Annotated in this window: 52 protein-coding genes and 1 pseudogene (2 of these 53 cut by a window edge); 23 read left to right on the top strand and 30 right to left on the bottom strand. The window is 72.5% G+C overall.

All coding sequences use genetic code 11. The features are described from left to right. From nuoL to AB0R04_RS16550, 7 genes are all read left to right on the top strand, one after another. Positions 1–1,538, top strand: partial view of an NADH-quinone oxidoreductase subunit L gene (gene nuoL / locus AB0R04_RS16580; protein WP_363371697.1) — the 3' portion only. 358 nt of this gene lie to the left of the window's left edge; the window shows 1,538 of its 1,896 coding nt (coding positions 359–1,896); the start codon falls outside the window, past its left edge; it ends in the stop codon at positions 1,536–1,538. A 34-nt stretch (positions 1,539–1,572) separates the two neighbouring features. After that, complete coding sequence (locus AB0R04_RS16575) at positions 1,573–3,207, top strand: NADH-quinone oxidoreductase subunit M (RefSeq protein WP_363371694.1); 1,635 nt, start codon at positions 1,573–1,575, stop codon at positions 3,205–3,207. Positions 3,208–3,218: 11 nt separating this feature from the next. Beyond that, positions 3,219–4,841 (top strand): NADH-quinone oxidoreductase subunit NuoN, encoded by a 1,623-nt coding sequence (gene nuoN, locus AB0R04_RS16570; RefSeq protein ID WP_063351192.1) that lies wholly within the window; start codon positions 3,219–3,221, stop codon positions 4,839–4,841. 303 nt (positions 4,842–5,144) lie between these two features. After that, positions 5,145–6,155 carry a polyprenyl synthetase family protein gene (locus AB0R04_RS16565; protein WP_063351191.1) on the top strand — a complete coding sequence of 337 codons (1,011 nt, stop codon included), beginning with the start codon at positions 5,145–5,147 and terminating at the stop codon, positions 6,153–6,155. 141 nt (positions 6,156–6,296) lie between these two features. Continuing rightward, complete coding sequence (locus AB0R04_RS16560) at positions 6,297–6,959, top strand: response regulator transcription factor (protein ID WP_063348138.1); 663 nt, start codon at positions 6,297–6,299, stop codon at positions 6,957–6,959. Between the two features lie 256 nt (positions 6,960–7,215). Next, positions 7,216–9,213, top strand: coding sequence for a 2-oxoacid:acceptor oxidoreductase subunit alpha (locus tag AB0R04_RS16555; protein ID WP_363371692.1), 1,998 nt, complete (start codon positions 7,216–7,218; stop codon positions 9,211–9,213). Continuing rightward, on the top strand, positions 9,210–10,265 hold the full coding sequence (locus AB0R04_RS16550; RefSeq protein WP_363371689.1) for a 2-oxoacid:ferredoxin oxidoreductase subunit beta: 1,056 nt from the start codon (positions 9,210–9,212) through the stop codon (positions 10,263–10,265). The genes AB0R04_RS16555 and AB0R04_RS16550 overlap by 4 nt, the downstream gene beginning before the upstream one ends. A gap of 119 nt (positions 10,266–10,384) precedes the next feature. On the opposite strand, the gene AB0R04_RS16545 is transcribed toward AB0R04_RS16550, so the two are convergent. From AB0R04_RS16545 to AB0R04_RS16535, 3 genes are all read right to left on the bottom strand, one after another. Then, complete coding sequence (locus AB0R04_RS16545) at positions 10,385–10,765, bottom strand: VOC family protein (protein ID WP_363371687.1); 381 nt, start codon at positions 10,763–10,765, stop codon at positions 10,385–10,387. A 189-nt stretch (positions 10,766–10,954) separates the two neighbouring features. Further along, positions 10,955–12,607, bottom strand: a complete 1,653-nt coding sequence (locus AB0R04_RS16540) for an LCP family protein (RefSeq protein WP_363371685.1) — start codon at positions 12,605–12,607, stop codon at positions 10,955–10,957. Continuing rightward, positions 12,600–12,953, bottom strand: a complete 354-nt coding sequence (locus AB0R04_RS16535; RefSeq protein WP_363371682.1) for a DUF6542 domain-containing protein — start codon at positions 12,951–12,953, stop codon at positions 12,600–12,602. The genes AB0R04_RS16540 and AB0R04_RS16535 overlap by 8 nt, the downstream gene beginning before the upstream one ends. Before the next feature lie 523 nt (positions 12,954–13,476). On the opposite strand from AB0R04_RS16535, the gene AB0R04_RS16530 reads away from it, so the two are divergent. Then, positions 13,477–14,118, top strand: coding sequence for a TetR/AcrR family transcriptional regulator (locus tag AB0R04_RS16530; RefSeq protein ID WP_363371680.1), 642 nt, complete (start codon positions 13,477–13,479; stop codon positions 14,116–14,118). A 339-nt stretch (positions 14,119–14,457) separates the two neighbouring features. On the opposite strand, the gene AB0R04_RS16525 is transcribed toward AB0R04_RS16530, so the two are convergent. The 4 genes from AB0R04_RS16525 to AB0R04_RS16510 form a co-directional block, all read right to left on the bottom strand. After that, complete coding sequence (locus tag AB0R04_RS16525) at positions 14,458–15,015, bottom strand: RICIN domain-containing protein (protein ID WP_363371677.1); 558 nt, start codon at positions 15,013–15,015, stop codon at positions 14,458–14,460. 50 nt (positions 15,016–15,065) lie between these two features. Continuing rightward, a complete protein-coding gene (locus tag AB0R04_RS16520; RefSeq protein WP_363371674.1) occupies positions 15,066–15,923 on the bottom strand; it encodes a peptidoglycan-binding protein in 858 nt (285 codons plus the stop codon). Between the two features lie 54 nt (positions 15,924–15,977). Then, on the bottom strand, positions 15,978–16,877 hold the full coding sequence (locus AB0R04_RS16515; protein WP_363371671.1) for a CAP domain-containing protein: 900 nt from the start codon (positions 16,875–16,877) through the stop codon (positions 15,978–15,980). Positions 16,878–17,009: 132 nt separating this feature from the next. Beyond that, positions 17,010–20,042, bottom strand: coding sequence for a BTAD domain-containing putative transcriptional regulator (locus AB0R04_RS16510; RefSeq protein ID WP_363371668.1), 3,033 nt, complete (start codon positions 20,040–20,042; stop codon positions 17,010–17,012). Between the two features lie 132 nt (positions 20,043–20,174). Here AB0R04_RS16510 and AB0R04_RS16505 point away from each other — a divergent pair, with 132 nt between their 5' ends. After that, positions 20,175–21,665, top strand: a complete 1,491-nt coding sequence (locus tag AB0R04_RS16505; protein WP_363371666.1) for a BTAD domain-containing putative transcriptional regulator — start codon at positions 20,175–20,177, stop codon at positions 21,663–21,665. Between the two features lie 23 nt (positions 21,666–21,688). On the opposite strand, the gene AB0R04_RS16500 is transcribed toward AB0R04_RS16505, so the two are convergent. From AB0R04_RS16500 to AB0R04_RS16450, 11 genes and pseudogenes are all read right to left on the bottom strand, one after another. Further along, complete coding sequence (locus AB0R04_RS16500; protein ID WP_063348126.1) at positions 21,689–22,159, bottom strand: hypothetical protein; 471 nt, start codon at positions 22,157–22,159, stop codon at positions 21,689–21,691. Positions 22,160–22,409: 250 nt separating this feature from the next. Continuing rightward, positions 22,410–22,922: pseudogene (locus AB0R04_RS16495) on the bottom strand (DUF4157 domain-containing protein); the annotation flags it as partial. Positions 22,923–23,082: 160 nt separating this feature from the next. Beyond that, on the bottom strand, positions 23,083–24,261 hold the full coding sequence (locus AB0R04_RS16490) for a methyltransferase domain-containing protein (protein WP_363371663.1): 1,179 nt from the start codon (positions 24,259–24,261) through the stop codon (positions 23,083–23,085). Beyond that, positions 24,258–24,407, bottom strand: a complete 150-nt coding sequence (locus AB0R04_RS16485) for a hypothetical protein (protein ID WP_363371661.1) — start codon at positions 24,405–24,407, stop codon at positions 24,258–24,260. The genes AB0R04_RS16490 and AB0R04_RS16485 overlap by 4 nt, the downstream gene beginning before the upstream one ends. A gap of 118 nt (positions 24,408–24,525) precedes the next feature. Beyond that, the gene (locus AB0R04_RS16480; protein WP_363371658.1) at positions 24,526–25,374 is read right to left on the bottom strand and encodes a helix-turn-helix transcriptional regulator; all 849 of its coding nucleotides are present in this window, start codon (positions 25,372–25,374) and stop codon (positions 24,526–24,528) included. A gap of 6 nt (positions 25,375–25,380) precedes the next feature. Then, positions 25,381–25,896, bottom strand: coding sequence for a DUF6879 family protein (locus AB0R04_RS16475; protein WP_363371657.1), 516 nt, complete (start codon positions 25,894–25,896; stop codon positions 25,381–25,383). Between the two features lie 5 nt (positions 25,897–25,901). Then, positions 25,902–26,144 (bottom strand): hypothetical protein, encoded by a 243-nt coding sequence (locus AB0R04_RS16470; protein ID WP_363371654.1) that lies wholly within the window; start codon positions 26,142–26,144, stop codon positions 25,902–25,904. Positions 26,145–26,339: 195 nt separating this feature from the next. Continuing rightward, complete coding sequence (locus AB0R04_RS16465; RefSeq protein WP_363371652.1) at positions 26,340–26,858, bottom strand: DUF6879 family protein; 519 nt, start codon at positions 26,856–26,858, stop codon at positions 26,340–26,342. A 275-nt stretch (positions 26,859–27,133) separates the two neighbouring features. Continuing rightward, on the bottom strand, positions 27,134–27,706 hold the full coding sequence (locus AB0R04_RS16460) for a DUF1707 domain-containing protein (RefSeq protein WP_363371649.1): 573 nt from the start codon (positions 27,704–27,706) through the stop codon (positions 27,134–27,136). A 96-nt stretch (positions 27,707–27,802) separates the two neighbouring features. Next, the gene (locus AB0R04_RS16455; protein ID WP_363371647.1) at positions 27,803–28,003 is read right to left on the bottom strand and encodes a DUF397 domain-containing protein; all 201 of its coding nucleotides are present in this window, start codon (positions 28,001–28,003) and stop codon (positions 27,803–27,805) included. A gap of 10 nt (positions 28,004–28,013) precedes the next feature. Further along, a complete protein-coding gene (locus tag AB0R04_RS16450) occupies positions 28,014–28,904 on the bottom strand; it encodes a helix-turn-helix transcriptional regulator (RefSeq protein ID WP_363371645.1) in 891 nt (296 codons plus the stop codon). A gap of 176 nt (positions 28,905–29,080) precedes the next feature. On the opposite strand from AB0R04_RS16450, the gene AB0R04_RS16445 reads away from it, so the two are divergent. The 5 genes from AB0R04_RS16445 to AB0R04_RS16425 all read left to right on the top strand — a co-directional run bounded on the left by AB0R04_RS16445 (position 29,081) and on the right by AB0R04_RS16425 (position 30,961). Continuing rightward, positions 29,081–29,452, top strand: coding sequence for an ATP-binding protein (locus tag AB0R04_RS16445; protein ID WP_363371642.1), 372 nt, complete (start codon positions 29,081–29,083; stop codon positions 29,450–29,452). Next, positions 29,452–29,715, top strand: a complete 264-nt coding sequence (locus tag AB0R04_RS16440) for a hypothetical protein (RefSeq protein WP_063348115.1) — start codon at positions 29,452–29,454, stop codon at positions 29,713–29,715. The genes AB0R04_RS16445 and AB0R04_RS16440 overlap by 1 nt, the downstream gene beginning before the upstream one ends. Positions 29,716–29,820: 105 nt before the next feature. Beyond that, a complete protein-coding gene (locus AB0R04_RS16435; protein ID WP_363371639.1) occupies positions 29,821–30,174 on the top strand; it encodes a hypothetical protein in 354 nt (117 codons plus the stop codon). A 78-nt stretch (positions 30,175–30,252) separates the two neighbouring features. Beyond that, complete coding sequence (locus AB0R04_RS16430; protein ID WP_363371637.1) at positions 30,253–30,453, top strand: hypothetical protein; 201 nt, start codon at positions 30,253–30,255, stop codon at positions 30,451–30,453. 103 nt (positions 30,454–30,556) lie between these two features. Continuing rightward, positions 30,557–30,961, top strand: a complete 405-nt coding sequence (locus AB0R04_RS16425) for a DUF3052 domain-containing protein (protein WP_363371635.1) — start codon at positions 30,557–30,559, stop codon at positions 30,959–30,961. A 70-nt stretch (positions 30,962–31,031) separates the two neighbouring features. Here AB0R04_RS16425 and AB0R04_RS16420 read toward each other — a convergent pair whose 3' ends face one another. Further along, positions 31,032–31,742, bottom strand: a complete 711-nt coding sequence (locus tag AB0R04_RS16420; RefSeq protein ID WP_363371633.1) for a DsbA family oxidoreductase — start codon at positions 31,740–31,742, stop codon at positions 31,032–31,034. Positions 31,743–32,066: 324 nt separating this feature from the next. On the opposite strand from AB0R04_RS16420, the gene AB0R04_RS16415 reads away from it, so the two are divergent. Beyond that, a complete protein-coding gene (locus AB0R04_RS16415; protein ID WP_363371630.1) occupies positions 32,067–32,339 on the top strand; it encodes a hypothetical protein in 273 nt (90 codons plus the stop codon). An 81-nt stretch (positions 32,340–32,420) separates the two neighbouring features. Here the strand turns inward: AB0R04_RS16415 and AB0R04_RS16410 are convergent, their stop codons facing one another. Further along, positions 32,421–33,149, bottom strand: coding sequence for a chitinase (locus AB0R04_RS16410; protein ID WP_363371628.1), 729 nt, complete (start codon positions 33,147–33,149; stop codon positions 32,421–32,423). A gap of 327 nt (positions 33,150–33,476) precedes the next feature. On the opposite strand from AB0R04_RS16410, the gene AB0R04_RS16405 reads away from it, so the two are divergent. Continuing rightward, positions 33,477–35,390 carry a hypothetical protein gene (locus tag AB0R04_RS16405; protein ID WP_363371626.1) on the top strand — a complete coding sequence of 638 codons (1,914 nt, stop codon included), beginning with the start codon at positions 33,477–33,479 and terminating at the stop codon, positions 35,388–35,390. A gap of 49 nt (positions 35,391–35,439) precedes the next feature. On the opposite strand, the gene AB0R04_RS16400 is transcribed toward AB0R04_RS16405, so the two are convergent. Together AB0R04_RS16400 and AB0R04_RS16395 are read right to left on the bottom strand one after the other, a co-directional pair. Further along, positions 35,440–35,697 carry a DUF6011 domain-containing protein gene (locus AB0R04_RS16400; RefSeq protein ID WP_363371624.1) on the bottom strand — a complete coding sequence of 86 codons (258 nt, stop codon included), beginning with the start codon at positions 35,695–35,697 and terminating at the stop codon, positions 35,440–35,442. A 125-nt stretch (positions 35,698–35,822) separates the two neighbouring features. Continuing rightward, the gene (locus tag AB0R04_RS16395) at positions 35,823–37,388 is read right to left on the bottom strand and encodes an MFS transporter (RefSeq protein WP_363371774.1); all 1,566 of its coding nucleotides are present in this window, start codon (positions 37,386–37,388) and stop codon (positions 35,823–35,825) included. 262 nt (positions 37,389–37,650) lie between these two features. Here AB0R04_RS16395 and AB0R04_RS16390 point away from each other — a divergent pair, with 262 nt between their 5' ends. Then, positions 37,651–38,646: an Lrp/AsnC family transcriptional regulator gene (locus AB0R04_RS16390; RefSeq protein ID WP_363371622.1), complete on the top strand. Its 996-nt coding sequence runs from the start codon at positions 37,651–37,653 to the stop codon at positions 38,644–38,646. 82 nt (positions 38,647–38,728) lie between these two features. Further along, positions 38,729–39,496 (top strand): TetR/AcrR family transcriptional regulator, encoded by a 768-nt coding sequence (locus AB0R04_RS16385; protein ID WP_363371620.1) that lies wholly within the window; start codon positions 38,729–38,731, stop codon positions 39,494–39,496. On the opposite strand, the gene AB0R04_RS16380 is transcribed toward AB0R04_RS16385, so the two are convergent. Beyond that, positions 39,483–39,824 (bottom strand): helix-turn-helix domain-containing protein, encoded by a 342-nt coding sequence (locus AB0R04_RS16380; RefSeq protein ID WP_363371772.1) that lies wholly within the window; start codon positions 39,822–39,824, stop codon positions 39,483–39,485. The genes AB0R04_RS16385 and AB0R04_RS16380 overlap by 14 nt on opposite strands. A 205-nt stretch (positions 39,825–40,029) precedes the next feature. Here AB0R04_RS16380 and AB0R04_RS16375 point away from each other — a divergent pair, with 205 nt between their 5' ends. Beyond that, positions 40,030–40,878, top strand: a complete 849-nt coding sequence (locus AB0R04_RS16375; protein ID WP_363371618.1) for an SDR family oxidoreductase — start codon at positions 40,030–40,032, stop codon at positions 40,876–40,878. 137 nt (positions 40,879–41,015) lie between these two features. Further along, positions 41,016–41,984 carry an EamA family transporter RarD gene (rarD, locus tag AB0R04_RS16370; protein ID WP_363371617.1) on the top strand — a complete coding sequence of 323 codons (969 nt, stop codon included), beginning with the start codon at positions 41,016–41,018 and terminating at the stop codon, positions 41,982–41,984. A gap of 50 nt (positions 41,985–42,034) precedes the next feature. Here the strand turns inward: rarD and AB0R04_RS16365 are convergent, their stop codons facing one another. From AB0R04_RS16365 to AB0R04_RS16355, 3 genes are read right to left on the bottom strand one after another with little or no spacing between them, the layout of a single operon-like run. Beyond that, positions 42,035–42,940, bottom strand: coding sequence for an ABC transporter permease (locus tag AB0R04_RS16365; protein ID WP_363371615.1), 906 nt, complete (start codon positions 42,938–42,940; stop codon positions 42,035–42,037). After that, entirely contained in the window at positions 42,927–44,042 is a 1,116-nt protein-coding gene (locus AB0R04_RS16360) for an ABC transporter ATP-binding protein (protein WP_363371612.1), read from the bottom strand. The genes AB0R04_RS16365 and AB0R04_RS16360 overlap by 14 nt, the downstream gene beginning before the upstream one ends. Before the next feature lie 3 nt (positions 44,043–44,045). Next, positions 44,046–45,335, bottom strand: coding sequence for a DUF2092 domain-containing protein (locus tag AB0R04_RS16355; RefSeq protein WP_363371610.1), 1,290 nt, complete (start codon positions 45,333–45,335; stop codon positions 44,046–44,048). A gap of 182 nt (positions 45,336–45,517) precedes the next feature. Here AB0R04_RS16355 and AB0R04_RS16350 point away from each other — a divergent pair, with 182 nt between their 5' ends. Then, positions 45,518–48,124 carry a bifunctional FO biosynthesis protein CofGH gene (locus AB0R04_RS16350; RefSeq protein WP_363371608.1) on the top strand — a complete coding sequence of 869 codons (2,607 nt, stop codon included), beginning with the start codon at positions 45,518–45,520 and terminating at the stop codon, positions 48,122–48,124. Positions 48,125–48,306: 182 nt separating this feature from the next. Next, positions 48,307–49,422 carry an ADP-ribosylglycohydrolase family protein gene (locus AB0R04_RS16345; protein ID WP_363371605.1) on the top strand — a complete coding sequence of 372 codons (1,116 nt, stop codon included), beginning with the start codon at positions 48,307–48,309 and terminating at the stop codon, positions 49,420–49,422. Between the two features lie 201 nt (positions 49,423–49,623). Here AB0R04_RS16345 and AB0R04_RS16340 read toward each other — a convergent pair whose 3' ends face one another. From AB0R04_RS16340 to AB0R04_RS16330, 3 genes are all read right to left on the bottom strand, one after another. Then, positions 49,624–49,833 (bottom strand): DUF397 domain-containing protein, encoded by a 210-nt coding sequence (locus tag AB0R04_RS16340; RefSeq protein ID WP_363371603.1) that lies wholly within the window; start codon positions 49,831–49,833, stop codon positions 49,624–49,626. After that, the gene (locus tag AB0R04_RS16335) at positions 49,833–50,693 is read right to left on the bottom strand and encodes a helix-turn-helix transcriptional regulator (protein ID WP_063348096.1); all 861 of its coding nucleotides are present in this window, start codon (positions 50,691–50,693) and stop codon (positions 49,833–49,835) included. The genes AB0R04_RS16340 and AB0R04_RS16335 overlap by 1 nt, the downstream gene beginning before the upstream one ends. A 665-nt stretch (positions 50,694–51,358) precedes the next feature. Next, positions 51,359–52,102 carry a GPP34 family phosphoprotein gene (locus tag AB0R04_RS16330; RefSeq protein ID WP_063348095.1) on the bottom strand — a complete coding sequence of 248 codons (744 nt, stop codon included), beginning with the start codon at positions 52,100–52,102 and terminating at the stop codon, positions 51,359–51,361. A gap of 298 nt (positions 52,103–52,400) precedes the next feature. Here AB0R04_RS16330 and AB0R04_RS16325 point away from each other — a divergent pair, with 298 nt between their 5' ends. Beyond that, positions 52,401–54,626 carry a hypothetical protein gene (locus AB0R04_RS16325; RefSeq protein ID WP_363371599.1) on the top strand — a complete coding sequence of 742 codons (2,226 nt, stop codon included), beginning with the start codon at positions 52,401–52,403 and terminating at the stop codon, positions 54,624–54,626. Positions 54,627–54,793: 167 nt separating this feature from the next. Here AB0R04_RS16325 and AB0R04_RS16320 read toward each other — a convergent pair whose 3' ends face one another. After that, positions 54,794–55,484 carry the end of a glycosyltransferase family 39 protein gene (locus AB0R04_RS16320; protein ID WP_363371597.1) on the bottom strand. The gene runs 842 nt beyond the window's last position, so 691 of the gene's 1,533 nt are visible here — the last part of the coding sequence; its start codon lies off the right edge, out of view — the gene reads right to left on this strand; its stop codon occupies positions 54,794–54,796.

The following is a 55,484-nucleotide window of genomic DNA, read 5'->3' as shown; positions in this document are numbered from 1 at the left end:
CGTACCTGAACCTGTTCCTGGCCGCCATGCTGCTGCTGGTGGTCGCCGACAACTACCTGCTGCTGTACTTCGGTTGGGAGGGCGTGGGCCTCGCCTCGTACCTGCTGATCGGTTTCTGGCAGCACAAGCCGAGCGCGGCGACGGCGGCGAAGAAGGCGTTCATCGTCAACCGGGTCGGTGACCTGGGCCTGTCGATCGCGATCATGCTGATGTTCACCGAGTTCGGCTCCTTCGCCTTTGAGCCGGTCTTCGGCGGGGCGGCGCAGGCGAGCGAGGGCAAGCTGACGGCGATCGGCCTGATGCTGCTGCTGGCGGCCTGCGGCAAGTCGGCGCAGGTGCCGCTGCAGTCCTGGCTGGGCGACGCGATGGAGGGCCCGACCCCGGTGTCGGCGCTGATCCACGCGGCCACCATGGTGACCGCCGGCGTCTACCTGATCACCCGCTCGTCGGCGATCTTCGACCTGGCGCCGGACGCGCAGACCGCCGTGGTGGTGGTCGGCGCGGTCACGCTGCTGTTCGGTGCGATCGTCGGTTGCGCGAAGGACGACATCAAGAAGGCGCTGGCCGGGTCGACGATGTCGCAGATCGGCTACATGGTGCTGGCGGCCGGGCTCGGCCCGATCGGCTACGCCTTCGCGATCATGCACCTGGTGACGCACGGCTTCTTCAAGGCCGGGCTGTTCCTCGGCGCCGGGTCGGTCATGCACGGCATGAACGACGAGGTGAACATGCGTCACTACGGCGGCCTGCGCAAGTACATGCCGGTCACCTTCGTCACCTTCGGCCTCGGCTACCTGGCGATCATCGGCTTCCCCGGCCTGTCCGGCTTCTTCTCCAAGGACAAGATCATCGAGGCGGCCTTCGCCAAGGGCGGCACCGAGGGCTGGATCCTCGGCCTGTGCGCGCTGACCGGCGCCGCCGTCACCGCGTTCTACATGACCCGGGTGATGCTGCTGACCTTCTTCGGCGAGAAGCGCTGGCAGCCGGACGCCGAGGGCAACGCCCCGCACCCGCACGAGTCCCCGAAGACCATGACCATCCCGATGATCCTGCTGGCCTTCGGCTCGGTCTTCGCGGGCGGGCTGTTCGCCTTCAACGACTCGTTCCTGACCTGGCTGGAGCCCGTCACCGGACACTCCGAGGGCAACTCGCCGCTCGCCCCGCTGGTGGTCACCGTGCTCACCACGGCCTGCATGCTGGCCGGCGTCCTCGTCTCGTACCTGATGTACGGGCGCTCCGCCGTCCCCGTGGTGGCGCCGGTCGGCTCCCCGCTCACCCGGGCCGCCCGCCGCGACCTGCTCCAGGACGACTTCAACCACGCCGTCCTGGTCCGCCCGGGCTCGGCGCTCACCGCGACGCTGGTCTACTTCGACAGCCGCGGCCTGGACGGCTTCGTCAACGGCCTGGCTGCCACCATCGGCGGCGTGTCCAGTCGGCTGCGGCGGGTCCAGAACGGCTTCGTCCGCTCGTACGCGCTCTCCATGTTCGGCGGCACGCTGGTGCTGGTCGCCACGACTCTCCTGATGAGGTCCGTCTGATGACTCGCGCAGATTCCATGTGGGGGGTGCGGCCATGAGCGCGTTGTTGACCGCCTCCTGCGCCGTCCCGGCGGCCGGCGCGGTGCTGACCGCCGCGCTGCCCGCCGGGTCGACCGAGCGCCGCCGCTCGACCACCAAGGCCGTCGCCCTGGGCGTCTCGGTCGTCACCCTGGTGCTGGCCGCCGTGGTGGCGACCCGCTTCGACCCGCACGGCGACCGCTACCAGCTGACCGAGTCGTACAGCTGGATCCGCTCCTTCGGCATCACCTTCTCGCTCGGCGTGGACGGCATCGGCGCCGTCCTCGCCCTGCTCACCGCCGTCCTGGTGCCGGTGGTGATGCTGGCCTCCTGGCACGACGCCGACCCGGGGCCGGCCGGCCCCGACGGCACCTTCGCCCCCGACACCTTTGAGGGCAGGCGCCGCACCCAGGCCTTCTTCGCCCTGATCCTGGCGGTGGAGGCGATGGTGGTCGTCTCCTTCTACGCCACCGACGTCTTCCTCTTCTACGTGTTCTTCGAAGCCATGCTGATCCCGATGTACTTCCTGATCGGCGGCTTCGGGGACCGGGCCGGCGGCCCCGACGCGGCGCGCCAGCGCTCGTACGCGGCCGTGAAGTTCCTGCTCTACAACCTGCTCGGCGGCCTGGTGATGCTGGCCGCCGTGATCGGCCTGTACGTGATCGCGCAGGACCAGGGCTTCGGCACCTTCGACCTCCAGACCCTCACCTCGGCGATCGCCGACGGCAAGCTGCAGCTGTCCGGCACCGCCGAGAAGGCGCTGTTCCTGGGCTTCTTCTTCGCCTTCGCGGTGAAGGCCCCGCTGTGGCCGCTGCACACCTGGCTGCCGAACGCGATGGGCGAGGCCACCGCCGGCACCGCCGTGCTGATCACCGCCGTGGTGGACAAGGTCGGCACCTTCGCGATGCTGCGTTTCTGCCTCGGGCTGTTCCCGCACGCCTCGAAGACCTTCGCCCCGGTGATCCTGGTCCTGTCGGTGATCGGGATCATCTACGGCGCGCTGCTGGCGGTCGGCCAGAAGGACATCAAGCGGCTGGTCGCCTACGCGTCGATCTCGCACTTCGGCTTCATCATCATGGGCATCTTCGCGCTGACCAGCCAGGGCCAGAGCGGCGCCACCCTCTACATGGTCAACCACGGCATCTCCACCGCCGCGTGGATGCTGGTGGCGGGCTTCCTGATCTCCCGCCGCGGCTCGCGGCTGATCGCCGACTACGGTGGGGTGCAGAAGGTCGCGCCGGTGCTCGCCGGGACGTTCCTGGTCGGCGGTCTGGCGACCCTGTCGCTGCCCGGGCTGGCCCCGTTCGTCAGTGAGTTCCTGGTGCTGGTGGGCACGTTCACCCGCTACCCGGCGATCGGCATCGTGGCGACCTTCGGCATCGTGCTGGCCGCGCTGTACGCCCTGCTGCTGTACCAGCGCACCATGACCGGCCCGGTGAAGGCCGGCGTCGGCGGGATGCCCGACCTCAAGGTCCGCGAACTGGCCGTGGTCGCCCCGCTGGTGGCGCTGACCATCCTGCTCGGCGTCTACCCCAAGCCGCTCACCGACCTGGTCAACCCCTCGGTGAACGCGACGCTCTCGCAGGTCCACGAGACCGACCCGGCGCCGGCCCACCCGGTCGCCGCCACCTCAGGAGGTGAGCAGAAGTGAGCACCACCGGCATGCTCGCCGCCGCCGGCGGCAACACCGCCAGCATCCCGGCGCCGCACCTGGAGTACGGCCAGCTCTCCCCGATGCTGGTGGTGTTCGGCGCCGCCGTGGCCGGCATCCTGGTGGAGGCCTTCGTGCCCCGCCGGTACCGGCACTGGACGCAGGTGTCGCTCGCCCTGGCCGGGCTGATCGGCTCCTTCGTCGCCGTGGTGGTGCTGGCCTCCCAGGGCTTCGGCTCCACCCGGGTCGACCTGCTGGCCATGGAGTCGGTCGCGCTGGACGGCCCGGCGCTGTTCCTGCAAGGCGTGATCCTGCTGGTCGCCGTCGTCGCGGTGCTCACCTACGCCGAACGGAAGCTGGAGCCCAAGGCGGGCGGCCTGCCCGCCGACGCCTTCGCGGCCCAGGCCGCCGCCACCCCCGGCGGCGAGCAGGAGCGGGCCGCGGTCCGGGCCGGCTTCGCCACCAGCGAGGTCTTCCCGCTCACCATGTTCGCGGTCGGCGGGATGCTGCTGTTCCCCGCGGCCAACGACCTGCTGACGATGTTCGTGGCGCTGGAGGTCTTCTCCCTCCCGCTGTACCTGCTCTGCGCGCTGGCCCGGCGCCGCCGGCTGCTCTCCCAGGAGGCGGCCGTCAAGTACTTCCTGCTGGGCGCCTTCGCCTCGGCGTTCTTCCTGTTCGGCACCGCGCTGCTGTACGGCTACGCGGGCAGCGTGAAGCTCGGCGACATCTCGGACGTGATCTCCGGCAAGGCGATGACCACCCCGGCGCAGCTGAGCAGCACCCAGAGTGACGCGCTGCTGCTGATCGGCCTGGCGATGCTCGCGGTCGGCCTGCTGTTCAAGGTCGGCGCGGTGCCGTTCCACTCCTGGACCCCGGACGTGTACCAGGGCGCGCCGACCCCGGTGACCGGTTTCATGGCGGCGGCGACGAAGGTCGCGGCCTTCGGGGCGTTCCTGCGGCTGTTCTACGTGGCCTTCCCGGGCCTGCGGCTGGACTGGCGGCCGGTGCTGTGGGGGGTGGCGATCCTCACCATGGTGGTGGGCGCGGTGCTGGCGGTCACCCAGCAGGACGTCAAGCGGCTGTTGGCGTACTCCTCGATCGCGCACGCCGGGTTCATCCTCACGGGCGTGATCGCCACCAACAAGCAGGGCCTGTCCTCGGTGCTGTTCTACCTGCTGTCGTACTCCTTCGTGACGCTCGGCGCGTTCGCCGTGGTCACCCTGGTGCGCGACTCCAAGGGCGAGGCGACCCACCTGTCCAGCTGGGCCGGGCTGGGCCGGCGCTCGCCGCTGGTGGCGGCGGTGTTCGCGCTGTTCCTGCTGGCCTTCGCCGGGATCCCGCTGACCTCCGGGTTCACCGGGAAGTTCGCGGTGTTCCAGGCGGCGGCGGCTGGCGGGGCGACGCCGCTGGTGATCGTGGGTGTGCTGAGCTCGGCGGTGGCCGCGTTCTTCTACATCCGGGTCATCGTGCTGATGTTCTTCTCCGACCCGAAGCCGGGCGGCCCGACGGTGGCGATCCCGAGCGCCTTCACGGCGACCGCGATCGGGGTGGGGGTGCTGGTCACGCTGGGTCTCGGCCTGCTGCCGCAGTACTTCCTGGACCTGGCGTCGAAGGCCGCGCTGTTCGTCCGCTGACCGCCGCCGGGGCGGCGCCGCCGCCCCGGGCCCGTCCGGGCCGCGCCCTCGGCGCGCGGTCCGGACGCGTGTTTGCCGCCGGCCCGCCGGCACAGGGGCTCCGGCCCGTGTTTTCCAGCTGAATTCGCCCCCACCGCAGTACTGCCCCCACAGCCGCCCTGACCAGGGCATCCGGCCCGATCATGACAGGATCCGCACGCCCGTGCAGTGATCCACTCGTGACCGGATACCCTGCCTGTATGGCCAGCGGCGGCACTCAGGGACCAGGCCGCTAGATCGACCAGGGACAGAGGAGTGGTCTTCGTGACCGTCGTGGGACCCTTCGGGCTCAGCGTGCAGGACCGCGACCTGACCCGGGACGTTCAGGCCGGACTGGACGCGGTGGAGACGGCTCTCGCCGAGGCCGTCAAGAGCGACGTCCCGTTCATCACCATCACCGCCAGTCACCTCATCGAGGCCGGCGGCAAGCGCTTCCGCCCGCTGCTGCTGCTGCTGGCGGCGCAGTTCGGCGACCCGGGGGCGCCCGGGGTGGTGCCGGCCGCCGTCGTCGTCGAGCTCACCCACCTGGCGACCCTGTACCACGACGACGTCATGGACGAGGCCCCGGTGCGCCGCGGCGCCCCCAGCGCCAACTCCCGCTGGGACAACTCGGTGGCCATCCTCACCGGCGACTTCCTGTTCTCCCGCGCCTCCCAGGTGCTCGCCGACCTCGGCCCCGAGGCGGTGCGGATGCAGGCCGACGCCTTCGAGCGGCTGGTCACCGGCCAGATCCTGGAGACCCGCGGCCCCGGCCCGGACGGCGACCCGCTGCTGCACTACCTCGACGTGCTGGCCGGCAAGACCGGTTCGCTGATCGCGGTCTCCTGCCGGATAGGAGCACTGATGGCCGGCGCCGAGTCGTGGATGGTGGACACCCTCAGCGAGTTCGGCGAGCGGATCGGCATCGCCTTCCAGCTGGCCGACGACGTGCTGGACATCGCCAGCGACGGCCAGGAGTCCGGCAAGACCCCCGGCACCGACCTGCGCGAGGGCGTGCCGACCCTGCCGACCCTGCTGCTGGAGCAGATGCCGGCCGACCCCGCCGACCCGGCCGACACCCGGCTGCGCGAACTGCTCACCCTGGACCTCGCCGACGACGAGTTGCACGCCGAGGCGCTGCGGCTGCTGCGCCGCCACCCCGCGCTGGAGCGCGCCCGCCGGGAGACGCTGCGCCAGGCCGAGGACGCCCGGGCGCTGCTCGCCCCGCTGCCGGACTGCGCGGCGAAGGCGGCCCTGGAGGGGCTCTGCGACGCGGTGGCGATCCGGACCATGTGACCGGACCGCGTGACCGGACCGTGTGACCGGGGCGCGGCGGGCGGCCGCCCCCGGCCGGCGGATCCGCGGACGGCGGGTCGGGTGTTTGCCCGGATGGGGGAGACTGGCCTCTGTCAGCTCAGCCCTGCCGGGAAGGTCACCATGCGCCGTGTCGTCATAGCCGAGGACTCCGTACTGCTGCGGGAGGGCCTGACCCGGCTGCTCACCGACCGGGGCCTGGAGGTCGTGGCGGGTGTCGGGGACGGTGCCGCGCTGGTGAAGACCATCCACGACCTGGCCGCGGCCGGGCAGCTGCCGGACGTCGTGGTCTCCGACGTGCGGATGCCGCCGAGCCACACCGACGAGGGCCTGCGCGCCTGCGTCGAGCTGCGCGGCCGCTACCCGGAGCTGAACGTGCTGGTGCTGTCGCAGTTCGTGGAGGAGCGGTACGCCTCCGAGCTGCTGGCGGGTTCGACCCGGGGCGTCGGCTACCTGCTGAAGGACCGGGTCGCGGAGGTGCGCGAGTTCGCGGACGCGGTGGTCCGGGTCGCCGACGGCGGCACCGCGCTGGACCCGGAGGTGGTGCAGCAACTCCTCAGCCGCAGCCGCAAGGGCGATGTGCTGGCCAACCTCACCCCGCGCGAGCGGGAGGTGCTCGGGCTGATGGCGGAGGGCCGCACCAACAGCGCGGTGGCCAAGCAGCTGGTGGTCTCGGACGGTGCGGTGGAGAAGCACGTCAGCAACATCTTCCTGAAGCTGGGCCTGGCGCAGAGCCCGGAGGACCATCGCCGGGTGCTGGCGGTGCTCACCTACCTCAACTCGTAGCCGTCCCGGCGGCCGGGCAGCTCGGGGGCGGGGAGCGGGGGCAGGGGCCGGGGGAGCGGCCGTCGGACGCGGAATGATCTCCGGCGGTCGGACGTTGTACCCCGTGTGCGGTTCGGGCGCGGGCCGGTGTTTTCCCGCCGCACGTGGGAGTTCCGTCCGGGATCAAGTGCCCGCGCATAGGATGCGGGAGGTGCACCAAGCGGACGGGGCACGGGGCCGCGCCCGCGGTGGTGTGCCCTCGAGGAGGTCCGCGGCAGTGACCAGTCAGGTCGATCAGTCAGAGGCAGTGGACGGCTCGGACGGCGACGGTGGTCGTTCCGGGAGTGGTGACGGACGCCCTGGTGCGGCCGTGCCCGCCGATCCAACGGCCCCGGGAGGTTCGCCGCCGAGGCACAGCAAGCCGATCCGCCGACTCGACCGGGTGATCATCCGTTTCGCCGGCGACTCGGGTGACGGCATGCAGCTCACCGGTGACCGGTTCACCTCGGAGACGGCGTCGTTCGGCAACGACCTCTCCACGCTGCCGAACTTCCCGGCCGAGATCCGGGCGCCCGCCGGGACGCTGCCGGGCGTGTCGAGCTTCCAACTGCACTTCGCGGACCACGACATCCTCACCCCGGGCGACGCGCCGAACGTGCTGGTGGCGATGAACCCGGCGGCGCTGAAGGCGAACCTGGAGGACCTGCCGCGCGGCGCGCAGATCATCGTCAACACGGACGAGTTCACCAAGCGCGCGCTGGCGAAGGTCGGTTACGCGGCGGATCCGCTGGCCGACGGCTCGCTGGAGGGCTACCACCTGCACAAGGTGCCGCTGACGACGCTGACCCTGGAGGCGTTGAAGGACAGCGGGCTGGCGCGCAAGGACGCCGAGCGGGCCAAGAACATGTTCGCGCTGGGGATGCTGTCCTGGATGTACCACCGCCCCACCCGCGGGACGGAGACCTTCCTGCGCAGCAAGTTCGCGAAGAAGCCGCAGATCGCCGAGGCGAACATCAGCGCGTTCAAGGCGGGTTGGAACTTCGGCGAGACCACGGAGACCTTCGCGGTCTCCTACGAGGTGCCGCCGGCCAAGCTCCCGGCCGGGCGCTACCGCAACATCTCGGGGAACCTGGCGCTCTCCTACGGCCTGATCGCCGCCGCGCAGCGCTCCGGGCTGCCGCTGTACCTGGGCTCGTACCCGATCACGCCGGCCTCGGACATCCTGCACGAGCTGAGCCGGCACAAGAACTTCGGGGTCCGCACCTTCCAGGCCGAGGACGAGATCGCCGGGATCGGCGCCGCGCTCGGCGCGTCCTTCGGCGGCGCGCTCGGCGTGACGACGACCTCGGGCCCCGGGGTGGCGCTGAAGAGCGAGACGATCGGCCTGGCGGTGTCGCTGGAACTGCCGCTGCTGGTCGTGGACATCCAGCGCGGCGGCCCCTCCACCGGCCTGCCGACCAAGACGGAGCAGGCGGACCTGCTGCAGGCGATGTTCGGGCGCAACGGCGAGGCGCCGGTGCCGATCGTCGCCCCGGCGACGCCGGCCGAGTGCTTCGACGCGGCGCTGGAGGCGGCGCGGATCGCGGTGACGTACCGGACGCCGGTGTTCCTGCTCTCGGACGGCTACCTGGCGAACGGCTCGGAGCCGTGGCGGATCCCGGAGGTGGACGAACTCCCGCTGATCAGCCCGGACTTCGCGACCGGTCCGAACCGCGAGGACGGCTCGTTCTGGCCCTACCTGCGGGATCCGAAGACCCTGGCCAGGCCGTGGGCGCTGCCCGGCACACCGGGGCTGGAGCACCGGATCGGCGGGATCGAGAAGCAGGACGGGACGGGGAACATCTCCTACGACCCGGCGAACCACGACTTCATGGTCCGCACCCGGCAGGCGAAGATCGACGGGATCGCCGTCCCCGACGTGGAGGTCGACGACCCGAGCGGCGAGGCGCGGGTGCTGGTGCTCGGCTGGGGTTCGACGTACGGGCCGATCACCGCGGCCGTGCGGCGGGTGCGGGCGGACGGCGGGGAGGTCGCCCAGGCGCACCTGCGCCACCTGAACCCCTTCCCGGCCAACCTGGGCGCGGTGCTCAGGAGTTACGAGAAGGTCGTCGTGCCGGAGATGAACCTCGGCCAGCTCGCGCTGCTGCTGCGGGCGAAGTACCTGGTGGACGCGGAGTCCTACAACCAGGTGCGTGGACTGCCGTTCAAGGCGGCACAGTTGGCGGACGTGCTGTCGGCGGCGATCGGCACCCTGGACGAGGAGGACCACCGATGAGCGAGAACGGCTTCCCCTCCCTGCGCCTGGTGCCCAAGGCCGAAGGGTCGCAGAGCGCACGGGACTTCAAGACCGACCAGGAGGTGCGCTGGTGCCCCGGCTGCGGGGACTACGCCGTCCTGGCGGCGGTGCAGGGCTTCATGCCGGAGCTCGGCATCAAGCGCGAGAACACCGTGTTCGTCTCCGGGATCGGCTGTTCCTCGCGCTTCCCGTACTACATGAACACCTACGGGGTGCACTCGATCCACGGGCGCGCGCCGGCGATCGCGACCGGGCTGGCGTCCGCGCGGCAGGACCTGAGCGTGTGGGTGGTGACCGGGGACGGCGACGCGCTGTCCATCGGCGGCAACCACCTGATCCACGCGCTGCGGCGCAACGTCAATCTGAAGATCCTGCTGTTCAACAACCGGATCTACGGCCTGACCAAGGGCCAGTACTCGCCGACCAGCGAGCTGGGCAAGATCACCAAGTCGACGCCGATGGGCTCGCTGGACGCGCCGTTCAACCCGCTCTCGCTGGCGATCGGCGCCGAGGCGTCCTTCGTCGCCCGGACGATCGACTCGGACCGCCAGCACCTGCAGTCGGTGCTGCGGGCGGCGGCCGCGCACGAGGGCACCGCGCTGGTGGAGATCTACCAGAACTGCAACATCTTCAACGACGGCGCGTTCGAGGCCTTGAAGCAGCCCGGCACCCGGGACGAGGCGCTGATCCGGCTGGAGCACGGGCAGCCGATCCGCTTCGGCGCGGACCTGGCCGGCGGCGTGTTCCGCGGCCCGGACGGCGAGCTGTTCACCGCCCCGGTGACGGCGGACAACGAGGCGCGGGTGCTGGTCCACGACGCGCACGCGGCCAACCCGACGGCGGCCTTCGCGCTGTCCCGGATCGCCGACGCCGACACCCTGCACCACACCCCGATCGGTGTCCTGCGCGATGTGCGGCGGCCTGTCTACGACGAGCTGATGGCGGGGCAGTTGGCGGCCGCGCAGGCCGATCGCGGGCCGGGCGACCTGGCCGCGCTGCTGGCGGGCGGCGACACCTGGACGGTGGACTGACCGGTCCGGTCCGGTCCGGCCTGGTCCGGTCTGGTCCGGTCACCGCGGCGCCCCCTCGTCCATCGGCCGAGGGGGCGCCGTCGTTCGTTCGGGCACGCGGTCACTGCTCGGGCGCGTGGTTACTGCTTGGCCCACTCGACCAGTTCGATCACGACCCCGTTCGGGTCGGTGACCTGGAACAGCTTCTCGCCCCACGGCTCCTCGCGCAGCGGCAGGGTGATCTCGACCCCTTCGCCGCGCAGTCGCCGCTCCTCGCCGACGAGGTCCTCGACGACGAACGCCAGGATGACGCCGGACGCGGTCCGGTCGCGTTGACCTTCGGGCAGCACCTCCAGGCCGCGCCGCAGGCAGACGACGTTGACCCCGCCGCCGGGGTGCTGGAGCGAGACGAAGCCGTCGGCCGACATCTCCTCGCTGTAGCCGAAGTGCCGCTGGAGGAAGGCGGCGGAGGTGGTGACGTTCTCGACGGTCAGGGCGAGGGTGGTGGTGGTGATCTGCATGGCGGAGCCCTCTCGTCGGCGCGAGCACGCGATTATCCCGTACGCAGTACACTATACATAGTACGGAGAATTGCGCGAGAGGTGTGCGTTCTGGGTCCGGACACGGGGGAAGGCGCGGGGAAAAGCCGTAGGGAGGCTCCCGGGTGGGAGCCTCCCTACGGCTCGGTGCGGTGCGTCAGGTGCGGGGTGTCAGAAGACGCAGGGGATGCCGCCGTCGCTCTGGGCGTCGACCGACGGGCCCTGCACGGGCAGGTTGGCCGCCGGGTCGGACGGGGAGCCGGTCGCGCCGCCGCCCGGCGCTGCGGCGCCGGTCTTGTCGTCGGTCGCGCCGGTGAAGCCGGTGCCGAGGGTGACGACCACCCGGTCGGCGGGGGCCGACGCGGACTCCGTGGCGGTGACGCCGTAGCGGGCGGCGATCTGGTCGGCCGCCTCCTTGGCGCCCTTGCCGTAGGCCACGGTGGTGGTCTTGGGCTTCGCGGCGGCGCTGCCGGTCCTGCCCGCCTTGAAGCCCATCGCGACCAGCGCCTTGGACTCGGCGGTGGAGGAGACCCCGGCGGCCGTGGAGGCGTTGAAGACGTCCACGGTGGTGGGGGCGGCGGCCTTGGTGGTGGGCGGCGCGGTCGTGGCCGGCGCGGAGGAGGCCGCCGGGGTGGGCGCGTCGCCCGCCGCGTCGGGGGCGGCCGGGGCGGAGTCGGCGTAGCCGAAGATCTGCTTGACGACCTTCTGGAGCTTCGCGGGGGTGACGAGGTTGACGTCCTGGCCGTTGCGGGTGCCGAAGCCGTCGAAGGTCAGGGTGTTGAACTCGACGTTGCCGCCGGTGAGGTTGGGGGCCTGCTGGGCGAAGTCGAGGACGTTCCACTCGTTGTCGATGACCAGGTCCTTCTGCACCACGCCGAACAGCTGCTGCAGCTTGCCGAGGTCGCTGATGACGCCGTCCTGCTTGAGCTTGTGCACGACGGAGGAGATGAAGGCCTGCTGGCGGTGGGTGCGGGCGAAGTCGCCGCTGTTGCCGTCCGGGCCGTCCAGGTTGTGGCGCTGGCGGACGAAGGAGAGCGCCTGGGAGGCGTTGAGCTTGTTGATGCCCTTGTGGAAGTCGGCGCCGGAGCCCTGGCCTTCCATGGCCGGGTCCTTGGTGTCGTGGGTGAGGCAGACCTCGATCGGTTCGACGGCCTTGGCGATGTCGTAGAAGCCCATCAGGTTGACCTCGGCTATGTGGTCGACGGGCTGGTCGAGGAACTTCTGTACGGTCTGGATGGTGGCCGCGCGGCCGGCGTCGCGGCCGGCCTTCTCCAGGTCCGCGCCCTTGAGCCCCTTCGCCTGGAGGGCCGGGGTGGCCTTCTCCTTGGCCTCGCCGTAGGCCTCCTTGATCTTGCGCATGCCAGCCTGCTTGCCGTCCCCGGTGTAGGTCATGACGTAGTCGTCACGGGGGATGGAGACGGCCTGTGCTTTGCCGCCGCCGGCGGGGATGTGCAGCAGGATCAGGGAGTTGGTGTTGTAGCCGCCGATGTCGGAGCTGTGGCCGGCGTGCAGTTCGTCCTGGACGAACTCCGGCGGCAGGTCCGTCCCGTCCATGTTCTTGCGGCTGTCGAGGCCGATCAGCAGGATGTTGACCGAGTTGTCGAGGTGCTTGGGCGCGTTCTTCTTGGTCTCGGCGATGGCGTTGGAGGTGGTCATCCCGTCGGTGAGGGACGTCACCTCGTACCAGACCACCCCGCTGGCGGCGAACACCGCCAGGGCGACCGAGCAGGCCAGCGTCCGGCCCGCGATCAGCAGGGGGGAGGTGCGGCGGGTCGGGGGTGCGGCGGTGCGGCCGCCGTCCCGGGTCTGCGGGTTCTCAGCCATGGTCCCTCCTCCGGTCCCGGACCAGCCGGACCACGATCACCAGGGCGGCCGTTGCGACGGCCGCGGCCATCACGGGAAAGTCGTGGACCACCCACTTCGCGGAGCCGGTGGCCAGGTTCTTGCCCCGGTAGGCGTCGCCGTTGGCCAGCAGTTCCGCGCCGGCCGTCACCCCCAGGACCAGCAGCGGGGAGGCGGCGAGGACCCACCACCAGCCGTTGCGGCTGCTGAGTGCGGCCGCCAGGCCGGTGCCGAGCACGGCGCCCACCAGGAAGGCCGTCCCCATGCCGGGGCCGGAGAGCTCGTCGATCCCGGCGCCTGCCGCCGGCAGCCCCACGGCCAGGGCCACGGGCAGGGCCGCTCCGCCGGGGAAGGGGCGGGGGCGGGCGGGGGCCTTGTTCGCCCGCCGGCGGGTTCCCTGGTCGGAGGTGCGCTCCGGTGTCCGCTGGCCGGTCGTCCGCTGGTCGGTCGGCCCCCGGTCTGCCGTCCGCTGGTCGGTCGGCCGCGCCTGCGTCTCCTGGCCTGGCGTTCGCCCGCGTGCCTCTTGGTTGGACGTCCGTCCTCGCCGCCCCGCCACGCACTCACCCCCGGTGTTCCCGTGCTCTGCGCCCCTGTGGCGCCTGCGCCCGGTCCTCGTGTGATGAGCCGTTGTGCGCTGCCACTTCTGGACGCTGCTGTTCGGCCGGCCGGTTCCCGCGCTCGGCTTCCGTTTTCCGGTCGGGGGCAGGCGTGCTGTTGAATTCCCTCTACACGGGTGTAGAGGTTGTAGGCAGCATAGAGCACCCTTGTTCGATGGCAACCCGGCTCAGGCGGGCTCGGGAGACACTACACCGGGCAGTTTTCGAGAGCCCCGGTAGATGAGGAGTGACGCCGTGGCGGCGACGGGCGGAGCGGGACGGCCGGAGAAGCGCAAGGCGATCACGCGGGCCGCGACGGCGGTGTTCGGGCGCGAGGGCTATGTCCGGGCCAGCATGGACGCGATCGCGGCGGAGGCCGGGGTGTCCAAGCGCACGGTCTACAACCACTTCGCCGACAAGGAGACCCTCTTCCTCTCCGTCGCACTCCAGAACTCGGCCGAACTGACCGAGTCCATCCGCGAGTTGATGGACAGGCACCTCGACCGGGTGGTGGACCTGCGCCAGGACCTCACCGACTTCGCGGTCGAACGGGCCCGGGCCGTCCTCTCGGCCGGGGACCGCGGCGCGCTCGGCCGGGCCATCCGCGCCGAGGTCGCCAACATCCCGGCCGACGTCCTGGAAGCGTGGCTGGAGGCCGGCCCGATCGCCTCGCAGCGCGACCTCGCGCAGCGGTTCGAGGCGATCGCGGACCGAGGCCTGCTGGCCGTCGACGACGCCCCGCAGACCGCCGAGCAGTTCACGCTGCTGACCTTCCACGGCGTCGCCGAGCGCTCGTTCTGGGGCGCCCTGCCGGTGGCGGACGAGGAGCTCGCCCGGATCGCGGCGCTCGGTGTCGACGCCTTCCTGCGGATCCACCGGGTGCCCGCGGTGCGGTGACGGCGCGGGTGCCGGTGGCGCGGTGACGGCGTGGGTGCCGGTGGCGCGGTGACGGCGGGCGCCGGAGCGTGAGACGCCTGCGGCACGGTGACGGTGGACGCCTGACCGTGACACGCCGCCGGGGAGGGGTTCGGCGGCGCGTCACGGGGCCCACTCGTGGGCGAGCAGGTCGAGGACCGGCTCGCCCACGAACCCCTCCGCCGGCCCAGGGGTGGCTCGGGAGGAGGGTGGTGGGCGCGGACCGGTCCGCTCGCCGAGGCCGGCGAACGGACCGGGGACGGGGCGGGTCCGACGGTTCGCGCCCCCGGCGGGAACCGTCGGACCCCTCTCGGCGAGCCGTCAGCCGATCTTCCAGCGCTGGGCCGGGTCGTTGCCGTTGCAGGACGTCACCGAGGTGAGCTGGGCGACGCCGTTGGACTTGAGGCACTGGCCGGTGGCGGCGTTGCGGATCAGGTACCAGCCGCGGTCCTCGTCGGTGCGGATCCACTTCTGGTTGGCCGGCAGCCAGTCGCCGGCCGGGCGGTTGAGGCCGTCCCAGCCGCCGGGGGTGTCCCAGAGCTGGACGGCGCCCGAGCCGGTGTCGAGGTCGACGACCTTGCCGGCCGAGCCGTGCGAGATGGCGGTGGTGCCGTCGCAGTAGCCCCAGAACGACCAGGTCTGCGCGGCGCTCTGGTTGCCCTGGTAGACGCCGATCCGCTGGCCGTTGACCTCCGTGTTGGCCGGCAGGTCGAGGGCGCCGGTGGCGCCGTTGTAGACGGAGGTGACGGTCTGCAGGTTCGGCGGCAGCTCGCAGCCGGCGGCGTGCGCGGCCGGGGCGGTGACCACGGCCGCCCCCGCGACGGCCGCGACGGCACCGAGCCCGGCGAGGAACCTGCGGGTACGGGTGACGGGTTTCATCGGGTTCTCCTTCTGGGTGTGGTGGATCCGGGTGTGCTGGAGGTGCGGTGTCAGCCGCGCGGGACCTGGAGGGCGTCCCACTGCTTGGGGCCGGGGATTCCGTCGGCGTCGCTGCCGGAGTCGCCCAGCTTGTGCTGCCAGTTGCGGAAGGATTCGAGGTCCGCCCCGGACCACTCGGGGCCGGGGCCCTCGGCGTAGGCGGAGCAGCCCTCGGCGACCAGGCGCTCTCCCATCCGGGTGATGACGTCGCTCTTCTGGCCGTCCTGGAAGAGGTCGGCGCCGGGGAAGGGCTCGTAGCCGCCCTCGCCCCCGCCTCCGTCCCCGCCGCTGTCGGCCTGGGGCCGGGCGCCGCCGTTCGGCTGGTCGTCGGCGGAGGCCTCCTGCCCGAAGTAGACCGCCCCCTGGCGGTCCCGCCACTGCGGGTCGGCGAGGATGACGCCGTCGGCGAAGTCCGGGACGCCGTACCCGTACACCCAGCTCGACTTGCGGTCACGGGTCTTGAGGTAGACGCCGTCGCCCTCGGAGCTGCCGCCGTCGTTGGTGTTGCCCTCGACGGTGGTGATGGTGGAGCTGGTGTAGGCGACGCAGATGCCGGTGTGGCTGCCGCCGCCGGGGCCGTAGAACACCTGGCCGCCGATCACCGGGTAGTCGGTGAAGCGGTCGCGGTCCCTGAACCAGGCGACGCCCTCGGCGCAGGAGGCCGTCACCGGGAACAGCCCGGCGTTGCCGGACTGCTGGGCGCACCAGGCGACGAAGGTCGCGCACCAGGCCTCGCCCTGGGACCACTCCAGGCCGGGGACGGCCGGGGAGTACTTCTGGATGTTGTTCCAGTGCGAGCCGCTGCGGCCCTCCTGGTATCCGACCTCGTCTCGGGCGATGCGGATCAGGTCCGCCGCGTTCGAGGACATGAGGGTGGCTCCTTGCTTGCTGTGGCTGCTGTGGCTGCTGGGGGGACGGGGAGGTCAGGCCTGGGCGAAGGTCTGGACGTAGCGGCCCCAGTTGCCGCGCTGGCGGGGGGTGTAGCCGATGCCGATGGAGGTGAAGTCGCGGCCCAGGATGTTGTCGCGGTGGTGCGGGCTGTTCATCCACATCTGCATGGCCTCCGCCACGCTGTTGCCCGGGGTGACGTTCTCGGCGGCGGACCGGAACTGGAAGCCGGCGGCGTGGATGCGGTCCCACGGGTTGCTGCCGTCGGTGCCGTCGTGCTGGGTGAGGTCGTGGGACGCCATGTCGTTGGCGTGCCGCTGGGCGGCGGCGCTCAGACGGTCGTCGAGCCGCAGCGGCTGGAGGCCGGCCCGGCCGCGCTCGGTGTTGACGGAGGCCAGCATCTCGGTGCGGAAGTCGCCGCCGGGCTGCGGCTGCGGCTGGGGCTGCGGCTGCTGCTGGCCGCCGGCGCCGCCGTTCTGGCCGCCGGCCGGGATGAGCTGCCAGCGCTGCGCCGGGTTGTTGTCGTCCTGCTTGGTGAGGGTGAGCGGGGCGCCGGGGGCGGCCGCGGTGAGGAACAGCTGGCCCTCGTCGCAGCGGGCGGTCCGGATCCGGAACCAGTCGTTGTCGATGACGTCCAGCACCCAGCGCTGGTTGGGCTGCCCGTGCTCGTTGAACAGCCAGGTCTGGCCGGTGGAGTAGTTGTAGTCGATGACGACGGCCTGGCCGGGGGCGTGCTTGCCGGTGGTGAGCTGGGTCTCCAGGAGCCAGCTGCCGCCGTCCTTGGCCCAGAAGACCCAGCCCTGGGCGGTGGTGCCGTTGGGGCCCCAGGACTGGACCGGGGTGCCCGGGCTGCTCTGGCTGGAGCGCACGTCGGCGACCGTTCCGTTCGCGGACTTGAGGGTCCAGGTCTGGCCGTTCTGCGGGAGCGTGGGCATGAGTGGCGCCTATCTTCGATGGGAGTGGCCCCGGCTCCGCACTGGTGCGGTCCGCGACCTGACGAGAGAGAAGATCGCGGACCGCGGTAGACAAGTGATCAACAAGGGGTGGGCGGCCGTCGGGGACACGCTTTAGGGCTGCGGCAGGCCGTCCAGCAGGGCCCTGGTCTGCTCGGCGTCCTTGGCGAGCCCGAGCCGCTCGTACACCTCCAGCGCGTCCGCCAGGCAGGCGCGGGCCTGGCGGGGGCGGCCGAGGCCGGTGAGCGCGGTGCCCAGGGTGCGCAGCAGTGCGGCCTCCAGGGCGGCGCTGGTGCGGCGGGCGAGCGGCAGCGCCGCCTCGGCGGCGTCGGCGGCGAGCAGCCAGCGTTCGGCCTCGGCGTGGATCCGGGCGGCGAGGTCGCCCGCCGCCGCCGCGAACACCGTCACCTGGAGGGCGGCGAACTCGTCGCGGGCGCCGACCGCGTGGGCGAGGGCCGCCTCCGGGTCGCCGCACAGCCGCAGGACCCGGGCCAGGTAGTAGCGGCCGGTGGCGGCGGACACCGGGCCGGAGCCGCTCATCAGGCGGGCGCCGCGCTCGGCGGCGTCCCGGGCCTCGGCCAGTCGGCCGGTCTGGGCGCAGCTGAACGCGAACTCGCCGAGGGCGCTGCCCTCGGAGCGTTCGGCGCCGAGGCGGCGGAACAGGTCGGCGGCGCGGCCGGCGTGCCGGGCGGCGTCGGCGTAGCGGCCGTGGACGCGGGCGTTGCCGCCGAGGGTGAGCAGGGCCTTGGCGAGGACGCGGGCCTTCGGGCCGTCGCCGCTGCCCCGGTTGCCGCCGTCGTCGTCCTGGCAGAGCGCGACGGCCTGGTGGATGTCCTGTTCGGACTCGGCGTAGCGGTTGATGTGCCAGAGCATGCCGCCGCGCACGTAGCGGGCGAGGGCGAGCGGGCCGTGGTCGCCGCGGGCGGCGGCCTCGCGGGCGATGCGGTCGGAGAGGTCGGCGATGTCGCTGGTCTGGGTGCGTTCGGCGAGTACGGAGCCCATCCGGTCGGCGAGTTCGGCCGCCCGGTCGAGCGGCAGCGCCGGGTCGGCGCAGCTCAGGGCGATGGCGGCGGCGTGCACGCCGGCCTGTTCGCGCATCCAGCGGACGGCGGCTGGCCCGTCCGTGATCGTCTTCCCGGGGGAGCGGACGGGCGCGTCGAGCAGGCTGAGTTCGACCGGGTCGGCTTTGCGGGCGGCGCGGTCGGCGTTGCGGGCGGTGGCCAGGCAGTAGTCGACCAGCCGGTCGGCGGCGGCGGTGCGTTCGGTGGCGGGCTCCTCGGCGGCGAGCCGGCCGCGGGCGTAGTCGCGGACCAGGTCGTGGAAGCCGTAGCGGCCGAAGCGGGGGGAGTGCAGCAGGTTGAGGTCGACGAGCGCTTCGAGGAGTTCGTCGGTCTCGGTTTCGGTGCGGCCGAGCAGCGCGGCCGCGCAGGGCAGCGGGACGTCCGGGGCGTCGGGCAGGGACAACAGGCGGAAGGCGCGGGCGAGTTCGACGTCGAGGCGGTGGTAGGAGAGGGCGAAGGTGGCCTCCACCGTCCGTTCGCCGTCGCTGAGTTCGGCCAGTCGGTGTTCCCGGCGCAGCCCGTCGGCGAGCGCGGCCAGGGTGAGCGCGGGGTCGGCGGCGAGTCGGGAGGCGACGATGCGCACGGCGAGCGGCAGCAGTCCGCAGGCCCGCACGATCTCCTCGGCGGCCCCGGGTTCGGCGTCGACGCGGTCGGCGCCGATGATCCGGGTCAGCAGTTCCAGTGCCTCGGCGGGCGGCAGGGTGTCCAGGCGCATCTGGTGCGCCCCGGCGAGGCCGGCCAGTCGGACGCGGCTGGTGACCAGGACGGCGCAGCCGGACGAGCCGGGCAGCAGCGGTTCGACCTGGCCGAGGGTGGCGGCGTTGTCGAGGACGACGAGGACCCGCCGCCCGGCCAGCGCCGAGCGGTAGAGGGCGGAGCGTTCCCCGGTGTCGAGCGGGATCTCGGCGGCGGCCACGCCGAGGGCGCGCAGGAAGCCGGCGAGCACGGCGCCCGGGTCCAGCGGGGTACGGTCGGCGCCGCGCAGGTCGGCGAAGAGCCGCCCGTCGGGGAAGCGCCCGTGGGCCTGTCGGGCGACGTGCACGGCGAGCGTGGTCTTGCCGACCCCGCCCATGCCGTCCAGGGCGGAGACCACGACGGCTCGCCCGCCGGCCCCGGCGAGGCGGTCCACCAGGGTCTCGACCTCTTCCGTGCGGCCGGTGAAGTCGGCCAGGCCGTCGGGTAGTTGGTCGGGCGGCTGCCAGGTGGGGGCGGGTTCGGCGCGGGCGGAGGCGGAGGCGGCGGGGGCGGGCAGCAGGGCCGGGTCCTCGCGCAGGATCCGCAGGTGCAGTGCGGCGGGGCCGTCCTCGGCCGTCGGCGCGGCGGCGGCCGCCGGCGGCCGGCGGGTGTCCTCGTGCCGGGTGGGCCCGTCCCCGGCGGACGGCAGCCAGCGGCGGGCGTCCTCGTACACGGCGAGTGCCTCGGCCTTGCGGCCCGCCTGGTAGAGGGCGCGCATCAGGACGGCGGTCAGCCGGGGCCGTTCGGGGTGTTCCAGGGCGAGGGCGGCGGCCTCGGCCGTCAGGCCGGTGTGGTCGCCGATCTCCGCGTCCAGCTCCAGCCGCGTCTCCTTGGCGTGAAGTCGCTGTTCGGCGAGGCGGGAGCGGACGGCCTCGGCGTGCGGCCCGGGCAGTCCGGCGAGCGGTTCGCCGACCCACAGCCGCTGCGCGGCCAGCAGGACCTCCCGGACCTCCTGCGGCGGGGCCTGCTCGTCGCGCAGCCGTCCGGCGGTGGCCAGCAGTTCCTCCCAGCGGGCCGCGTCCACCTCCGCGTCGGGCACCCGCAGCGCGTAGCCGTCGCCGACGCGCACCAGCGGCATCCGCTGCGGATCCGGCCCGGTGTACGGCTTGAAGGCCGACCGCAGCCGGGAGACGGCCAGCTGGACGGCCTTGCGGGGGTCGGCCGGCGCGGCCCCGCCCCACACCCCCTCCACCAGCACCGGCGTCGCCACCGTCCGTCCGGCGGCGCTCAGCAGCACCGCCAGGACGGCCCGCTGCTGCGGCCGGCCCAGTTCGATCTCCCGCTCCCCGTGCCAGGCGCGCAGTGGCCCCAGCAGTCCGAACCGCAGCCCGGACGCCCCGATGTCAACCATGTCCCGTCCCCGAATGTCGTCCGGTGCCCGGATCACGCCACTTCCGTACGGACGGCGGCGCCCCCTGATCCGGTCACCTATGCTCTGTCACGGATTGTGTACTTGAAACTCATGGCTTCGAGGGGTGGGGGCATGGGGCTCGAATTCCGTGTGCTGGGGCCGCTGCGGGCCCGGTGCGACGGCCACGAGATCGACCTCGGTCGGCCGCAGCAGCGGGCCGTCCTGGCCGCCCTGCTGCTGGCCCCGGGCCAGCTCGTGCCCACTGAACGGCTGGTCGAGGGCTTGTGGGGCGAGGATGACGCCCGTTGGCCCAAGGCTCCGGCCGGCCAGATCGGCACCCACGCGCACCGGCTTCGCCGCGCCCTCGCGGCCCCCGGCCTGCTGGTCGCCACGGCCGGTGGCTACCGGCTGGAGGTGGATCGGGCCGCCGTCGACCTGTTCCGCTACGAGGACGGGGTGAGCCAGGCCGTCACGCTGCGCTACGACGACCCCCTGCGGGCCCGGGAGCTGCTCGCCGGTGCGCTCGCGCTGTGGGAGGGGCGCGCGCTGGACGGCGTGCCCGGCGGTTTCGCCGAACGCGCCCGCGAACGGCTCGCCGCCGGGCACCACGCCGCCGTCAAGGTGCTGCACGACCTGGACCTGGCGCTCGGCCGGCACACCGAGGCGCTCCCCGCGCTGGACGCGCTCGCCGCCGCACACCCGCGCGACGAGGAGGTGCAGCGCCTCCACCTGCTGGCCCTGCACCGCTGCGGGCGGACGGCCGAGGCACTGGCCGCCTTCGAGGCCCTGCGCGAACGGCTGGACCGCGAGCTGGGGCTCGAACCGGCACCGGCGGTCGCGGACCTGCACGCCCGGATCCGGGGAGGGGACGCCGAGCTCGCGGCGCCGTCCGCCCCCGTACCGCCGCGCCGGCCCGCCCGGCCCTGCCAACTGCCGCCGGACATCCCCGACCTGGTCGGGCGGGCGGCCCAGGTGCGGGAGGCCGAGCGGATCCTGCGGTCCGGTGTCGGTGATGTCGACGGTGCTGGTAGCGGTGCCGGTGTCGGGGCCTCGCCGGTGCTCGGCCTGTCCGGGCCGGCCGGCAGCGGCACCTCCGCGCTCGCCGTGCACCTGGCGCACACCGTCCAGGACGCCTTCCCGGACGGGCAGCTGTACGCGGCCGGCGAGACGGCGGAGCCGGGCGCGGTGCTGGCCGCCTTCCTGCGGGCCCTGGGGGAGCGGCCCGTCGAGGACGCCGGTGTCGGCGAACTGGGCGCGCGCTACCGGGCCGCGCTCGCCGGGCGGCGGGTGCTCGTCGTGCTCGACGGCGTCACCGACCCGGCGCCGCTGCTGCCCGCGGTGGCGGGCTGCGCGGCCGTCGTGGCCGGCGCCGAACCGGGCGCCCTGCCCGCCGACGCGGCCCGGCTGGCCGTGGGCCCGCTGGAGCCGCAGGACGCGTACGAGCTGCTGGCCCGGGTCGTCGGCGCCGAGCGGATCCGCCGGGAGCCGGGCCCGGCCGCCGAGGTCGCCGAGCTCTGCGGCTACCTGCCCGTACTCCTGCGGTCGGTGGCGGCGCGCCTCGCGGCCCGCCCGCAGTGGTCCGTCGCCGACCTGGTCCGCTGGCTCGCCGAACGGGGCGCCTGAGCGGCGCTCCGTTCGGGGCGGGGTTAGTAGAGGTCCGAGGACATCGCCCACATGCGGATGTCGCTGGTGGGCGTGGTGACGATGGGGACCTCGCCGTCACCCCAGTAGATGGCGACGCCGCCGAGCCTCTTCACCACCAGCCGGGCGCCCGGGTGCCCGTACGTGCCGGAGGACCAGCAGACACCCCCGGAGGCGGAGTAGACGACCAGGTTGCCGTCGGACTGCATGACCGCCTTGTACCCGCAGTGGTTCACGTTGGTGCGGGAGTCCCACACGGCCAGCGGGTTCGGGGTGTTGTACCCGCGGTAGACGACCAGGTTGCCGTCGGACTGCATGATCAGCCGGGAGTTCTCGGAGTCGACGTGCCAGCCCGGGTAGAGCGGCTCGTCGTTCCAGAGCGTGTGGGTCGACGGGTCGTACGCCGCCTGCGCGGTGCCGGCCCCCAGCATCGTCCCCGTCAGCGCCAGCGCCGCGGCCGCCACCCCGACGGCCATGCGTCGCACAGCCTTCACTGCCTTCACTGCCTTCATCCCCGGGTACCTCTTTCGTCCATATCGCGCCCGTGAAAGTACGGGGCGCCCCGTGGAAACGACCATGGGGCAAGGCGGTAGACAAACGATGAACGATCCCGTTGATCGGCGGGGGCGGGACGGCTCAGCCTCCGTGTTCCTCGTCCTCGTGGGCGGCCGTGTGGTCGGTGTGGTCGGCGTGGCTGGTGTGGTCGGCGCGGTCTGCGGCCGGGCCGGACAGCACCCGCCGGGCGTTGGCCTCGGCCTCGCGCTCGAAACGGTCGGACGGGTCGCTGACGCTCAGCCCGGAGCCGTTGTCGGAGCCCGCCACGGGGCCCTGCCGCTGCTGGAGGACGTGGGTCAGCTCGTGGGCGAGGGTGTGCCGGTCGCCGCCGCCGTCGCCGATGACGACGTGGTTGCCGGAGGTGTAGGCGCGGGCGCCGATCTCGGCGGCGGAGCTCCGGGCGGCGCTGTCGTCGTGGATCCGGACGTCCGAGAAGTCGGCGCCCAGACGGGACTCCATGTCGGCGCGGGTGGCACCGTCGAGCGAGCGGCCGCCGCTGCGCAGCACGTCGTGGACGGCGGTGGCGGAGCGCTGTACCTGGCCGGCCCGCTGGAGTCGTTGGACGACGGCGGCGTTGCCGACGGACGCCTGGAGCCCGAGCAGCGCGGGTGCTGGTGTCCGGGCGGAGGTGGGAGAGCTGGTCGAGGGGGTGTGCGCCTTGTCGTCACTGTCACGGGTCCTCATCGGCGTCCCTTCGGGTCGGTGGCCGGTGAGTCCTGGATACCCCGCCCACGCCCGGAGCGGTAGGGCTGGCGGGGGCAGCAACGCTGCCCATCGAGGGCAGCCCCGCCCGCTGGTCGGGCCCAACGCGCGGGCAGGGCAGGGGTTTTCGATTTTTCTGCCGTCAGCCTCGGACCGGCACCGGGTTGCTCGGGTCGTCCAGCCACACCGTGTGGCGGCCGGCCGTGACCGTCAGGCCGAAACGGTCGAAGCTGGGGCGGCCGTGGCCGTCCCACCAGCGGTAGGCGGCCTCCACCTCGTCCCAGAGGTTGCGGGGGCCGGACTGGTAGACCTCGTACGCGGTGCGGTCCCGCTCGTAGTCGGCGGAGGCCCAGGAGAGGGTGTCGCGGCTGTAGAGCCAGAGCGTGTACGCGCCGTTGTCGTAGCGCTCCGTCCGCCAGAACGCGGAGGGTACGCCGGACCCGATGACGAACTGCTCGAACCACCCGCCCGTTTCCCGGGGGGACAGGCCGGTGGTGCTCCGCACCCCGTCGGCGGGCCACTCCCGGCCGCGCAGGTAGTCCTCGAAGGGCGGCCGGTCCGTGCGCTGCTGGCGCAGCCGCATGAACGCGGAGCCCCCGGTGAACCTGCCGCTCGCGCTCGTCCCGTCTGCGTCGACCGTGAGACGGACGATCTGCTCGCCGCCGTACTCGGTGCCGAAGGGCGCCACGATGATTCCGCCGGGGGCCGTCTGCTCCAGCCACGCGGGAGGGATCTCCAGCAGGGAGCAGGTGGCGATGATCCGGTCGTAGGGGGCGCCGTCCGACCAGCCGTGTCGTCCGTCGCCCTCGACCACGGTCGGTTCGAGCCCGGCCCGGTGCAGGTTCTCCCGGGCTCCGCGAGCGACGTCAGGGTCGTACTCGACGGTCACCACGTTGTGGCTGCCCAGGCGGTGGGCGAGCAGGCCCGCGTTCCATCCGGTGCCGGCTCCGACCTCCAGGGCCCTGTTTCCTGGGCGCACGTCGAGGTCCTGGAGCATCGAGAACACCATGGTCGGCATGGAGCTGGACGAACTCGGCGTCGTGCCGAGCCCGTCGCCCCGGTGGTCTCCGTCGTCCCACTGCGTGGTCAGCGGGATGTCCGAGTAGACGGCCCTCCGCCATGCGTCGGAGTCCTGCGACCGGTACACCACGGGGTTCTGCCGGGTGCCGTCCGAGATCCCCGGCCAGATGCGGTCCGGAACGAACAGCTCGCGGGGCACCGCGTTGAAGGAGGGCAACCAGTCCGAGGAGAGCGCCCCGCCGGCCACCAGCGCGGAGGCGAGCCCCTGGGGACCCGCCTCCTGGTGCGTTTCGCTGGTCACTTGCCGCCGCCGCCCGCCGGGCGCTGGCCGTCCGAGGTGTTGCCGCCCTCGTCGGACCCGCCGCCGCCGTGCCCGGCGCCCTTGTTGGAGTCGTCCTGCTGCCCGCCGCCCTTGCCGTCGCCCGAGCCGCCACCGCGCTTGCCCATGGTTTTCCCCTCTCTGTCGGTCGGGTCGGTCGCTCCCTCGGAGCTGCTGGACCCGATGGCAACACGCTAGGAACACAGGCTGGTTGGGCTCTACGACGTTGCACGACCTTGCACGGATTCACCCGAGAGAGTTGATCGCCGAGGTGATCAGCGTCCGGGCGTCCGGGCCGTAGACCGCCATGTCAGCCAGTTCGGCGAACGTGTCGGCATACGTCGCGACCTCGCTGGGCTGCGTGATCGTGAGATAGCCCGAGACCAGCTCGACATTGACCTGTGCAGCGTCGAAGATCCAGAACCCCTCCACTGGCATCCGTGTCCGACCCGGCTGATCGGGCACGATGCCCAGGCTCACGCTTGGCAGCGAGCCGACCGTGAGCAGATGACTGAGCTGCTCGATCAGCATGTCAGCGCCGCCGAGTCCGTTGCGCAACACCGACTCCTCCATGAGGAAGGCGAACCGTCGGCCCCCCTTGTGCAGGACGGCTTGACGCTCCATACGGGCCGTCACCGCTTCGGCCACGTCGTCCACCTCGACCCTGCGGCGTTGCACGGCGCGCAACACCGACTCGGTGTAGCCGCGAGTTTGGATCAATCCGGGCACAAGCCATGACGAGTACGAGCGGAAGCGTCGCGTGCGCTGGTACAGCGGCAAGCGCGCTTCCTGCGCCCGCTTGAGCCCGGACCGCTCCATGCGCCGCCAGCCGATCCACATGTCCTCGACGGTCCGCAGCGAGGCAATCAGGTCTTCGGCTTGATCTTCCGCCCCGCATGCCTGGCACCATGTCTGGATATCGTCGGCGGACGGGGGAGTCCGGGCGTTGATGATCCGGGACGACTTCGACGGATGCCAGCCGCAGAGGTGGGCGATGCCAAGCCCGGTGAGCCCAGCATCCCGGCACAGTTCGGCAAGCCGATTCGCCAGAACATGACGGGCCTGCTGGGCACTTGAAGAGGGCGAGGCGGTCATGGTGGATCAGTGAAGCCGGTACTCCTCGTGCGGTGTGGCCCGGTCCCACACCGCCTCGAACGCCGACTTCACCAGTTCGACGACGGCCGGCTCGGTGCGCCATTCACGGTCGACGACCTCACCGACACCCGAGAAGTACGTGAACAGCACCGACGACCCGTCGAACAGCCAAAGGTCGGTGCCGGGCAACGCGATGTCGGCCGCCTTCCGGCGGGGAAGCCAACGGATCTGTTCGCCTGCCCGGACGTTCGGGAACGTCACGTCGTACTCGTACCGGATGTAGTCGGTGACCGGCTCGGAGACGACCCGGGCGCGCCTCATCACGACACCGCGCGCCGTCGTCTCGGTCACCACGTCCAAGAACGGGCGCCACCAGGACGACCGCTCGGCAGCAGGGTCAAGGCGTTTCCCCTGCTGCCATGCGATGAACTCGGGGTCGCTGGGCTGGTAGGCGTCGCGCATCTCAAGATGCACGGCGGAAACCTTGGCCTTGGCCAGGCCCTCAAGTACCGGGTTTGTCATCGCTCCTACTCACTGTCGGGCTTGGGGATGAACTGAAGCATGATCTTGGGAAGCCTGATGATCGTCTCGTGATCGGGCACGTCGGTGGAGTGACCGGGGATCGAACCGATCTCCTGACATGACTTCACTTCGTCGTCCGTGGCCTTGTAGGACTGGATCAGCAGGTCTCCAGTCTCCTCGTCCAACCAGATCGTCGGCGAGTCCGTGTCCGGGGTGTTCGGGATGATGCCGAGGAACCTCAGGGCCATTCTCACTCCCGTAGTCGAGTGGGGTGCACCGGTGTGCGTGAGCTTCACCCTCCCGGTTGATCGCCGTCAAGAGGGCAGTAGGACGTTTGCCGCCCGCTCGTTGGGCTCCAACGAGGGCGGGCGGCTGCCTCCTCCTGCGGTACCTGGCTCACGCCGGATTGCCTTGCAGGACGCCGGATGACGCGCGTGCACCGGTCAGTGGAGCTGGAAGTCTTCGTGCGGGACCGCTCGTTCCCAGACGGCCTCGAACGCGGAGTGGGAGAGCTTCACGGTTTGCGGGTCGGTGCTGATCTCGTCGTCGACGAAGTCGCCCTCGCCGCTGAAGTGGTGGAAGACGAGTAGCTGACCGTCGATGAGCCAGAAGTCATTGCCGGGGAGCGCCAGGTCGGTCGTCTGTTGGCGGGGGAGCCACCGGACCTGCTCGCCGGAGGCGATGTTCCGGAACGTGATCTCGTGTTCGAACCGGATGTACTCGCTCACCGGCTCCGACACCACGCGGGCACGCCGGACCTCGACGCCTCGGGCCGTGGTTTCGTGGATCAGCTGCAACCACGGGCTCCACCACGACGAGCGGTCGGCCGGATCGTCCCGGTGCCCGTCGAGCCAGCGGAGGAACAGCGGGTCGTCCCGCATGTAGCCGTCGCGCATCTCAAGGTGAAGCGCGGAGTGGGTGCAGGATCGCAGCAGGTCCTCAAGTGGGGTCTCTGCGGGCATCGTTCACCTCCAGGAAGAACTGCGTCGTTCGCTCGGGAGATTCGACCACGGCCTCGTCCCTCCGGGCGTCGATCTTCGCGGGATGGCCAGGGTTCGCGGGCAGCGGAGATGGCCGGAGAGGAGGTCACCGGCGTGGTCGCGACGGAAGGCCGGAATCGGCCAACGGCGCTTCGTGGCGGGCGCTTTGAGGGCGGGAGGTTGGCTGGGGAACGAGATCGCCCGCTCGTCGGGATCGACGAGCGGGCGAGGGTGTGTAGCTGTGGAGTGGGTCTGCCTCAAGCGCTGAAGAGGCGGCGGCGGGGAGGGCGCGCGACGACCGAGGCGTGTTTGAGGGTGCCGACGAGCTCGATGCGGAGCCGGGGCCTGGCGTCGCCGCCGCTGTCGAAGCGCTGCTTGACCTTGGAGAAGACCAGGGTGAGACCGTCGGTGTCGAGGGTGACGAGGCCCGGCGGGCTGATGATGAGCAGCTTGCCGTGCCGCAGGGACACGTCGATCAGAAGGGTGTCGGCCGTGATGACCGCCTCGGTGAAGTCGAGGACGACCGTGCAGTGTTTCGGCCGCAACTCGATGTGCCGGGGGACCACCCAGCGCCCCGCCCGGGTGTACTTGCCGCCGCGCTGGTCGATGACCAGCACGTCCTTCGGCACGGCCACGGCCGACGCGAAGCTCGGCAGATCGGTGGTCAGCTCGGCCAGCTCGGCGAGCGTCCGGGCCGAGAGCGCGGCTTCCAGCCGGGTTTCGAGTTCTTCGGGGGTGAGTCGGCCGTCTGCGGCGGCGACCTGCAGCGTTTCTACGATGCGGTCCCGGTCCTGATGGGATGCCCGTAGCGCGGGCAGGTCTCTCGACATGGGTCCACGCTAACCCAGGGCGGGCGGCCCGGAACAGGGAGTTGGGCGGAGGCGGTCAGCACCAAGTGTGCTGACCACTGGGCGTGCGGTAGAGGTTCAGATGAGGTAGTCGAACTCGCCGGCCTTGGCGCCGAGGACGAGGGCGCGGAGTTTGGCGGTGGTGGTGGTGACAATGATGTCGGGGTCGTCGGATTCGCGGAGGTGGCGGAGGTCGTCGTCGCCCTGGGCAAGTTCAAGGCAGGCATCGGCGCCTTCTGCGTCGCTGTAAGACGACTTTTGCCAGACGAGGTGGGACATCGGACGCCTTTCAGGTCTGAAGCTCGTAGAGGAGATGGTGAATGAGCCCCCAAGAGTCACGTGTATCGAGCTTACGCAGGGCGCCGTTGCAGTCGACAGGCGGGAGTGAGAGCTCGCTCAACTGCTGGAACTTCTGCACGTAGGCATCAACATCGACTGGGTCTCCGAGGTGCTCCGAACGCTTCGGGCCGGAGAGGATCACCGTCGACAGCTCAAGGCATCCCGGGTCGCAGAACAGGAATGAAGCCGAGAGCGGTGCATGCCTGGGCGCGGTGAATGGCAGTACCTGGATGCTGACATTCGGCAATTCCGCCACTTCGATCAGATGAAGAAGCTGAGACCGCATGACTGTGTCTCCGGCAAAGCGCATGCGCAGCGCGGCTTCATGGATGACGAACTTGAACTGCCGTGGCTTGTCATCTGCGAGGATCCGCTGTCGGCCGCTTCGGAAACGGACCTGTGTCTGGGGTTCCCATGGGCTCCTGGCGTGACCACCCTCGTAGATCGCCTTCGCGTAGTCGGGTAGTTGCAGCACCCCTGGGATGTAGAGCGAGTCGTAGCTGTGCAGCCGGACGGAGCGGTCCTCTGCCTCGGCCAGATCCAGGGCGAGGGGCGGGACCTTTCCCTTGAACTCGGTCCACCAGCCCTTGCCATCGCTCGCCCCGAGAGCGCGCAAGAGGGCGGCATAGGTCTCATCCGTGCACCCGTAGCCGTCAAGAAGAGTCGCGAGCCGTTCCGAGTCGAGTGCTGTGCGCGCCGCCTCGATGTGGCTGAGCTGCGGCCCGGCGATGCCGATGAGGGCACCGGCATCCTTGACCGCCAGCCCGGCGGCCTCGCGCAGCCGCCTCAGCTCAGCGCCGAACCGCCGCTGCCGTTCGCTGATTTGGGTCCTGAGTGCCAAGGGGGGTTCCTTCCGTGTCGGGGCAGTCTCCACCCACACGAGTGAGCTTATCCAAGCTGGGTGGGTCTTCTCCGCGATTAGGTTGCACGCGTGAGCCCTGTGCTCCTACTCTCAGTGTTGCACCGGTCACATGACGGATCGTCAGTGACTCCCCCCTCTCCCTCCCGGGGTCTCTCATGCGTGCTTCCAACCCTCCCGACTGGACCACCGCCCGCACCGAACTGTGCGACCTCCTCGCCACCGCCGGCTGGCCGCCCCCCACCATCTGCGACGCCGAACTCGCCCTCCACGAACTCTTCTTCAACGCGTGGAAGCACGCCGGGAGCCTCGCGCCCCTCGTCGTGCTCTCCCTCCTGGAGCGCAGGCTCCGCGTCTCGGTCTGTGACGACAGCCAGACCCTCCCGCCCGAGCCGTGCGCCCCCGCCGACCCCTACGCGCTCTCCGGCCGAGGCCTGCACCTCGTCCGTTCCCTCGCCCACCGCTTCGGCGCCGACCTGCGCAAGCAGGGCAAATCCGTCTGGTTCGAGCTGCAGTTGGACGCCGCCTGATGCCCCTTCCCCGCCGCCGCCCGATGCTCCCGACCGACCCCCGGATCCGGTACTACACCGACGACCACATCCGCACGCTCCTCGCCGAAGTCGACGAGCGCGGCCGCAGGTTCGGCCTCATCTTCCCCTCCGCCACCATCGACCGCACCATCGACGGCCGCGTCCTCGTCCGCTTCAACACCGCCCCGGCCTCCACGCTCCTCAACCTCCTCTCCCTCCTCCTCGCCGCCGACCGAGACCGCGAAGACCCGTGCGCTTTCTGATCGCCGCCGCCTTCGCCGTCCTCCTCGCCCTGGCGATCGCCACCGTCGTCCTGGGCGTCATCACCGCACTCAACGTTGCAAAGCCCGACGAGGAGGACCCCTGACATGCCCGACCCGGACCCGGACCCCGACTTCGGCCCCAACCCCCTGGCCAACCTCCTGGCCAACGCCCTCGCCGCGACCCACTACGCCGTCGCCGCCGCCTTCAACACCCTCGCCCCCGGCGCCGCCCAGTCCGTCCCCGACGACTTCGACTGGCGCGAACTCGAAGCCTTCATCTTCCACTTGGGCTTCGCCGCCGACGACTCCGACGCCGCCCTCAACCTCTACCGCCTGGTCACCGCCGTCCAGCGCATCGCCTACCGCGAGGCCGCCGGTCGCAACGCCGCCGGGCACCCCGCCCGCCTCAACCCCCGCCTGCCCTCCGCCGGATTCACCCGTGGGGGTGGTGCCGGGTGAATGCCACCGGCCGCGCCCCACGCGGCCCCTAGCGTGGGCAGGGCCAAGCGCCAGCCATCCCGGGGGAGGGGACCCGACGTGTCCGACGTCGCCGAATACCTGCTGCTCTACGTCGAGGGCGACGCAGTCGTGGCGCACGACGCCGACCTGCACCCGCACACGTTCCCCCTCCCGCCCGGCGAGCTGGGCGCCACCATCGCCCGGGCCGATGCCGCCGGGGGCGCCCAACTCCTGCTGGCCGTCGGCTCGTCCGGGATCGTCTCCTGTCGCAAGATCTGACGTACCGTCATCTATGGGCGTGTTCCGCGCCGACCACCGTCCGCGTCTGATTGGCTACCCGGATGCGAGGCGACAGGCGCCTCCAAGTCAAAGGAACACCGGCATGACGACAGAGCGCACCAACCCGGCGGCCCGGCTCGGGTTCCAGTCCGGGCAGGTCGTCCAGGAGATCGGTTACGACGAGGACGTCGACCAGGACCTCCGCGAGGGCATCGAGTCGATCACCGGCCAGGACCTCGTCGACGAGGACTACGAGGACGTGGCCGACGCCGTCCTGCTCTGGTTCCGCGAGGACGACGGCGACCTCACCGACGCCCTGGTCGACGCCATCGGCCTCCTCGAAGAGGGCGGCATGATCTGGTTGCTCACCCCGAAGTCGGGCCGGGACGGCTACATCGAGCCCAGCGACGTCAACGAGGCCGCCCAGACCGCCGGCCTCGCCTCGACCAAGGCGATCGGTGCCGCCCCGGACTGGGCCGGCACCCGCCTCGTCGCCCCCAAGCGCTGACCCCCCCGGAGCGGGAAGGCGGCGGAGCAGGAAGTCGACCCCGCCGACTTCCTGCTCCACGCCCCTCACCTCACCGCTGCGGCAGCTCGCACCCGTCCGGCCCGCAGACCTCGCCGCCACCGTCGCCGACCAGCAGGGGCACCGCCACCCGGCTCTCCCAGGCCTGCTCCAGCGCTGCCGTGAACGTCTCGGCCGGCTGGGCGCCCGAGACCCCGAGCCGCCGGTCGAACACGAAGAACGGCACCCCGGTGGCGCCCATCGCGCCCGCCGTCGCCTCGTCCTCGCGCACCGCCTCCGCGTAGGCGTCCGGATCGGCCAGCACCGCTGCCGCGGCCTCGCCGTCCAGCCCGGCCTCGACGGCCAGTTCCACCAGCCGCCCTTCCGCGAAGGCGGACCGCGCGTCGGCGAAGTTGGCCCGGTACAGCGCGTCCAGCAGCTGGCCCTGCCGCCCGTGGTCCTTGGCGAAGTGCAGCAGGCGGTGCATGTCGAAGGAGTTCGCCGCGTCGCGCCCCTCGCGGAGGTACGCCAGCCCCTCCCCGTGCGCGTTGTCCGCAATCCGGGCCTCCGCCGCCTCGGCCTGCTCCAGGCTGAGCCCGTACTTGGCGGCGATCAGCGGGACGACCGGTCGCGCCTCGGCCGGCGAGTGCGGGTCGAGCTCGAAGGAGCGGTGGACGACCTCCACGTCCCCACGGTGGGGGAACCGCTCCAGGGCCTGCTCGAACCGGGCCTTGCCGATGTAGCACCACGGGCAGTTGATGTCGGTCCAGATCTCCACGCGCACGGCGTCGCTCCCGTCTCCAGCCGTGCGGGGCCTTCCCGCACCCGGCCCCGTGGCCAACGCCGACGACCATCTGAATATTTCTCGTGATGAAATATTCAGGTGCCCGGCGGGACGGGCCTCGCCGCAGCCGCGCCGTCGCGAGCAGGCCTACGGGAACGCTTCCTGCGATGCGGTCGTCGTCGTCACGTCCCCGAGCCCAGGTGTTCGGCGCTCTGCCCGCCGGCCGTTCCGTGGATCGGCGACGGTGGCCGGGGAGGCGCCATCGCCGTTTGCCGGTACGGCAGTTACCGTGTCGGTGGTAACCCGAACGGAAGGCGGACAAGGATGGGAAACTCCGCGCACGTCATGGTGCCGCCGCTCCTCGCGGTCGCGGTGCTCCTGCTCGCCGTCAAGTGGGTCAGGTTGCGGCGGAACGGCAGGCCCGTGCCCTTGCTGCCGCGATCGGGACCGGCCTGGGCGGGCGCGTTGACTGCCGTCGCGGTCGTGCTGGTCACGGGTGCGCTGGCCGGTCGTGCCGGGGATGCGGTCGTGCCGGCCGTCGCGCTCGGGGGGCTGGTCGGGGCCTTCGTGGACCTTCGCTTCGACGCCCGGTGCTGACGTCGTTCCTGGCCGCGGCCACCAGGCGACCCCGCGCGTGGGAAGTCGGATCGGCCGACTTCCCACGCGAACCGTTGCCGGTCAGCAGGAGATGTTGCCGCCGCCGACGTCGGTGCCGAGGACGCCGACGAACTTCTTGTAGAGGTTGATGCGGTCGTTGCGCTCGTCCGGGTTCTTGCCGTTGCACTCCAGGTCGCCGTTGATGCTGCGGATGGTCTCGCCGAAGCCCTTGCCGTTGACGATGGCGTCGTGCGCGGTCATCGTCCCGGCGCCCTTCTGGGAGTTCCAGAACCAGAGGCCGGTCTTCCAGGAGACGGCCGGGTCCTTCTCGGCCAGGGAGGGGTTGTTGAGCAGGTCGATGTGCAGGGCGTCGCCCGCCGCCTTGTAGTTGAAGTTCCAGCTGATCTGGAGCGGGCCGCGCCCGTAGTAGGCGCTCTTGCCGGCGGGACAGCCGTAGGGCTGCGAGGTGTCGCAGTAGTGGCTGTAGTTGGCGGTGTTCTGCTCGACGACGTACTTCAGGCCGCCGGTCTCGTGGCTGACGTTGGCGAGGAACGCCGCGGCCTCGCGCTTGCGGGTGGCGTCGTTGCCGGTGGTGGTGAACCCGGGGTAGGCGCCGAGGGCGTCGGTCAGGCCGCGGTAGGTGTAGAAGGAGTTCCGGCTCGGGAACATCTGGTTGAACTGGGCTTCGCTGACCACGAACGAGGCGGCGGCCGCTGGTGTGGCGTGCCCGGTGAGCGCGGTGGTGCCCAGGGCGACGGTGCTCAGGACGGCGGCCGAGGCGGCCATGGACAGGGTGCGGGAGGGCTTCATCGTCACTTCTCGCTTGTCGTCGGGGTGGGGGCGCTTTTGGGGTGCTTCGGTGGCGCTTCGGGATGCTCCGAGGGGTGCTCCGAGGGGTGCTCCGGCGGGTGCTTCGGGAGCGAAGCGCCGGGAACATCGTGGTGCGCCGATTCCGGGAAAAGGCGCCGACCAGCACCCAAACCACTCGTTCGGGGTGTATCCGGCCCAGAAGGTGAGCGTGATTCAGGCCAATTCCAGCTCGTCCGACACACCGACAGATTGATCATCCGGTCATCAGATACGCGGGATAGCCTCGTCCGCGCACATGGCAGACACCGCGAGCGGGGGGACGACCACATGGGGCACGCCGACGACGAGGGTGACGAGCGGCTGGCGGCGGAGGGCGAGGTGGCGGTCGCCCGGCTGGCGATCGACTCCGGTGACCTCCCGCACGCCGCCGACCACCTGGCCGACGCGATCCTCGCCGACCCCCAGCTGCCCGAACTGCACGAGGCGCTGGCCGAGTTGTGCGCCGCCGCCGGAGGACCGGCCGCCGCCCGCGACCTGTTCCCGCTGGACGGCCAGGTCTACCTGGGCACCGTCGCCTGCCGGGCCCACGTCGAGGCCGCCGCCGGGGACTGGGACACCGCCGTCGGCCTGCTCGCCTCCGCGATCCAGTACGAGCCCGCGAGACCCTGGGCGCACGCCGCCTGGCTCGCCCGCGAGGACCTGCCCGCCCTTGTCGACCCGGACGCCGTCGCCCAGGCGGTGGCCCGGGCCAGCGGCGGACTGCCCGACCCGCTGCCCCCCGAACTCGCCGAAGCCGTCCAGCCGTTCGAGGACTTCGTCCAGTCCGTGGTGGCCCGCCACGGCGACCACGCGCTGCTGCTCGCGATGGCCTCCGGCCTCACCCGCCGCCTCGGCGCCACCGACCGCGCCGTCGAACTCGCCGAACTGGCCCACCTGCTGGCCCCCGGCTACCTGCCGTCCGTGATGCTCGGCAACGCCCTGCGCGCGCACGGCCGGCCGGAACGGGCGCTCGCCGTCTGGGAGGCCGAACTGGCCCGGGTCGAACCGGAGCGGGACAACTCCAGCAGCTACCTCGCCGTCGACGTCGCCGAGTTGTACGGCGCCCTCGGCCGCCCCGCCGACGGCCTGCCCTGGCTGGACCGCGTGCTCGCCACCGAACCCGACCACCCCAAGGCGGCCCCCGCCCGGTACGGCCTGCGGCACGCCGCCGACGGCGACCCCGCCCACCTGCTCGCCCTGGCCGACCACCACCGCGCCCACCCCGACCACGAGTACGCCCAGGACCTGCTGGAACGCCTCAGCCACCGGGAACCCTGGCTCGGCATGGTCTCCGGCGCCACCGAGGCGACCGTCAACGTGCTGCACCAGGTGCTCGCCGCCCCCGGCACCACCCGCGACAGCGAGATCGAGTGCAGCGCCTCCGCCGTGGAACCGCCCAGCTCCCTGCTGGCCGTCCGCCTCGCCCTGCCGCGCTCCACCGTCGCCTACCAGTCCGTCGCCGAGCCCGACCCCCGGCTCCCGCTGGCCGAACCGGCCACCCGGATCTGGGCCTGGGACGGCACCGACCCGCGCCCGGCCGTCGCCCCGCCCGCACCGGACAGCGCCGAACTCGTCCGGGCCACCGCCGAGATCGTCTGGGCGACCGTCCCCGCCGCCTACGACCACGCCGTCCGGCTGGCCGGGCTGCCCCTCGACGACCTGCTCGGCGCGCTCGTCCACCCGCCGATGCCCCGGGAGGACGACCTCGGCCGGGCCCTGCTCGCCCACCAGCCCGAACTGTGGGTGCGGGCCGTCCAGGTCTTCGCCTGCCTCGGCATCGCCCACCACCGCACCGACCAGCCGTGGGAGGACTCCGACCGCCGCCGCGTACTGGTCGACCTGCTGCTCGGACCCGAGGACTGGGTGGTCGAGGCGGCCGGCTTCGCCCTCGTCGCGATCGGCTGGACGCACCCCGAGACCCGCGCCGACATCGCCGACCGGCTCCGGCAGCGGCTGCACTACAGCGCCCGGGCCCGCCGCACCCGCGTGGTGACCGTCCTGCGCTCGCTCGCCGCGCTGGCGCTCACCGCGCCCTGGCTGCCCCGGGCCGACCTCGACCTGGCCCGGCGGCTGATCGAGCGGGCCGAGGCCCAGGAGGCCAGGGAAGCCGGGGCCGCGCGAGAAGCCCAGGAAGCCAAGCAGATCGAGGAGCAGCCGGAACCCCGCCCCGGCCTCCTGCGCCGCCTCTTCCGGCGCGCCTGACGGGCGCTACAAGGGAGGCCGGCGAGCGACGCCCGTCACCCGATCCCCGTCACCCGATCCCCGGCAGCGGATCCTGGTCGACGTCGAAGCGCGCGACCCGCTCCGCCGGATCACGGCACTCCGGGCCGAGCCGCAGGATCCGCGACTCCGGGTCGTGCAGTGGGCGGTGGCAGCGGCGGCAGGTGACGCGGGGCCGGATGGCCTCGGGGGTGTCGGTGCCCGGGATCGGGTCCGGGCCGCCACCGCTCGGGCTGCCGCCGGTCGAGCCGCCGCCACTCGGGCCGTTGCTGGTCGGGACGCTGGTCATGGGGAGACGGTAGCCCGGCCTCGGGGAACACCGGTACAGCGGTTGGCGCCGAGATTGATCATGGTCGGCCGGCGCACCGGCTGGGGGCTCCGCCGGGGTTCGCGGAAAGATCGCCGGGCGGGTCCTCAGGCCGGCTGCGCCGCAACCGGGACCGCAACCGGGACCGCGGCCTGCTCCGCTTCCGGCACCGGCCGTCCCGGACCCGCCGCCCTCGGTGCCGCGCTCGACGGGCTCTTCAGCAGCAGGGCGCAGGCCAGCGCGGCCAGCAGGGCGAGGCCGGCGGAGACCAGCAGGCACAGCCGCATGCCGTCCAGGAAGGAGTTGCTCAGCGCGGTCAGGGCCTGTCCCGTGGCGGGGCCGAGGTCGAGTCCGGCGACGGCGCCCAGGCCGTGTTCGCGAGCGGTGTCCAGGACGCGCGCGCCGGTCTGGGCCGGGACGCCGGCGTTCGCGAGCTGTTCGGGCAGGGCGTTCAGGGCACGGGTGGTGAGCAGCGCCCCGAGGGCGGCGGGGCCGAGCGCGGCGCCGACCTGGCGGATCGCGTTGTTGCCGGCCGCGGCCATCCCGGCCAGGTGGAAGGGAACGGCGGAGACTGCGGAGGCGGTCATCGGGGTGAGCACCGCGCCCATGCCGAGTCCGAGCAGTACCAGCCGCCAGGTCAGCGCCGCGTAGGAGGTGTGGGCGTCGACGCCGGTCATGGCGAACATCGCGGCGGCGATCAGCACCAGCCCGGTGGTGATCAGCACCCTCGGCGGGATCCGGTGCATCAGCCGTCCGACAGGGAGGCCGGCCACCAGCGAGGTGCCGGACACCAGCACCATCCGCAGTGCCGCCTGCATGGTGCTCAGGTGCTGGACCAGGCCGAAGTACAGGCTGAGCACGAAGAAGAAGCCGATCAGGCCGAGGAAGCTGACCACGGCCACCAGTGCGGTGGCGGTGAAAGCGGGGCTGCGGAACAGCGCCAGGTCCAGCATCGGGCTGGCACTGCGGAGTTCCACCAGGACGAAGGCTCCGGCGGCGACCGCGCCGAGCGTCAGCGCGGTGATCACAGCGGGTTCGCCGAAGCCGTCCGCGCCGCCCTCGATGACGCCGTAGACCAGTGCGGTGACGGCGACGGCGGCGGTGATCTGGCCGGGCCAGTCGAGCCGGCGGCCGTGCGGGGCGCGCGAGTCGGGCAGCCGGAACGCGGCGACGGCCAGCAGGGCCACGGAGAGCGGTATCGGCAGCAGGAAGATCCAGCGCCAGGTGGTGTGCTCCAGCAGGGCGCCGCCGATCAGCGGGCCGACGGCGAGCGGGGCCGTCAGGCTCATCGCCCAGAAGCCGATGAACTTGCCCCGCTCACGGTGGTCGGGCACGGCATGGCTGATCAGCGTGAGTGTGGTGGGCAGCAGGGCGGCGGCGCCGATGCCGGAGACCGCCTGCCCGACCCACAGTGCCTGCACCGAGCTGGACAGCAGCGAGATCGCGGCGCCCAGCGCACAGAAGACCATGCCGGTCTGGAAGACCTTCTTGCGGCCGTGGACATCGCCCCAGACGCCGGTGGTCAGGATCAGCGCGGCCATCGGCAGCACGAACGCGTCCGACACCCAGGACAGTTCGGAGGTCGACGCGCCCAGCGCGCGCTGGATCGCCGGCAGGCTCACCGACACGGTGGTGACGGGCAGGTAGGCGACGAAGACACCCAGGCAGGCCATGACGAGCGTGGCGGTCCGTCCGGCCCTGAGGTCCGGCGTCGTTGTGGAGTTCACGGGGTCGTTCCTTCGGCTGCTGCGGGGGAGGCCCCGCATTCTCGGAGCGCCGCCGGGAGCGTGCGCCCGCTCCCGGGGGCGACGGCCGACGGCGGCCGCCCGTGGAGCCGCCGATCAGCTTCTCCCCGAAGCGCCCGAAACCCGCGGTCGATCCCACCAAGCGTCCCGGAACCTCCGCCTGGGCGTCTGGCGATGGGACCATTCCTCCATGGCTGATGATCTGGACCGCAAAATCATCCACGGTTTGCAGTGCGCGCCCCGGGTCTCGTTCCGGCGGCTCGGGGAGGTCATCGGCGTGTCCGAACAGACTGTGGCGCGCCGCTACGCCGCCCTGCGGCGGGACGGCCTGCTGCGCGTCGTCGGACTGGGCAACCTGAACGCCGACGGCCAGGCGGAGTGGATCGTCCGGCTGCGCTGCCGACCTGATGCGGTGGCACCGCTGGCCCAGTCACTGGCCCGCCGGTCCGAGGTGGCGTACGTCGGCATCGCCTCCGGCGGCTCGGAGATCATCTGCATCATCCGGTCCCCCGCCGGAACCGACCATGACGACCTGCTGCTGCGCCAGCTGCCGCGAGCGGGCGCGGTCCTGGACGTGAACGTCGACCTGGTCGTGCGTATCTACGGCGGTCCCGGAACCGCGCCCTGGACCGACCCCGACGCCTCGCTCACCCCCGAACAGGTGCGGCGGCTGACCTCCGGCCACCCCATCCCGGCAGTGGCCTCGTCGACGCCCCTGGGCGAACAGGACCTGCCGCTGCTGCGCGCGCTCGCCGAGGACGGCCGGGCCACCCATACCCACCTGGCCGAGGTCACCGGCTGGTCCAAGCCCCGGGTCGCCCGTCGCCTGGAGGCACTGGAGGCAGCCGGCTCGCTCACGTACGACGTCGACACCCTGGCCGAGCGCCTCGGCTACCGGCTCAACGCCACCCTGTGGCTGCAGGTCGACCTACCGCGGCTGCACCAGGTCGGCGAGGAGGTCGGCGGCCACCACGAATGCGCGTTCGTCGCCGCGATCAGCGGACGCCACAACCTGATGGCCGTGGTCGCCTGCCGGGACACCCCCGACTTCTACCGTTACCTCACCGGCCGCCTGGCCCACGTCGAGGGCATCCGCGGCTACGAGATCAGCGTCCGGGTGAACCGGCTCAAGCAGTCCGCCTCGCTCGTCCACCACGGGCGGCTGATCCACCCGGCGCTCGTATGACGCCGGCACCGGGCCGCCGGACCGCTGAGCGACCGGCCGTCGGGCCGTCGAGCTGTCGGCGGGGCCGTGAAAAGATCCCCCCATGGCCACGGACCGCAGCAGCGCAGGAGATCCGGCGCGCACCCTCGCCCTGCTCTGGGGGCTGACCGCCGAGGAGAAGCCCGGCCGGCGCGGCCCGCGGCAGGCCCGGTCGACCGGCGAGATCGCCGCCGTGGCCATCGCCCTGGCCGACGCCGAGGGCGTGGACGCCGTCACCATGCGCCGGGTGGCGCAGGAGCTGGGGCTGTCCCCGATGGCGCTGTACACCTACGTCCCCGGCAAGGCCGAACTGCTCGACCTGATGCTGGACACCGTCTACGCGACGACGCCGCGCAGCGCCCCCGCCGACGACGGCTGGCGGGCCAGGGTCACCGCCGTCGCCGACGACAACCGGGCGCTGCACCGCGCCCACCCGTGGGTCTCGGCGGTCCCCACCAGCCGCCCGCCGCTCGGCCCGGGCCTGATGGCCAAGTACGAGTACGAGCTGCGCGCCTTCGAGGGCACCGGCCTGCCCGACGTCGAGCTGGACGCGGCGCTCACCCACCTGCTGGGCTTCGTCCAGACCTGCGCCCGGATGGCCGCCGACGAGCGCGCCGCCCGGCAGGACAGCGCGATGACCGACGCGCAGTGGTGGGCCGCCAACGCCGAGCTGCTCGCCAAGGTCTTCGACGCCGAGCGCTACCCGGTCGCGGCCCGGGTGGGCGCTGCCGCCGGCGAGGCGCACGGCGGCGCGTACGACCCGGACCACGCGTACGCCTTCGGCCTGGCCCGCGTGCTGGACGGGCTGGCGGCCCTGATCAGCGAACGCTAAGCCGGGCGTCGTACTCCGCGCGGGCGGCCTCGACGGCGGGGACCCGCTGCTCGGACCAGTGCGCGAGGGCGGCGACCAGTTCGGCGGCCTCCCGGCCGAGCGGGGTGAGGCTGTAGTCGACCCGGGGCGGGATCACCGGGTGGGCCTCGCGGTGCACGAAGCCGTCGCGTTCCAGCGTCTGCAGGGTCTGCGCGAGCATCTTCTCGCTGACGCCGGAGACCCGGCGGCGCAGTTCGCTGAAGCGGTAGCCGCGCTCGCGCAGCGCGCCGAGCACGAGGACGCCCCAGCGGCTGGTGACGTGCTCCAGCACGCCCCGGGACGGGCACATGCGGTCGAACACGTCGGCCGGCGGCAGCTCGCGCACCGGGACGGCCGGGCGGCCTTCCTCCAGGGTCTTCATGACTGTCCTGCCATTACCTTCATGTCAGTACCATACTTTGAAGTGCGTACTTTCGAAAGGTTAGTGCAGTCCCTAGGGTGAGTTTCGAGGCAGGAACCCCATCGAGGCACAAACCCACCCGAGGAGCATCCCCATGTACGTCGTCACCGGTGCCACCGGCCAGCTCGGCCGTCTCGTCGTCGAAGGCCTGCTGGCCGCCGTCCCCGCGAGCGAGGTGGCGGTCGCCGTCCGCTCCGCCGAGAAGGCCGCCGACCTGGCCGCGCGCGGGGTGGCCGTCCGCGTGGTCGACTACGACGACCCGGCGACCCTGGCCGGCGCCTTCGCGGCCGGCGACCGGGTGCTGCTGATCTCGGGCAGCGAGGTCGGCCGCCGGATCCCGCAGCACCGCGCGGTGGTCGACGCGGTCCGTGCGGCCGGCGTCGCGCTGTTCGCCTACACCAGCGCGCCGGGCGCGGCGACCTTCCGGCTGGCCGACGAGCACAAGGCGACGGAGGAGCTGATCCGCGCATCCGGCCTGCCGTCCGTCCTGCTGCGCAACGGCTGGTACACCGAGAACTACCTGGGCGACGCGGCCGGCACGGTCGCGCGCGGCGTGGTGCTCGGCAGCGCCGGGGACGGCCGGGTGGCCACCGCCCCGCGCAAGGACTACGCGGACGCGGCGGTCGCCGTCCTCCTCGGCGAGGGCCACGAGGGCCGGGTGTACGAGCTGAGCGGCGACGCCGCGTGGAGCCTGGCGGAGCTGGCGGCCGAGCTGGCGCTGGTCTCCGGGCAGCCGGTCGCGCACCAGGACGTGGCGCCGGCGGAGCACCTCGCGGCGCTGGTCGGCGCGGGCCTGCCGGAGGGCTTCGCCGAGGTGCTGGTGGACGTGGACGCGGGCATCGCCCGCGGCGAGCTGGCCGGCACCCCGGGCGACCTGGCCGGGCTGATCGGCCGCCCGACCGTCCCGCTGGCCGAGTCGGTGCGCGCCGCGCTCCAGGCCTGAGGCGCTTGGAGCTCGCTTTGAGCCCCGCGTTTCCCGAGGTCAGCGATGTCATGACCAAAATGCGGAAACGGAGATGACAGCCTGCCCCTCCGCCAGCTACCGTCACCTCGACACACGCGCGCGGAGGGCAGGCGGCCATGCCACAGACAACCCAGCAGGACAGCGGCCGAGGCCTCTGGTACGGCGTCGCGGCCTACGGCATCTGGGGCCTCTTCCCCCTGTTCTGGCCACTGCTGGAGCCCGGCGCCGCCGACGACATCCTGGCCAACCGGATGGTCTGGTCCCTGGTCGCCGTGGTGCTGCTGCTGATCGCCCAGCGGCACTGGAGCTGGATACGCCCGCTGCTGCGCCAGCCCCGCCGGCTCGCCATGCTGGCCGGCGCGGCCGCGGTGATCTCGATCAACTGGGGCGTCTACATCTGGGGCGTCAACGCCGGGCACGTCGTCGAGACCAGCCTCGGCTACTTCATCAACCCGCTGGTCACCATCGGCTTCGGCGTCCTGGTGCTCAAGGAGCGGCTGCGGACGGCGCAGTGGGCGGCGGTCGGCGTCGGCGCGGCCGCCGTCGCGGTGCTCAGCGTCGCGTACGGGCGGCTGCCGTGGATCGCGCTCACCCTGGCGCTCTCCTTCGCCACGTACGGGCTGCTGAAGAAGAAGGTCGGGCTGAGCGGGCTGGAGAGCCTGGCGGCGGAGAGCGCCTTCATGTTCCCGTTCGCGCTCGGCTACCTGATCTACCTGGAGGTCAGCGGGCGCGGCACCTTCGGCCACACGGTGGCCGGCTCGTACGGCTGGGGGCACTCCGGGCTGCTGCTGCTCAGCGGGGTGATCACCGCGATCCCGCTGCTGTTCTTCGGCGCGGCGGCCGTGCGGGTGCCGCTGACCGTGCTCGGGCTGCTGCAGTACCTGGCGCCGGTGTTCCAGTTCCTGATCGGCGTGGCGGTGTTCCACGAGTCGATGCCGCCCGCCCGCTGGGCCGGCTTCGGCCTGGTCTGGCTGGCGCTCGCGGTGCTCACCTGGGACGCGCTGCGCCAGGTGCGGGCCGACCGCGCGGGGCGGGCCGCGGCCGTGCCGCAACCCGCCCCCGCCAAGGCGGCCGTCAGGCGCTGATCCGCCCCCGCCGATCCGCCCCTTCTGATCCGCCCCCGCCGACGCGGCGGTCAGACGCTGATGTCCCGGCTGGTGAAGCGGGACCAGGCCGCCGCGCCGAACACGGCGACGTAGGCGGCCTGGAGGCCGAGGTCCTTCCACACGCCGTCCCAGTACATCGGCTGGCGCAGGAGGTCCGCGAAGCTGAGCCAGTAATGGGTGAACAGAAACGGCCTGACGGCGTCCAACTGCGGGAAGGCGTCCAGGATCTGCACGGTGACCACCAGCCCGACGGTCGCGGCCATCGCCGCGATGCCGCTGCCGGTGAGCGTGGAGACGAACAGCCCGATCGCCACCAGCCCCGCCAGCGAGGCCGCCACCACCCCGGCCACGAGCACCGCCCGCAGCAGCGCGTCGCCGAAGCCGATGGTGTCGCCGGAGATCAGCGTCACCTCGCCGAGCGGGAACAGCGCGGCGCCGGTGGCCAGCGCCGCCGCCGCGACCGCCACGGTCGCGGCCAGGCAGAACACCAGCCCGGCGGTGAACTTGGCGGCCAGCAGCCTGGTGCGCCCGGCCGGCGCGACCAGCAGGTAGCGCAGCGTCCCGGTGGCCGCCTCGCCGGCGACCGAGTCCCCGGCGACCACGCCGACCGTCATCGGCAGGAACACCGGCAGCGCGACCGCGAGGGCGGTGAAGACCAGGAACAGGCCGTTCTGGGTGGTCTGCGCGATGAAGTTCACCCCGCCGCGGCCCTCGTGCGGGCTGCCCGTGTTGAGCTTGACGACCACGCCGATCAGGATCGGCAGCACCGCCAGGATCCCCAGCAGCACCTTGGTGCGCATCCGGCGGAAGGTCAGGTGCAGTTCGTTGCGGAACAGCGCCAGGAACCCGGCCGCCGTCTGCGGCCTCCGCCCGGTCCGGACCGGCAGCGCCCCGGCCTGTGACATCTCAGCCCGCGACAGCTCAGCCTGCGACATCGAAGCCCTCCCCGGTCAGCGCCACGAAGGCGTCCTCCAACGTGCCCCGCTCCAGCCCGAACCCGTGCACCCGCACCCCGGCCTCGACCAGCGCCGCGCACAGCTTCGGCAGCGCCTCCTCGACCGGGGAGCCGAGCGCGCCGAGCGCGGCGAGATCGCCGTCCACCCGCCCGTCGCCGGGCAGCAGGGAGCCGACCCGGTGGGCCGCCAGCACCTCCACGGCGTGCGCCACGTCCGGCGTGCGGACCACCAGCCGGCCCTGCGCCCGGGCGGCCAGTTCGGCGACGGTGCCCTGCACCACCAGCCGGCCCCGGGACATCACCGCCGCGTGCGTGCAGACCTGCTCGATCTCGTCCAGCAGGTGCGAGGAGAGGAACACCGTGGTCCCCTCCGCCGCGACCTCCCGCACCAGCGCCCGGATCTCGCGCATGCCCTGCGGGTCCAGCCCGTTGGTGGGCTCGTCCAGCACCAGCAGCTCGCGCGGCTGGAGCAGCGCCGACGCCAGGCCGAGCCGCTGCTTCATGCCCAGCGAGTACGCGCGGGCCTTCTTGGCCGCCGCGGCGCTCAGCCCGACCCGTTCCAATGCCGTCTCGACGCGCAGGCGCCGGGTACGAGGGTCGGCGGTCGGGTCGGCGGCGTCGAACCGCACCAGGTTGTCCCGCCCGGAGAGGAAGCCGTACAGCGCCGGGCCCTCGATCAGCGCGCCCACCCGGGGCAGCACGGAGGCGACGGACTGCGGCATCGGCTCGCCGAGGACGGTGGCCACGCCGGAGGTGGGGGCGATCAGGCCCATCAGCATCCGGATGGTGGTGGTCTTGCCGGAGCCGTTCGGGCCGAGGAAGCCGAAGACGGAGCCGCGCGGCACGCTCAGGTCCAGGCCGTCCACGGCGAGCTGGCCGCCCCGGAAGCGCTTGGTCAGGCCGCGGGTCCTGATCACGTCGTCGGGCCGGGAGGAGCCGGAGGAACCGGGGGAACCAGGGGAGGAGAGGGGGCCGGGGGAGGAGGGGGAGGAGGAGGTGGAAGGCGCGGGGCCCGGGCGCTGCTCGGCGCCCGGACCCTCGGCCGACTCCGTAACGTCCCCCGTTACGGGAGCCTTCGTCATCCGTCAGTTCACCCCGGCGGCGTGCTGGAGCACCGGCAGGGTCACCGCGCCGGCGAACACCCGGCCGTCGTCGGTGACCAGGACGTTCACCACCTTGGTGCTGATCAGCGTGCCGCCGCCGACCGGCTTGCCGAGCGACTTCACCAGCGCCTGCGGGTTCAGGGCCGCGCCCCGGCCGCCGTGCTTGCCGCCCTTGCCGCCGTCCTGCGGCACGTCGACGGCGCCGCCGGGCAGCTGCGCCGAGACCACGGTCGTCCAGCCCTCGCCGATCACGTTCACGCCGCCGTGCTCCTGGCCCGAGGCGTCCCGACCGGCCTTGCCCTCGGGCGCGGAACCCTTGGGCGCGAAACCCTGCGGCACCTCACCCTTGGCGCCCTCGTCGGCCTTGTGCTCCGTCACCTTGGCGCCCTTGGGCACGGTGAAGTCGAAGGTCTTGGCGGCCGGCTTGGCGAAGGACACGTCGGTGAAGTGGACGTCCAGCACGGTGGAACCGTCGACGCCCTTGACCACCACCGAGAGCGGCACCCCGTTGTCGGCGGCGACCGCGATCCGGACCTCGGCGACGGTCGAACCGGACTGCGCGGGCTTGACGCTCAGCTGGTACGCCTTCTGCCCGGCCACGTTGGCGGTGCCGGCCACGGTGACCGACGTGGTGTCCGCGCTCGCGGTCAGGAACTGCCGGGCGGCCTCCTGCGGGGTCGTCGGCACCCCGGTCAGCGGCGCCCCGGCGTGCTTGCCGGCGGTGTCGGGGTGCTGGGCGGCCGCCTGGCCGGTCAGGCGCACGGCGGTGTTGGTCGAACTGTCCCAGGCCCAGGCCTGGTCGCCGTTGTGGACGACGGTGTAGCCGGCCATGTCCTCCAGCAGGTCGACCCGCTGGCGGTCCGGGCCGTCCACCGCGACCCGCAGCGTCTGGTCGCCGCCGAGCAGGCCGAGCAGCTTGGCCTGCGGGTCGGCCGAGGAGGATCCCTGGCCGCCGCCGCGCCCGGCCGCCGCGCCGAGCCCGCCGGCCGCGGCGCCCAGCAGCTGGCTGGGCAGGCCGAGGTCGGTGGAGACGGACACCGTGCCGGAGAGGCTCTGCGCGTCGGAGCCGAGCACCTTGGCCACCAGCTGCTCCGGCGTCAGCGAGGGAAGTTCGGGCGGGGCGTCGGCCGCCAGTGCGGGCACCAGCCCGACCCCGGCGGCGATCACCGCGGCCACCGTCAGCGGCACCCCGGCCCGCACCAGCATGCGCCGCCGTGAGCGGTACGGCACGCCGCCGTCCACGTTGTCCCCCGCCGCCGTGTCATTGGTCATGGCGTCCTCAACTCCTCTACGAACACGAGCGATTGGCTGTGCCCTTCCATTAGAGGCCCGCACCCCGCCCCCGTCATCGCCCTGCGGGTCCAGTTCGGGGTAAACCTCACGGGTACATCGACCCTGAGACGCCCTCAGGGTTGGCTACTCCGAACGTACGAGACCTGGCGTAGGGTCGCGCCATGGACGGAACCGCCATGGACGCAAGCAACCCCCCGACCGCTAACGCGATGCGGCGCGCCCTGCGCCGCGCCCGGGACGGCGTCGCCCTGGACGTCACCGAGACCGCGGTGCTGCTCCAGGCCAGAGGCGAGGACCTGAACGACCTGTGTGCGAGCGCCGCCCGGGTCCGCGACGCGGGGCTGGCGGCGGCCGGGCGGCCCGGCGTCATCACCTACTCCAAGAGCGTCTTCATCCCGCTCACCCGGCTCTGCCGCGACAAGTGCCACTACTGCACCTTCGTCACCGTCCCCGGCAAACTGCGCCGGGCCGGCCACGGGATGTTCATGTCCCCCGACGAGGTGCTGGACGTCGCCCGGCGCGGGGCCGAACTCGGCTGCAAGGAAGCCCTGATCACCCTCGGCGACAAGCCCGAGGACCGCTGGCCCGAGGCCCGCGAGTGGCTCGACGCGCACGGGTACGACGACACCATCGCCTACGTGCGGGCGATGTCGATCCGCATCCTGGAGGAGACCGGCCTGCTCCCGCACCTCAACCCCGGGGTGCTCGGCTGGACGGACTTCCAGCGGCTCAAGCCCGTCTCCGCCTCCATGGGCATGATGCTGGAGACCACCGCCACCCGGCTGTGGAGCGAGCCCGGCGGCCCGCACTTCGGCTCGCCGGACAAGGAGCCGGCCGTCCGGCTGCGGGTGCTGGAGGACGCCGGGCGCAGCTCCGTCCCCTTCACCAGCGGCCTGCTGATCGGCATCGGCGAGACGTACCAGGAGCGCGCGGAGTCGCTGTTCGCGCTGCGCAAGGTCTCCCGGGCCTACCACGGCGTCCAGGAGCTGATCCTGCAGAACTTCCGCGCCAAGCCGGACACGGCGATGCGCGGCATGCCCGACGCCGAACTGGACGAGCTGGTCGCCACCGTGGCGGTGGCCCGGCACGTGATGGGCCCGGCGGCCTGCCTGCAAGCGCCGCCGAACCTGGTGGACGGCGAGTACGGGCGGCTGATCGCGGCCGGCGTCGACGACTGGGGCGGCGTCTCCCCGCTCACCCCCGACCACGTCAACCCCGAACGCCCGTGGCCGCAGATCGAGCGGCTCGCCGAGCGCTCCGCGGCCGCCGGCTTCGAACTGCGCGAACGCCTCGCCGTCTACCCCGAGTACGTGCGGCGCGGCGAGCCCTGGCTGGACCCGCGGGTGCTGCCGCACGTGCGCGCCCTCGCCGACCCGGAGACCGGGCTGGCGAACCCGGACGCGGTGGTCCGCGGCCTGCCCTGGCAGGAGCCCGAGGACCTGCCCGTCTCGTACGGGCGGACCGACCTGCACGCCACCATCGACACCGAGGGCCGCACCGGCGACCGCCGGGCCGACTTCGAGGACGTCTACGGCGACTGGGAGGTGCTGCGCGAGCAGGTGCTCGCCGAGGGCGCGCCCGAGCGGCTGGTCGGCGACCTGCGCGAGGCGCTGGCGGTGGCCGCCGACGACCCGACGCGGCTCACCGACGACCAGGCGCTGGCGCTGTTCCACGCCGACGGCCCGGCCCTGGACGCGCTCTGCCGGATCGCCGACGACGTCCGCCGGGACGCCGTCGGGGAGGACGTCACCTACTGCGTCACCCGGAACATCAACTTCACCAACGTCTGCTACACCGGCTGCCGCTTCTGCGCGTTCGCCCAGCGCCGCACCGACGCCGACGCCTACACCCTGTCGCTGGAGCAGGTCGCCGACCGGGCCGCGCAGGCCTGGGAGGTGGGCGCCACCGAGGTCTGCATGCAGGGCGGCATCCACCCGGACCTGCCCGGCACCGCCTACTTCGACATCGCCCGCGCGGTGAAGGAGCGGGTGCCCGGCATCCACGTGCACGCCTTCTCGCCGATGGAGGTGGTCAACGGCGCGACCCGCACCGGGCTGTCCATCCGCGACTGGCTCCAGCGGGCCAAGGAGAACGGCCTGGACAGCATCCCGGGCACGGCGGCCGAGATCCTGGACGACGAGGTCCGCTGGGTGCTCACCAAGGGCAAGCTGCCGGCCGCCACCTGGGTCGAAGTGGTCACCACCGCGCACGAACTGGGCATCCGCTCCTCGTCCACCATGATGTACGGGCACGTGGACACCCCGAAGCACTGGCTCGGGCACCTGCGGCTGCTCGCCGAGATCCAGCAGCGCTCCCTGGAGACCAACGGCACCGGCGGCTTCACCGAGTTCGTGACCCTGCCGTTCATCCACACCAACGCGCCGGTCTACCTGGCCGGCATCGCCCGGCCCGGCCCGACCGCCCGGGACAACCGCGCGGTGATCGCGATGGCCCGGCTGCTGCTGCACCCGCACATCCCCAACATCCAGACCAGCTGGGTCAAGCTGGGCGCGGAGGGCGCCGCCGAGATGCTCCGCTCGGGCGCCAACGACCTGGGCGGCACGCTGATGGAGGAGACCATCTCGCGGATGGCCGGCTCGGCGTACGGGAGTTACAAGTCGGTGCGCGACCTCCAGGCGATCGCCGAGGCGGCGGGCCGCCCGCACCGCCAGCGCACCACCACCTACGGCGAGGTGTCGGCCGAGCGCCGGGCCGCGGCGCTGGCCTCGGACGGGCACCTGCCGGAGCTGCTGCCGGTCCTGGACTGATCCCGGCCCCGGCCTGCCGGTTCCCCCGGCCCAGCTGCCACCGTACGGGCGGCAGCTGGGCCGGGAAACCGGAGCACGAGGGACGCCCTTGATTCGCTCGGGTCTTCGAATACAGTGCCAGGGCGCGCGCCGCGGCCGTGCGTCGCGCAGCCCCCTGCCCCGAGGAAAGGCGCCCCGTCGTGATGCCACTGTGGTCACGCGCCCAGCAGCAGGACTTCCGCAGCCGGGTGCGGGGCTGTCTGCTCGGCGGTGCCATCGGCGACGCGCTCGGCGCCGGCGTCGAGTTCGAGCAGCTGGAGAAGATCCGGGCCCAGCACGGCCCGCAGGGCGTCACCGGCTACGTCCCCGCGTACGGGCGCACCGGCGCCGTCACCGACGACACCCAGCTCACCCTGTTCACCGTCGACGGCCTGATCCGCGCCCACATCCGGCGCGACACCGGCAGCTGGCACCCGCCCACCGACCTGCACCTGGCCTACCTGCGCTGGGCCGCCACCCAGCGCGACTGGGGCCCCGACGAGCGCCGCCCCGACCTCGGCTGGCTCGGCCGCGAGGAGTGGCTGTACGCCCAGCGCGCCCCCGGCCAGGGCTGCCTGTCCGCCCTGACCGGGGCCGACGCCGAGTACCTCGGCACCGTGGAGCGGCCCAAGAACCCGCACTCCAAGGCCTGCGGCACGGTCGTGCGGGCGGCGCCGTTCGGCCTGCTCACCAGCTGGGAGCCGGGCCTGGTCTTCCAACTCGCGGTGGAGTGCGCGGTGCTCACCCACGGCCACCCCACCGGCTACCTCGCGGCGGGCGCACTCGCGGTGATCGTCCAGAGCGTGGCCCGCGGCGGCACCCTGGAGGAGGGCGTCCACCTCGCCCTGGCGCTGCTCTCCGAGCGGCAGGCGCACGAGGAGACCACCGCCGCGCTGCGGGCCGCGCTGGACGCGGTCCGGGCCGGTGAGCCGTCCGCCGACCGGGTGGAGGCGCTGGGGGAGGGCTGGGTCGCCGAGGAGGCGCTGGCGATCGGGGTCTACTGCGCGCTGGTCGCGCACGACGTGCGCTCGGGCCTGCTGCTCGCCGTCAACCACTCCGGGGACAGCGACTCCACCGGCGCGGTCTGCGGGAGCCTGCTCGGGGTGCTGCACGGCGACACCGCGCTGCCGTCGGGGCTGGTGGCCGGGCTGGAGGGGCGGGGCGCCATCCTCGAACTCGCCGACGACTTCGTGCTGGAGCTGATGCACGGCACCGAACTGCACGATCCGCGCACCCCGGAGGGGCTGACCTGGTCCGAGCGGTACCCGGTGGTGCGCTGAACGGTCCGGGCGGGAAGCGAAGTTCGGGCGGAAAGGCGGTTCGGGAGGAAAAGTTCGGCGGGAAGCGAAGTTCGGGCGGGAACGACAGTTGCCCGTAGCGTCGGCCGCCGGCGAGGGTGACGGCCACTGCTACGGGCAACTGGTCCGAGCTCGGATTCGTACCGGGGGCGCGGGGCCGGGTCGGTGGCCGCCGCCGCAAGGTCAGTGGCGGCCGAACATTCCGGTGGCCGCAGCACTCGCGAACGCGGTCCAGGCCTCGGCGGAGAAGCGCAGCTGAGGTCCCTGAGGGTCCTTGGAGTCCCGTACCGCCACCGCCCCCGTGGCCGGCGTGGCGATCTCCACGCAGGCTCCGTTTCCTCCGCTGTGGCTGCTCTTCCGCCAGCGGGTTCCGTGCTCGGAGGTGGTGCTCATCAGTGGTATCCCTCTTCAATCTCAGCTATCAGTGTCCGGCTCTCCGCCACGCCGAGTGCCGCCGCACGCAGGTAGTCGTACAGACCGGTATAGCGGCGCACGTCCGCCTCCTTCTCCAGGTAGAGATCGCTCGTCACCCCTTCGAAGTAGACAACCGTGGAATCGGCTGACTCGGGGAACTCCAGCAGGGAGAATGTCCCGGTCATACCGGGGTGGGCCCCGGCCGAGAACGGGATCACCTGGATGGTGATGTTCGGGTGCTGGCTCAGCTCCATCATGTGCTTGAGCTGCTCGGCCATCACCTCGCGACTGCCGACCTCGCGGCGCAGCACCGCCTCGTCTATGACGGTCCACAGGCTGCCGAGCTGGTTCTCACCCCGGATGCGGTCCTGGCGCTTCATCCGGACCTGCACCCGGCGCTGCACGGCGAGCGCGTCGGTGTCCGGCTGGGTGCCCTCCACGACGGCCTGCGCGTACTGCTCGGTCTGCAACAGGCCCGGGACGAAGGAGGATTCGTACGCGCGGATCGAGGAGGCCTCGGCCTCCAGCCCGATGTAGACGCTGTACGGGGTCGGCATGTCGTTGAAGTCGTGCCACCAGCCGCGCTGGCGCGACTCCTTGGCCATCTCCATGAGGCTGGCGCGCATCTGCTCGTCGTTCACGAGATAGACGTCGCAGAGGTCGCGCACGTCGCGCTGGCTGATGCTGCGGCGGCCGTTCTCCAGTCGGCTGATCTTCGACTGGGAGACCATCAGCCGGCCCGCCACCTCCTCCGCCGTCATCCCGAGGCCCTCGCGGAGTTTTCGCAGCTCCGAGCCCAGGCGCCGACGGCGCACGGTGGGATTGATGCTCGTCGACACATCGACCTCCGGCCGGACCTCTGGTGATCGTTGGATCGGCAGCCCTCGGAACACTTCGGACATTGGGACCAACCCCCCTGACTTGGAGCAGCATGTCACCTTGGGCCACGTCGGCGTCAGGGAATCACAGCAGCGCAGTAGAACAGATCGTCGGAAAAGCACTTCTGCGAGACGGCGAGGGCCTTCGAGTGGTAATGCGGCTCAGCGGCTCGAACCGGTACGGGCTAAGGATGTGCTCCCCGGCGGCGCAGGTGCCAGTGGCACGTGCGAAGGCAGGACCGCCGGGCTCCCCGGACGGGCCTCGGAGGGCCTTCGGGGACGGCAGAGGGGCGGTCGCCGGGCGACTTCCGTCGCGGGGCGACCGCCCCTCCGTGCTCCTGGTGGTGCGGGTGCTGCTTCGGTGGTGCGTCGGGTCGTTCAGCGCCGTTGCTCAGCGCCGTCGGGCGGCGTGAACGGGGCGGCGCGCGCCGTCGGGGGTGTCGCCGGGCCCGTGGTGCCCGTCCTGCCCGTCCTGCCCGTGGTGCCCCGTTGCGCCGTCGTGCGTGTGGCGCCCCGTCGTGCCCGCTGTCACGGGCCGTACGGGCCGTGCGGGCCGCACGTGCCGCACGTGCCGCGCAGGCCGTACGGCGATCGGTGCGGCGTCCCGTGCGCCCGGGCGGTCCCGGTCAGCGGACGCCGACCCGTGAGGCGGCGACCCGACCGGAGCCCCGGCCGGCCGCGCGGGCGCCGGAACGCCCGGCGCCGGTCCCGGCCCCGGAACCCTGGGAAGAACGGTTCTGCTGCGCCGGCAGGCCGTTCTGCACGTCCATCACGGCGTGCGCGACCATCCCGCCCAGCGGGTCGTACCGGATCAGGTCGCGCAGCCGCGACCGCGAGGACCGGCCCTCGTTGCCCGGATACAGGTGCTTGCCCAGGCCCACGGAATGGGCCAGGGCCGCCAGTGCGGCCGTCCGCGGGTCCGGCGGCACGCCGGTGCGGATGGCGGTGTCCAGCCGCTGTTTGATCGCGGCGTTGGTGCAGTCGTCCGACGCCTGATAACGGGTCGTCGGCAGCACCCCGCACACCTGGCCCGGCACGGCCGTGACCATGCCGCAGCGCTCCAGGTGCGCCAGGTAGGTCTGCCGCAGCCCCAGCCGGGGCCCGCCGATCCAGTGCGCCGCGCGGACCGGACTGCCGCGTCGGCGCAGCAGTTCCAGTGCGTGGTCCAAGGTCGGGTCGCCGGTCGGCCGTGCGAGCACGACAGCGATCCGGTCTCCCTCCGGTACGATCCGTCCGGCCAGGGACAGCTCGACGAGCTGGGCCCCGGCGAGTCCGAGGTCGAGGGTCTGCGGCTGCGCCGTGGTACCCGTGGTCGGGTCCAAAGCGAGCAGCAAGAGTTCCTCGGGAACAGTTCTGCGGCTCTTGCCCATCCAAGCCTCCCCGCGTGGATGAGAGACAGGGTGACGCCTCTCACACGGGCTTGTCGAGTACGCCTCCGAATCGTGACCTTGCGGTGGAGGCGGGGAACCAGGGGCGGCGGGCCCGGCGTCTGACCGGTGAACAGACCGCAGTACGCCCGTGCGACGGCAATAAGCGCCGGTCGGGCGGGGTGTGCGCAGCCGGATCGGCCGGCGGTGGCGGAGACTGTACAGGTACACGGGGCGGGGCGTCGGCTTCCCGAAATCGGGTCTGCCGGTGCCCCGCCGGGCGTTGAGGAGGCTGGGATACGTGGGCGAGTCCCCCGACAGGGTGCTGAGGGACGGCGAGCGGGCGCAGGAGCGCGAACGCGAGCGGACCGGGACGGCCGCCGGCGCGGGCCCGGACCCGGACGGTGCTCCGGACGGCAACCCGAACGGCACCCGGGAGGCCGAGACCGGCCCCGGCGACGCGCCGGCGGCGGGGGCCAAGCGCGGCTCGACCGTACAGCTCCGTGTCCGGGATGTGGACAGCAAGACCACGATGCTGCGGCTGCCGGTGGACAGTGCGACCACCGCGCTGCGACTGCCCGAGGAGCTGACCAAGCCCGCCGGTGACGGAAGTTCCGAGGGTGAGGCCGGAGAGGCGGAGGCCGTGACGGCCGCCGGCGGCGAGGAGAAGGCGGCCGGGCGTCCGGCCGGAACCGACCCGCGTCTCACGATGCGGACGGCTGCGGCGGGCGTGGGAGCTGTGGCGGGGAGTGCGGGGAAGGACGCGGAGAAGGGGGCGGGGGAGGCCGGCGAGAAGGCCGCCTCCGAGGGCGACACGCCCGGGGCCGCCGCGCCCGCCGGGGCCGCCGAGGCCGCCGCGTCCGCCGCGCCCGAGAGCGACGAACCGGACGAGGCGGCAGTCGAGCCGGCCAAGCCCGAGGCGCCGGAGGACCCCAGGCTTCCGCGCGCCGCCATGGCCTCCGCCTCCGCCTCCGGCACCGTGCCGGAGCCCCCGGCACCGACCCCGGTGCCCGAGCCGTCCCCCCTCCCGGAGCCGGTGCCCGAGCCGCACCCGGCGCCCAAGCCCCTCCCCGAACCCGAGCCGCAGCCCGGTCCGGAGCCGCTGCCGAAGCCGGCCCCCGCCCCCGTGCCCGGCCCCGCCCCGGCCCCCGAGCCGCTGCCCACCCCCGACCCGCGGCCGGTGCCGCCCGTCCCGCCACTGCCGAAGCCCGAGCCGCTGCCCCTGCCGGAGCCGCCGCCCGCGCCGGAGAACACCGCCGAGGCGATGGAGGTCCTGGCGACCCTCAACGCGCGCCCGGTCTCGCCGCTGCGCCGCGCGCTCAAGCGGATCACCATCTGGACGGCCTTCCTCGCCGTGGTGCTCGGTGCGGCGGTGGTGGCCCAGCTGCTGCGCCCGCTGCCGGACGCCAAGGTGCGGATGTCCGCCGCGGGCAGCTTCAGCTTCGCCGGCGACCCGCTCGACCTCGCCTGGCCGGCCAAGGGCCAGTCCGCCGCCGAGGTGGTCGGCGTCGGCAGCCTCGGCAGCTCCGGGCAGGAGACGCCGTCCGCGATCGCCAGCGTCACCAAGGTGATGAACGCCTACCTGATCCTGCAGAAGTTCCCGCTGAAGAAGGGGGAGAGCGGCCCGAAGATCACCGTGGACAAGCAGGCCGCGCAGGAGTCCGGCAACGTCGACGAGTCCCGGGTCACCCTCACCGAGGGCCAGGTGCTCACCGAGTACCAGGCGCTGGAACTGCTGATGCTGCCCTCGGCCAACAACGTGGCCCGGCTGCTCGCCCGCTTCCACTCCGGCTCCGAGGAAGCGTTCGTCAAGCTGATGAACGAGACGTCGGCCAAGTTCGGCATGACCAACACCACCTACGCCGACCCGGCGGGCTTCCTCGCGGACACCAAGTCCACCGCCAAGGACCAGCTGAAGCTGGCCGAGCAGGTCATGCAGGACGAGATCTTCCGGCAGATCGTCTCCACCCCGGAGACCAACCTCAACAACGCGAAGATCTCCAACACCAACAACTTGATCAACCCGAAGACCGGGGTCATCGGCGTCAAGACCGGCTCCAGCACCCCGGCCGGCGGCTGCCTGATGTGGGCCGCCTACAAGGAGATCGGCGGTGTGAAGCGGCTGATCATCGGCGTCACCCTGGGCCAGCAGGCCACCTCGCCCAACCCCGGTGACGGCATCCTGCCGACCGTGCTCAAGGTCAGCGGCAAGCAGATCCAGGCCGCGCAGGGCGGCCTGACCGGCCAGACCGTGGTGAAGAAGGGCGACGTCGTCGGTACCGTGGACGACGGCCTCGGCGGCAAGGTCCAGGTCGTCGCGACCAAGGACCTCGTGGTGGCCGGCTTCCCGGGCATCACCGGCACGGTCACCCTGGACGCGGCCAAGCTCGGCCACACCGCGAAGGCCGGCCAGGAGGTCGGCCTGCTGCGGGTGGGCGCGGGCGACGACAAGACGGAGGTCCCGGTGGCCCTCCAGTCCGACCTGAACCCGCCGTCCATCCAGTCCCGACTGGTCCGCACGCTCTGAGACCGCGACGACGGAGGGGGAGCCGGTTCGCCCGGCTCCCCCTCCGTCGTGTTCCCGCGCGCTCCGGGTGGTGCTCGTCAGTTGTCGCGTGTTCCGGGTCCCGCTCGTCAGTTGTCGCGTGCTCCGGGTCCGTCCCGTCAGTCGCCGCGTGTTCCGGGTCCCGCTCGTCAGTTGTCGCGGTCGAGCAGCGCGACCGTGAACCCGCCGAGCGGCGTGACCTGGTCGGGCGCCCCGTACTGCGTGCGGAGAGCCTGCGCCTGGTCCTCCGGCATGGTGGTCAGCGGGTCCTCGGTGTCCCCGAGGACCAGCAGCCAGATCCGCGCCGCCTGCCCCAGGCAGGCCTCCGGCTGCGGGCACGGCGTCGGCGACAGCTCCTCCGCGTCGTCGGCGCTCTGCGCGACGAACACCGGGTACGGGTGGACGTCCGACGGCAGGTAGTAGCTGACGCCCGGCCACACCATCGCCCAGGCCTGGTTGCCCAGCGGGGCCGCCATCCCGTCCCCGGACCGGTAGCCCGCGGCGATCACCCCGGCCGCCGCCCGGAACGGCTCCTCCGACCCGTTGTGCGAGCCCACGTAGCGCACCGCGGGCTGCTTCGGCAGCGCCGCCACGGCCGGGACGGCGAGCAGTCCCAGCGCCAGCAGTCCCACCGCCGCCCTGGCCGGTCCCGGAGCACGGAAACGTTTCGCCCAGGCCGCCGCGACGCCGTACACCGCGCCGACCCCGCCCCCGGCCAGCACCGCCCACGCGGGCACCGTGAACAGCAGGTACCGCTCGATGAAGTACGAGGTGCCGCCCTGCGACACCACCCACACGCCCACCACCGGCAGCCCCGCGAGCAGCAGCGCCTGCCCGGCC

The sequence above is a fragment of the Kitasatospora sp. NPDC056731 genome, from assembly GCF_040687675.1.
In the GTDB taxonomy this organism is placed as follows: Bacteria; Actinomycetota; Actinomycetes; order Streptomycetales; family Streptomycetaceae; genus Kitasatospora.
This window is presented reverse-complemented; position numbering and strand designations above follow the sequence as displayed.

Bases quoted from the DNA above. Each gene is read 5' to 3' on its own strand.
- AB0R04_RS16560 (WP_063348138.1), top strand. From the start codon at position 6,297: ATGCGCCGTGTCGTCATAGCCGAGGACTCCGTACTGCTGCGGGAGGGC.
- AB0R04_RS16445 (WP_363371642.1), top strand. From the start codon at position 29,081: ATGCGTGCTTCCAACCCTCCCGACTGGACCACCGCCCGCACCGAACTG.
- AB0R04_RS16400 (WP_363371624.1), bottom strand. From the start codon at position 35,697: ATGACCAGCGTCCCGACCAGCAACGGCCCGAGTGGCGGCGGCTCGACC.
- AB0R04_RS16505 (WP_363371666.1), top strand. From the start codon at position 20,175: ATGGGGCTCGAATTCCGTGTGCTGGGGCCGCTGCGGGCCCGGTGCGAC.
- AB0R04_RS16410 (WP_363371628.1), bottom strand. From the start codon at position 33,149: ATGAAGCCCTCCCGCACCCTGTCCATGGCCGCCTCGGCCGCCGTCCTG.
- AB0R04_RS16405 (WP_363371626.1), top strand. From the start codon at position 33,477: ATGGGGCACGCCGACGACGAGGGTGACGAGCGGCTGGCGGCGGAGGGC.
- AB0R04_RS16365 (WP_363371615.1), bottom strand. From the start codon at position 42,940: ATGTCGCAGGCTGAGCTGTCGCGGGCTGAGATGTCACAGGCCGGGGCG.
- AB0R04_RS16480 (WP_363371658.1), bottom strand. From the start codon at position 25,374: ATGACCGCCTCGCCCTCTTCAAGTGCCCAGCAGGCCCGTCATGTTCTG.
- AB0R04_RS16330 (WP_063348095.1), bottom strand. From the start codon at position 52,102: ATGGGCAAGAGCCGCAGAACTGTTCCCGAGGAACTCTTGCTGCTCGCT.
- AB0R04_RS16375 (WP_363371618.1), top strand. From the start codon at position 40,030: ATGTACGTCGTCACCGGTGCCACCGGCCAGCTCGGCCGTCTCGTCGTC.
- AB0R04_RS16340 (WP_363371603.1), bottom strand. From the start codon at position 49,833: ATGAGCACCACCTCCGAGCACGGAACCCGCTGGCGGAAGAGCAGCCAC.
- AB0R04_RS16475 (WP_363371657.1), bottom strand. From the start codon at position 25,896: ATGACAAACCCGGTACTTGAGGGCCTGGCCAAGGCCAAGGTTTCCGCC.
- AB0R04_RS16395 (WP_363371774.1), bottom strand. From the start codon at position 37,388: ATGGCCTGCCTGGGTGTCTTCGTCGCCTACCTGCCCGTCACCACCGTG.
- AB0R04_RS16465 (WP_363371652.1), bottom strand. From the start codon at position 26,858: ATGCCCGCAGAGACCCCACTTGAGGACCTGCTGCGATCCTGCACCCAC.
- AB0R04_RS16460 (WP_363371649.1), bottom strand. From the start codon at position 27,706: ATGTCGAGAGACCTGCCCGCGCTACGGGCATCCCATCAGGACCGGGAC.
- AB0R04_RS16525 (WP_363371677.1), bottom strand. From the start codon at position 15,015: ATGAAACCCGTCACCCGTACCCGCAGGTTCCTCGCCGGGCTCGGTGCC.
- AB0R04_RS16355 (WP_363371610.1), bottom strand. From the start codon at position 45,335: ATGACCAATGACACGGCGGCGGGGGACAACGTGGACGGCGGCGTGCCG.
- AB0R04_RS16540 (WP_363371685.1), bottom strand. From the start codon at position 12,607: ATGGCTGAGAACCCGCAGACCCGGGACGGCGGCCGCACCGCCGCACCC.
- AB0R04_RS16385 (WP_363371620.1), top strand. From the start codon at position 38,729: ATGGCCACGGACCGCAGCAGCGCAGGAGATCCGGCGCGCACCCTCGCC.
- AB0R04_RS16550 (WP_363371689.1), top strand. From the start codon at position 9,210: ATGAGCGAGAACGGCTTCCCCTCCCTGCGCCTGGTGCCCAAGGCCGAA.
- AB0R04_RS16345 (WP_363371605.1), top strand. From the start codon at position 48,307: ATGCCACTGTGGTCACGCGCCCAGCAGCAGGACTTCCGCAGCCGGGTG.
- AB0R04_RS16425 (WP_363371635.1), top strand. From the start codon at position 30,557: ATGACGACAGAGCGCACCAACCCGGCGGCCCGGCTCGGGTTCCAGTCC.
- AB0R04_RS16485 (WP_363371661.1), bottom strand. From the start codon at position 24,407: ATGGGCAAGCGCGGTGGCGGCTCGGGCGACGGCAAGGGCGGCGGGCAG.
- AB0R04_RS16545 (WP_363371687.1), bottom strand. From the start codon at position 10,765: ATGCAGATCACCACCACCACCCTCGCCCTGACCGTCGAGAACGTCACC.
- AB0R04_RS16575 (WP_363371694.1), top strand. From the start codon at position 1,573: ATGAGCGCGTTGTTGACCGCCTCCTGCGCCGTCCCGGCGGCCGGCGCG.
- AB0R04_RS16435 (WP_363371639.1), top strand. From the start codon at position 29,821: ATGCCCGACCCGGACCCGGACCCCGACTTCGGCCCCAACCCCCTGGCC.
- nuoN (WP_063351192.1), top strand. From the start codon at position 3,219: ATGCTCGCCGCCGCCGGCGGCAACACCGCCAGCATCCCGGCGCCGCAC.
- AB0R04_RS16455 (WP_363371647.1), bottom strand. From the start codon at position 28,003: ATGTCCCACCTCGTCTGGCAAAAGTCGTCTTACAGCGACGCAGAAGGC.
- AB0R04_RS16470 (WP_363371654.1), bottom strand. From the start codon at position 26,144: ATGGCCCTGAGGTTCCTCGGCATCATCCCGAACACCCCGGACACGGAC.
- AB0R04_RS16360 (WP_363371612.1), bottom strand. From the start codon at position 44,042: ATGACGAAGGCTCCCGTAACGGGGGACGTTACGGAGTCGGCCGAGGGT.
- AB0R04_RS16510 (WP_363371668.1), bottom strand. From the start codon at position 20,042: ATGGTTGACATCGGGGCGTCCGGGCTGCGGTTCGGACTGCTGGGGCCA.
- AB0R04_RS16515 (WP_363371671.1), bottom strand. From the start codon at position 16,877: ATGCCCACGCTCCCGCAGAACGGCCAGACCTGGACCCTCAAGTCCGCG.
- rarD (WP_363371617.1), top strand. From the start codon at position 41,016: ATGCCACAGACAACCCAGCAGGACAGCGGCCGAGGCCTCTGGTACGGC.
- AB0R04_RS16520 (WP_363371674.1), bottom strand. From the start codon at position 15,923: ATGTCCTCGAACGCGGCGGACCTGATCCGCATCGCCCGAGACGAGGTC.
- AB0R04_RS16380 (WP_363371772.1), bottom strand. From the start codon at position 39,824: ATGTGCCCGTCCCGGGGCGTGCTGGAGCACGTCACCAGCCGCTGGGGC.
- AB0R04_RS16440 (WP_063348115.1), top strand. From the start codon at position 29,452: ATGCCCCTTCCCCGCCGCCGCCCGATGCTCCCGACCGACCCCCGGATC.
- AB0R04_RS16390 (WP_363371622.1), top strand. From the start codon at position 37,651: ATGGCTGATGATCTGGACCGCAAAATCATCCACGGTTTGCAGTGCGCG.
- AB0R04_RS16415 (WP_363371630.1), top strand. From the start codon at position 32,067: ATGGGAAACTCCGCGCACGTCATGGTGCCGCCGCTCCTCGCGGTCGCG.
- AB0R04_RS16500 (WP_063348126.1), bottom strand. From the start codon at position 22,159: ATGGCCGTCGGGGTGGCGGCCGCGGCGCTGGCGCTGACGGGGACGATG.
- AB0R04_RS16350 (WP_363371608.1), top strand. From the start codon at position 45,518: ATGGACGGAACCGCCATGGACGCAAGCAACCCCCCGACCGCTAACGCG.